This window comes from Hymenobacter negativus (genome assembly GCF_017571495.1).
GTDB lineage: Bacteria > Bacteroidota > Bacteroidia > Cytophagales > Hymenobacteraceae > Hymenobacter > Hymenobacter negativus.
The window spans coordinates 1-57,671 of sequence record NZ_JAGETZ010000024.1 but is presented as its reverse complement, the minus strand read 5'-3'; the positions used below and the strand labels follow the sequence as shown (position 1 = coordinate 57,671).

43 protein-coding genes (1 of these 43 running past the window's edge) are annotated in these 57,671 nt (G+C 57.9%); 14 read left to right on the top strand and 29 right to left on the bottom strand.

What is annotated here, in order from left to right; translation table 11 throughout:
* The 15 genes from J4E00_RS28535 to J4E00_RS28465 all read right to left on the bottom strand — a co-directional run.
* Positions 1 to 2,515, bottom strand: partial view of a glycoside hydrolase family 2 TIM barrel-domain containing protein gene (locus J4E00_RS28535; RefSeq protein ID WP_317196689.1) — the 5' portion only. 707 nt of this gene lie to the left of the window's left edge; only the first 2,515 of its 3,222 coding nucleotides appear in the window; it begins with the start codon at positions 2,513 to 2,515; its stop codon lies beyond the left edge, outside the window.
* 161 nt (positions 2,516 to 2,676) lie between these two features.
* Positions 2,677 to 5,172, bottom strand: coding sequence for a beta-galactosidase GalB (gene galB / locus J4E00_RS28530; protein WP_208178771.1), 2,496 nt, complete (start codon positions 5,170 to 5,172; stop codon positions 2,677 to 2,679).
* Positions 5,173 to 5,249: 77 nt separating this feature from the next.
* A complete protein-coding gene (locus tag J4E00_RS28525; RefSeq protein ID WP_208178770.1) occupies positions 5,250 to 6,380 on the bottom strand; it encodes a glycosylase in 1,131 nt (376 codons plus the stop codon).
* A gap of 4 nt (positions 6,381 to 6,384) precedes the next feature.
* On the bottom strand, positions 6,385 to 9,198 hold the full coding sequence (locus tag J4E00_RS28520; RefSeq protein ID WP_208178769.1) for a family 78 glycoside hydrolase catalytic domain: 2,814 nt from the start codon (positions 9,196 to 9,198) through the stop codon (positions 6,385 to 6,387).
* A 451-nt stretch (positions 9,199 to 9,649) separates the two neighbouring features.
* On the bottom strand, positions 9,650 to 14,491 hold the full coding sequence (locus J4E00_RS28515; protein ID WP_208178768.1) for a DUF3320 domain-containing protein: 4,842 nt from the start codon (positions 14,489 to 14,491) through the stop codon (positions 9,650 to 9,652).
* A 204-nt stretch (positions 14,492 to 14,695) separates the two neighbouring features.
* Entirely contained in the window at positions 14,696 to 15,646 is a 951-nt protein-coding gene (locus J4E00_RS28510) for a radical SAM protein (RefSeq protein WP_208178767.1), read from the bottom strand.
* 68 nt (positions 15,647 to 15,714) lie between these two features.
* Entirely contained in the window at positions 15,715 to 16,452 is a 738-nt protein-coding gene (locus J4E00_RS28505) for an ABC transporter ATP-binding protein (RefSeq protein WP_236050317.1), read from the bottom strand.
* On the bottom strand, positions 16,449 to 17,102 hold the full coding sequence (locus J4E00_RS28500; protein ID WP_208178766.1) for a hypothetical protein: 654 nt from the start codon (positions 17,100 to 17,102) through the stop codon (positions 16,449 to 16,451). Before J4E00_RS28500 ends, J4E00_RS28505 begins: the two co-directional genes overlap by 4 nt.
* Positions 17,095 to 17,715 carry a hypothetical protein gene (locus tag J4E00_RS28495; RefSeq protein ID WP_208178765.1) on the bottom strand — a complete coding sequence of 207 codons (621 nt, stop codon included), beginning with the start codon at positions 17,713 to 17,715 and terminating at the stop codon, positions 17,095 to 17,097. The genes J4E00_RS28500 and J4E00_RS28495 overlap by 8 nt, the downstream gene beginning before the upstream one ends.
* 133 nt (positions 17,716 to 17,848) lie before the next feature.
* Positions 17,849 to 18,745, bottom strand: coding sequence for an ABC transporter permease (locus J4E00_RS28490; protein WP_208178764.1), 897 nt, complete (start codon positions 18,743 to 18,745; stop codon positions 17,849 to 17,851).
* A complete protein-coding gene (locus tag J4E00_RS28485; RefSeq protein ID WP_208178763.1) occupies positions 18,735 to 19,598 on the bottom strand; it encodes an ABC transporter permease subunit in 864 nt (287 codons plus the stop codon). The genes J4E00_RS28490 and J4E00_RS28485 overlap by 11 nt, the downstream gene beginning before the upstream one ends.
* Positions 19,564 to 20,793, bottom strand: a complete 1,230-nt coding sequence (locus J4E00_RS28480; RefSeq protein WP_208178762.1) for an ABC transporter substrate-binding protein — start codon at positions 20,791 to 20,793, stop codon at positions 19,564 to 19,566. Before J4E00_RS28480 ends, J4E00_RS28485 begins: the two co-directional genes overlap by 35 nt.
* A gap of 78 nt (positions 20,794 to 20,871) precedes the next feature.
* The gene (locus J4E00_RS28475) at positions 20,872 to 23,901 is read right to left on the bottom strand and encodes a TonB-dependent receptor (protein ID WP_208178761.1); all 3,030 of its coding nucleotides are present in this window, start codon (positions 23,899 to 23,901) and stop codon (positions 20,872 to 20,874) included.
* A 96-nt stretch (positions 23,902 to 23,997) separates the two neighbouring features.
* Positions 23,998 to 24,696, bottom strand: coding sequence for a DUF2064 domain-containing protein (locus tag J4E00_RS28470; RefSeq protein WP_208178760.1), 699 nt, complete (start codon positions 24,694 to 24,696; stop codon positions 23,998 to 24,000).
* A gap of 200 nt (positions 24,697 to 24,896) precedes the next feature.
* Entirely contained in the window at positions 24,897 to 25,880 is a 984-nt protein-coding gene (locus tag J4E00_RS28465; RefSeq protein ID WP_208178759.1) for a type VI secretion system baseplate subunit TssG, read from the bottom strand.
* Between the two features lie 198 nt (positions 25,881 to 26,078).
* Between J4E00_RS28465 and J4E00_RS28460 the strand changes: the two genes are divergently transcribed.
* From J4E00_RS28460 to J4E00_RS28450, 3 genes are read left to right on the top strand one after another with little or no spacing between them, the layout of a single operon-like run.
* Positions 26,079 to 26,930 carry a TssN family type VI secretion system protein gene (locus tag J4E00_RS28460; protein ID WP_208178758.1) on the top strand — a complete coding sequence of 284 codons (852 nt, stop codon included), beginning with the start codon at positions 26,079 to 26,081 and terminating at the stop codon, positions 26,928 to 26,930.
* A gap of 56 nt (positions 26,931 to 26,986) precedes the next feature.
* Complete coding sequence (locus tag J4E00_RS28455) at positions 26,987 to 28,195, top strand: hypothetical protein (protein WP_208178757.1); 1,209 nt, start codon at positions 26,987 to 26,989, stop codon at positions 28,193 to 28,195.
* A gap of 30 nt (positions 28,196 to 28,225) precedes the next feature.
* Entirely contained in the window at positions 28,226 to 29,098 is an 873-nt protein-coding gene (locus J4E00_RS28450) for a hypothetical protein (protein ID WP_208178756.1), read from the top strand.
* A 199-nt stretch (positions 29,099 to 29,297) separates the two neighbouring features.
* Here J4E00_RS28450 and J4E00_RS30375 read toward each other — a convergent pair whose 3' ends face one another.
* The 8 genes from J4E00_RS30375 to J4E00_RS28410 form a co-directional block, all read right to left on the bottom strand.
* Positions 29,298 to 29,564, bottom strand: a complete 267-nt coding sequence (locus J4E00_RS30375) for an Imm74 family immunity protein (RefSeq protein ID WP_208178755.1) — start codon at positions 29,562 to 29,564, stop codon at positions 29,298 to 29,300.
* A 134-nt stretch (positions 29,565 to 29,698) separates the two neighbouring features.
* Positions 29,699 to 30,091 carry an immunity 22 family protein gene (locus J4E00_RS28440; protein ID WP_208178754.1) on the bottom strand — a complete coding sequence of 131 codons (393 nt, stop codon included), beginning with the start codon at positions 30,089 to 30,091 and terminating at the stop codon, positions 29,699 to 29,701.
* Positions 30,092 to 30,229: 138 nt separating this feature from the next.
* Entirely contained in the window at positions 30,230 to 30,772 is a 543-nt protein-coding gene (locus J4E00_RS28435) for an SMI1/KNR4 family protein (protein WP_208178753.1), read from the bottom strand.
* Between the two features lie 247 nt (positions 30,773 to 31,019).
* Complete coding sequence (locus tag J4E00_RS30160; RefSeq protein WP_208178752.1) at positions 31,020 to 31,457, bottom strand: hypothetical protein; 438 nt, start codon at positions 31,455 to 31,457, stop codon at positions 31,020 to 31,022.
* A gap of 125 nt (positions 31,458 to 31,582) precedes the next feature.
* Positions 31,583 to 32,509, bottom strand: coding sequence for a hypothetical protein (locus J4E00_RS28425; protein WP_208178751.1), 927 nt, complete (start codon positions 32,507 to 32,509; stop codon positions 31,583 to 31,585).
* The gene (locus J4E00_RS28420; protein ID WP_208178750.1) at positions 32,509 to 36,678 is read right to left on the bottom strand and encodes a DUF6531 domain-containing protein; all 4,170 of its coding nucleotides are present in this window, start codon (positions 36,676 to 36,678) and stop codon (positions 32,509 to 32,511) included. Before J4E00_RS28420 ends, J4E00_RS28425 begins: the two co-directional genes overlap by 1 nt.
* A 67-nt stretch (positions 36,679 to 36,745) precedes the next feature.
* Positions 36,746 to 37,582 carry a hypothetical protein gene (locus tag J4E00_RS28415; RefSeq protein ID WP_208178749.1) on the bottom strand — a complete coding sequence of 279 codons (837 nt, stop codon included), beginning with the start codon at positions 37,580 to 37,582 and terminating at the stop codon, positions 36,746 to 36,748.
* An 8-nt stretch (positions 37,583 to 37,590) separates the two neighbouring features.
* Positions 37,591 to 39,414 (bottom strand): type VI secretion system Vgr family protein, encoded by a 1,824-nt coding sequence (locus tag J4E00_RS28410; protein ID WP_208178748.1) that lies wholly within the window; start codon positions 39,412 to 39,414, stop codon positions 37,591 to 37,593.
* Positions 39,415 to 39,603: 189 nt separating this feature from the next.
* Here J4E00_RS28410 and J4E00_RS28405 point away from each other — a divergent pair, with 189 nt between their 5' ends.
* Positions 39,604 to 40,545, top strand: a complete 942-nt coding sequence (locus J4E00_RS28405; protein WP_208178747.1) for an N-acetylmuramidase family protein — start codon at positions 39,604 to 39,606, stop codon at positions 40,543 to 40,545.
* Positions 40,546 to 40,621: 76 nt separating this feature from the next.
* Positions 40,622 to 41,425, top strand: a complete 804-nt coding sequence (locus J4E00_RS28400; protein WP_208178746.1) for a hypothetical protein — start codon at positions 40,622 to 40,624, stop codon at positions 41,423 to 41,425.
* Here the strand turns inward: J4E00_RS28400 and tssD (J4E00_RS28395) are convergent.
* Both tssD (J4E00_RS28395) and tssD (J4E00_RS28390) read right to left on the bottom strand, forming a co-directional pair.
* Positions 41,422 to 41,826, bottom strand: a complete 405-nt coding sequence (gene tssD / locus J4E00_RS28395) for a type VI secretion system tube protein TssD (RefSeq protein WP_208178745.1) — start codon at positions 41,824 to 41,826, stop codon at positions 41,422 to 41,424. The genes J4E00_RS28400 and tssD (J4E00_RS28395) overlap by 4 nt on opposite strands.
* 18 nt (positions 41,827 to 41,844) lie before the next feature.
* On the bottom strand, positions 41,845 to 42,240 hold the full coding sequence (gene tssD / locus J4E00_RS28390) for a type VI secretion system tube protein TssD (RefSeq protein WP_208178744.1): 396 nt from the start codon (positions 42,238 to 42,240) through the stop codon (positions 41,845 to 41,847).
* A gap of 224 nt (positions 42,241 to 42,464) precedes the next feature.
* Here tssD (J4E00_RS28390) and J4E00_RS28385 point away from each other — a divergent pair, with 224 nt between their 5' ends.
* Both J4E00_RS28385 and J4E00_RS28380 read left to right on the top strand, forming a co-directional pair.
* A complete protein-coding gene (locus tag J4E00_RS28385) occupies positions 42,465 to 42,890 on the top strand; it encodes a GPW/gp25 family protein (RefSeq protein WP_208178743.1) in 426 nt (141 codons plus the stop codon).
* A gap of 187 nt (positions 42,891 to 43,077) precedes the next feature.
* Positions 43,078 to 44,958: a type VI secretion system baseplate subunit TssF gene (locus J4E00_RS28380; protein ID WP_208178742.1), complete on the top strand. Its 1,881-nt coding sequence runs from the start codon at positions 43,078 to 43,080 to the stop codon at positions 44,956 to 44,958.
* A gap of 124 nt (positions 44,959 to 45,082) precedes the next feature.
* Here the strand turns inward: J4E00_RS28380 and J4E00_RS28375 are convergent, their stop codons facing one another.
* The 3 genes from J4E00_RS28375 to J4E00_RS28365 all read right to left on the bottom strand — a co-directional run bounded on the left by J4E00_RS28375 (position 45,083) and on the right by J4E00_RS28365 (position 50,241).
* The gene (locus J4E00_RS28375; protein ID WP_208178741.1) at positions 45,083 to 45,976 is read right to left on the bottom strand and encodes an ankyrin repeat domain-containing protein; all 894 of its coding nucleotides are present in this window, start codon (positions 45,974 to 45,976) and stop codon (positions 45,083 to 45,085) included.
* A 98-nt stretch (positions 45,977 to 46,074) separates the two neighbouring features.
* Positions 46,075 to 47,472 (bottom strand): type VI secretion system tube protein TssD, encoded by a 1,398-nt coding sequence (tssD, locus tag J4E00_RS28370; RefSeq protein WP_208178740.1) that lies wholly within the window; start codon positions 47,470 to 47,472, stop codon positions 46,075 to 46,077.
* Between the two features lie 210 nt (positions 47,473 to 47,682).
* The gene (locus tag J4E00_RS28365; protein WP_208178739.1) at positions 47,683 to 50,241 is read right to left on the bottom strand and encodes an ATP-dependent Clp protease ATP-binding subunit; all 2,559 of its coding nucleotides are present in this window, start codon (positions 50,239 to 50,241) and stop codon (positions 47,683 to 47,685) included.
* A gap of 271 nt (positions 50,242 to 50,512) precedes the next feature.
* On the opposite strand from J4E00_RS28365, the gene J4E00_RS28360 reads away from it, so the two are divergent.
* From J4E00_RS28360 to J4E00_RS28330, 7 genes are all read left to right on the top strand, one after another.
* A complete protein-coding gene (locus tag J4E00_RS28360) occupies positions 50,513 to 50,953 on the top strand; it encodes a hypothetical protein (RefSeq protein WP_208178738.1) in 441 nt (146 codons plus the stop codon).
* 48 nt (positions 50,954 to 51,001) lie between these two features.
* The gene (locus J4E00_RS28355) at positions 51,002 to 52,372 is read left to right on the top strand and encodes a DUF5458 family protein (protein WP_208178737.1); all 1,371 of its coding nucleotides are present in this window, start codon (positions 51,002 to 51,004) and stop codon (positions 52,370 to 52,372) included.
* Positions 52,373 to 52,494: 122 nt separating this feature from the next.
* Entirely contained in the window at positions 52,495 to 52,896 is a 402-nt protein-coding gene (gene tssD, locus J4E00_RS28350; protein WP_208178736.1) for a type VI secretion system tube protein TssD, read from the top strand.
* A gap of 205 nt (positions 52,897 to 53,101) precedes the next feature.
* Positions 53,102 to 54,193: a hypothetical protein gene (locus J4E00_RS28345; protein WP_208178735.1), complete on the top strand. Its 1,092-nt coding sequence runs from the start codon at positions 53,102 to 53,104 to the stop codon at positions 54,191 to 54,193.
* A gap of 757 nt (positions 54,194 to 54,950) precedes the next feature.
* On the top strand, positions 54,951 to 55,112 hold the full coding sequence (locus J4E00_RS28340) for a hypothetical protein (RefSeq protein WP_208178734.1): 162 nt from the start codon (positions 54,951 to 54,953) through the stop codon (positions 55,110 to 55,112).
* A gap of 88 nt (positions 55,113 to 55,200) precedes the next feature.
* On the top strand, positions 55,201 to 55,725 hold the full coding sequence (locus J4E00_RS28335) for an STAS/SEC14 domain-containing protein (RefSeq protein ID WP_208178733.1): 525 nt from the start codon (positions 55,201 to 55,203) through the stop codon (positions 55,723 to 55,725).
* A gap of 15 nt (positions 55,726 to 55,740) precedes the next feature.
* On the top strand, positions 55,741 to 55,908 hold the full coding sequence (locus tag J4E00_RS28330; RefSeq protein WP_208178732.1) for a DUF3606 domain-containing protein: 168 nt from the start codon (positions 55,741 to 55,743) through the stop codon (positions 55,906 to 55,908).
* A gap of 400 nt (positions 55,909 to 56,308) precedes the next feature.
* On the opposite strand, the gene J4E00_RS28325 is transcribed toward J4E00_RS28330, so the two are convergent.
* A partial coding sequence (locus J4E00_RS28325) for a phage integrase SAM-like domain-containing protein (protein WP_208178731.1) occupies positions 56,309 to 57,671 on the bottom strand: 1,363 nt, incomplete at its 5' end.

Genomic DNA, 57,671 nt, shown 5'->3' with positions numbered 1-57,671 from the left:
TATCGGCCTTCCAGCCGCGCCGGTCGTTGTCGGTGAGCGGGCGGGTGAAGTGGGGCAGCAGTGGGGCCGCCAACTGCTCGGTTCTACCCTGGCGGTAGGAGGTAAGCGCGCCAGTTTGCTTGGCTATACTCACTTGGAAGTCATTGCCAATGAGCACGTAGGCCGAAGCATCGTCGCGCACGGTCACGGCCGGGTAGGTTTTGGTTGATTTCGCGGGCTCGGCCAAACCAGTGAGTGCAAACTGGTTGCTGGCCACCTCGTGACCAGCCTCGGCCCAGCTTATTGCCTGCGGCAGGGTGAAGGAAATCGTGGCCAGATATTCCGCGCCAGCCTTCATTTTGGGCAGGTAGGGCTTGAGCGAAATCACCGTGTCTCGCCCGGCTGCCAGCTGCAGGCGTGGCAGCGGTTTGGTCGAAATCACGCGGCCATCCTCACGCACTACAAGCCTCACGGCATAGTCGGCCAGCGACTTGCTGGCGTGGCGGTTTTCCACTTTAATCGAGCCTTGGCCGGCAGCGGTGAGCGTGCATTCGGCGGGCTGGTACACCCGCTTGCATTCGTAGATAGCGGCGTGCGGTCGGCCATCCGAGGCCACGATGCCTTTGATGGTGAAGTCGTCGTAATACTTCTCCTTAAAGTCGCCCCCGTAGGCGTAGAAGGCGGTGCCGGTCGAGTCCTTTTTCAGCAGACCCTGGTCCTTAAACTCCCAGATGCAGCCGCCGATGATGCGCTTGGTAGCGCGCCAGGTGTCCCAGAACTCCTTCATGTTGCCGGTGGCATTGCCCATGGAGTGGGCGTATTCGCAGAAGAAAATGGGGCGGGTGTCGCCGTTTTGCTGGTTGGCCAGCAGCTCGGCCGTGAACAGGCCGGGGTACATGCGGCTCACCATGTCCACGTAGGCCTGGTCGCGCGGCACCTGGATGCGGTAGGCGTGGTTTTTGGGGTAGTTTGGGTCGTTGGGGTCGATGTAGCCGTCGAGGTGCGGGTCGCCCATCGCGGGCTCGTAGTGGATGGGCCGGGTGATGTCGAAATCGTGCAGCCAGGCGGCCATCGCGGCGTGGTTGGGCCCGCGGCCGCTCTCGTTGCCGAGGCTCCAGAAGATGATGCTGGGGTGGTTTTTGTCGCGCAGGGCCATGCGCATGCTGCGCTCCTGGTAAGCTGCAGTCCAAGCCGGGTCGTTGCTGAGCTTCGAGCCTAAGCCGTGGGTTTCGAGGTTGGCTTCGTCGATAACCAGGATGCCGTACTCGTCGCAGAGGTCGTAGAAATACGGGTCGTTGGGGTAGTGGCTGGTGCGGATGCAGTTGAAGTTGAACTGCTTGAGTGTGCGCACGTCTTCTCGAATGTCGTCGCGGCTCACGGCCATGCCCTTGGTGGGGTGGTGGTCGTGGCGGTTCACGCCGTAGAGGTAGGTCAACTTACCATTAATCAACAGCTTGCCGTTTTCCTTGGAAAACTCGATGCTGCGGAAGCCCACTTTGCAGCTTTTGCTTTCCAGCACTGCGCCGGTTTTGTCGGTCAGCGTCAGCACCAGCGTGTAGAGGTTGGGGGCCTCGTCGCTCCACTTCAGCGGGTTGCGCACAGTGGTTTCGAGCAGGCCGAATTTGGCATTGTCGAGGCGCGGGTAGGGCTCGTTGATGATGCTTTCGGCGGTGCGCTGCAAGGGTTGCGGCAGCACGGCCGCGCCCGTTTTGTCGAAGAGCTGGGCCTTCACCTGGCAGCCGGAAATGTCGTTGTTGCCGGTCAGGTTTTCGAGGCGCGGGCGGATGCTCAGCACAGCGTCTTTGTACTGCTTATCTAGCTTAGCCTGCCAGTGAAAGTCTGCTATGCGCAGCTTGGGCTCGGCCAGCAGCAGCACCTCGCGGAAGATGCCGCTCAGCCGCCAGTGGTCCTGGTCTTCCAGGTAGCTGCCATCCGACCAGCGCATTACCTGCACCGATACCACGTTCTCGCCCGCCTGCACGTAGGGCGTCACGTTGAACTCCGAGGGCAGGCAGCTGTCCTCCCCGTAGCCCAGAAACTTCCCGTTCACCCACACCTTAAACGCTGAGCTAACGCCCCCAAAGTGCAGCGTTACATTCTGGTTCTGCCACCCGGCCGGCACCGTAAACGTGCGCTGGTACGAGCCCACGCCATTGTAATCCTGCGGCACGAAAGGTGGGTTCACGGGCCGAAACGGGTACTTGGCGCTCTTGTAAATGGGCAGGTCGTAGCCGTTCATCTCCCAGTTCGACGGCACGGCCAACTGCTTCCAACCCCGCACCCGGCTCTTGTAGAAATCCTTGGGTGCATCGGCCGGCTTTATCGCAAAGTTGAAATCCCACAAGCCATTGAGTGATAGCAGGCGTGCCGTCTTGTCGCGGTCGCCAAGCAGTGCGTCTTTTTCGGTGGGGAAGGAGTAGGCCGTAGCCCTTGATTTGTCCCGGTTCAGTTCTGTAATCTGCGGAATTTCCCAAGCATCACCTTCGGGGCCAGCGTAGATTTTGGGCGGGTTAGAAACGCCGGGGAAGAAGTACACGCTGGCTTCCTGGGCGCTTGCTGCGAGGGGTAGAAGGAGGAGCAGGATAGCCCAGACGGGGAACCTCACCCCCCGGCCCCCTCTCCCGCGGAGAGGGGGAGCCTGACGACTCTTGAAATACTGAAAAAAGTGCGCGGAGGATTTATGCATTGTTTTATAAATCAATTTCTTGCAGTCTGACGTTTGGCTCCCCCTCTCCGCGGGAGAGGGGGGCGGGGGGTGAGGTTCCCCGTCTGGACTGTCATATTCGTGCTACTCAACATCACCGAAGCCGCTTCCAGCCCCTCAGCTTCTGCCCGCACCGTAATAGCTCCCGCCTGCTCCTTCGTCTGAATAATAGCCAGGCACATCCCGTTGTAAGCCTTGCGCTCTGGTGCTTTAAACGATTCCATGCTGGCCTGATACCCGTTGTCAACCCCGGCCACAAAGCCCGGCCCGCTCACCGAAAACTTCACCAAATTGGCCGCGTCAGGCACTAGGTTGCCTGCCGCATCCAGCACGCGCACCGTGATAAAAGACAGGTCCTTGGCATCGGCCCGTAGCTTGCTGCGGTCGGCGGTTAGCTCGATTTTGGCGGCTGGGCCAGCAGTTTCTACCGTGCTCGTGAGCACCGTTTGGCCGGCTTTGCGCGAGATGGCTTGCAGGGTGCCAGGAGCGTAAGGCACGCGCCACATCACATGCAGGTCGTCGGCGCCTTTCTTTTTTATGCCCAGCGACTTACCACTCAGGAATAATTCCACCTCGTCGGCCTGGCTGTAGTAAGCCCACACGTCCACGATTTGGCCGGGGCGCCAGTTCCAGTGCGGCAGCAGGTGTAGCACGGGCTTAGTTGTCCATTCGCTTTGGTAGAGGTAGTAGGCGTCTTTGGGAAAGCCGGCCAGGTCGATAACGCCGAAGTAGGAGCTGCGCGCCGGCCACGGATAGGGCAGGGGTTCGCCCAAATAGTCGAAGCCGCTCCACACGAAGGCTCCGCTGATGAACGGGCTGTTTTTGACGGCGCGCCAGGCGGCTTGGTGGGTGGCGCCCCAGTAGGGCGCGGCGTTGTCGTAGCTGGAGGCCGTGAAGTCCGGATTGCCGGTGGTGAGCTTGGTTTTGCCGTCTTTGGGCCAGATGCGCATGCTATCGGAGGGCAGGTCGTAGTGCCCACGCGTCTCAAACGCCGCCGCGATTTCGGTCGCCAGGAATTTCTGATTAGGAAAGCTAGTGGGCAGCTTGGGGTATTCAGCGTGCTTGTAATTGAAGCTTAGCAAATCGAGCACGCTGGCTTGGCTGATGAAATTCTTGGCCGGCTCCTGTTCCGTGAGGGCCGAGGTCACGGGCCGGGTGGGGTCGAGGCGCTTCACGGTGGCCGTCAACTCGCGGGTGAGGCGGGTGCCGGTGCTGTCGAACTGCTCCCGAATTTCATTGCCGATGCTCCACAGGAACACGCTCGGGTGGTTGCGGTCGCGGCGGATTTGGTCTTCCAAATCGCGCTGATGCCACTGCTTGAAATCGAGGTGATAGTCCTGGCCGTTCTTCTTTCTCTGCCACATGTCAAACGCCTCGTCCAGCACCAGGAAGCCCATCCGGTCGCACAAGTCCAGCAGCTCCGGCGCGGGCGGGTTGTGGGCGGTGCGGATGGCGTTGCAGCCCATCGTTTTCAGAATTTCCAGCTGCCTTTCCATCGCCCGCACGTTCACAGCGGCCCCCAGTGCCCCCAAATCGTGGTGCTGGCACACGCCCTGGATGCGCAGCGGCTGTCCATTTAGTAAAAAGCCGGTTTGGGCAAACTCACAAGTGCGGATGCCCAGCGGCGTTTCGTACTCATCCTCGGGTTTTTGGTCCGTCAAAACCGTCGTTTTTACCCGGTACAAATAGGGCTTTGCCACCGACCATAATTGCGGGTTTTTTAGCGTCAGTTTCTGCGAAACGGTGGCCGAAGCGTTGGCCAGCTTCATGCCCGGCGTCAGTTGTCGAGCTACTTCCCGGCCGCTTTGGTCTAGCAGCACTGTTTGCAAGGTCACCGTTTTGGGGGCGCCCGTGGCGTTACGTAGCTGCGTTTGCACAGCCACGGTAGCAGTCTGCGCACTCACGGCGGGCGTGCTTACGAAGGTTCCCCACTCATCCACGGCCACCTGATGCGTGGTCACAAGCCGCACGTTGCGGTAAATGCCCGAGCCGGTGTACCAGCGTGAGTCCGGCTGAGCCGAATTATCGACCCGCACAGCCAGCACATTGGGCTTGCCTGCTGGCTGCAAATAGCGCGTCAGCTCGTAGCGAAAGGAGATGTAGCCATTGGGCCGCTGCCCCAGCGAATGGCCATTCAGCCACATCTCGCTGCGCTTGTACACCCCATCGAACTCGATGAACACGTTGCGTCCCGCCGTAGCTGGCAGCGTAAACGTCTTGCGGTACCAGCCGGTGCCGGTGGGAAGGCCGCCGCCCTCGGGCTTAGCTGGGTTCTTCTCGTCAAACTTGCCCTCAATGCTCCAGTCGTGCGGCAGCGTCAGCTTGCGCCAAGCGGCATCATTAAAGGCTACTTCTTTTGCGCTGGCCTCGTCGCCAAGATAGAACTTCCAGCCCTGGTTAAAATCCGCCACCACCCGCGTGCCCGGCTGCGCCCCAAAGATGCTTTGGGAGCTGAGTAATAGTAGCAGGCAGAGGAGTAGGCGAGGCATTGGGTGGGATGTAGCGCGGACTTTTAGTCCGCGAATGTTTGGGGGTATTAGCGTTACTCGCGGACTGAAAGTCCGCGCTACTTCGCTTCTTTCGACTTCTTCACTGGCGGCGCGATGAATGCTACTGTGCTCTTGCCCAAATCCTTTGAGGTAGCCACTGCGATGCCGCGCTGGTCGGGCTTGTTCACGGCGCAGTAGTAGTGGTACACCACGCCTTTGTATTTCAGCACGAAGGACTTGTGGGCAAAAAGCTCGTCGTAAGGCTCCGAGGGCTCCACCAAGTTTGCCCCCGTCCAGTCAGTCCAATTTTTCAGGTCGTAGGAGCAGGCGAAGCGGTTCACGGCGCCCTTTACGCCTGGGTAGAAGGCGCCGAAGTAGAACATCGTCCACAATCCGTTATCCATCTTTTGCAGGTAGGCGTCGCCCGTGATGCCGGTGTGGTGGTTGAGTACGGGGTTGCGCAGGTAGCGCGTCCAGTGCGTCATGTCGTCGCTCACGGCCATGCCGATGCGCTCCGCGCCGCGCTTGGCGTTGAGGCTGTCGCCATTGGCGTTGTAGTACATCACAAAGGGGTGGCCGGTGAGCTTGCTTTTGTCCCACACCACCGAGCTTTTATAGATGGTATGGTTTTCCCACCAGCGCACGTCCTTGTCATCGGGGCGCAACACCGGCTTAGCCAGGCGCTGCCAGGCGGGCAGCGTGGTGGGGTCCTTATCGGTAGAAGCCAGGCTGATGGACAAAACGCCCTTCTCGTACCCCCGCGAGTTGCCGCCGAAGTACGACAGCCAGTACTTGCCTGCGTAGGGCTGCCACTCATAGCTGCCGCCCCACTTGGGGTCCTGCAGGGCCACGTAGCCGGCTTTTTGGTTGGTGTCCCAGTCAGTAGTATCGCTGAAAGACAAGATTTTGCCTTTTGTCTCCCACTTCAGCAAATCTTTGCTCTGCGCCAGCCAGGTTTCGTAGCCGCGCCCGTCGTAAATGATGTATGTCATCCACCACTGCCCGTTTTTGCGGAAAACGCTGGGGCAGTCCATCTTCTTCTTATTGTCGTCCGTCACGAGCACCAGGCCGTACTTGTAGGGCGTTTTCACTTCCTCGTACACCTTCTGCATCTCGGCGGCGGGCACGGCTGTAGGCAAGGCTTTTTGTGCCCAAGCCGACTGGCAAAGGCCGCTAAGTAGCAAGAGAGAAGCAAGTTTAATTTTCATGCAATTACAAGGTTGGGCCAACCTCAAAATGATAAATCCCCGAGCCGGCCTTGATGCGCGCCCGACCGTCAGCGAAGCCCAGCGACTGTAGCTCCGGGTGCTTCTCCAGCGGCTGGCCGCCTTCCGTGATGCGCGCCGAAGCGGTGGCTGGCAGGTAAATCGTGGCCGTGGTATTGGCCGGAATAGTCACCGTCAAATCGAAGGTTTCTCCTATCTTTTTCCAGCTTGTCGCAATGAGGCCGTAGGGCGAGTGGTGGCTGGCCCGGGCGCTGGTCACGTCGCCCACTGGCTCGGGCTTGATGTCAATCTGGCTGAAGGCTACCGACCCATCAGCCGGACGAATGCCGCCCAGGCCGCCGTAAAACCACTCCTGCAAATGTCCCAGCATCAAGTGGTTGTTCGATACCGTGGGCAGCGCAGCCCACGATTCGGTGAGGGCCGTGGCGCCGTGGGCCAGTTGGTAGCCGTAGCCGGGCACATCCGACCGGTTGTTCATCGCAAAAATGACGTCGGAGCGGCCCGCCTCTTCCAGCACGCGCAGCAGGTAGCGGTAGCCGATGTCGCCGGCCGTCAGAGCGTTGGCGCGGGTGCGCAGGTCCTGCACGATATTTTCGACCACGGCCGCTTTATCGGCGGGCGCCACTAGGCCCATGTACACGGCCATGGCATTAGCGGTCTGGCTGCCAGTGGCGTACTGCTTGGTTTGGGGGTTGAAGAACTTCGTGTTGAAAGCCGTTTTGACCTCCGCGCCCAGCTTCTCGTAGGCCGTGGCATCGGCGGTTTTGCCCAGCAGCCGGGCAATGCTGGCCATTAGCGTGAGGTCGTAATAGTAAGTGGCCGTGCCGGTTACGCCCATCGGGGTGAGCTGGGAGGTGCCCGGCGGCTTGGGGCCGAGGTCGTACCAGTCGCCCAGGCCTTGCGAGAGAATGTGTCCGTTGGCTTTCGTGCCGAGGTAGGTCACGTAGCGCTGCATCATGTCGTAGTTCTCGGCCAGCACCTGGCGGTCGCCGTACCACTGGTACACGTACCAGGGCAGAATGATGCTGGCGCTGCCCCACTCTGGCGAGTCGCGGAACATGTCGCCGCCCCACTCAAACTTGACGTATTCAGGCGCGATTTCGGGCACCAATCCGTCGGCCATTTGCGAGGCGCGCATGTCGGCTATGGTCTTGCGGCAGAGCGTGGCGATGTCGTAGCCGTAGCGTAGCGAAGCGCCCATGAGGTGCGTCTGTTCGAGCCAGCCCAGCTTTTCGCGGTGCGGGCAGTCGGTCATCACGCTGGCTAGGTTGCTTTTTACGGCCCAGTCAATCAGTGTATTGGTGCGGTTGAGTAAGTCGTTCGAGCACGAAAACGTCCCCGCGCTGGCGGCGGCGTTGCGGGTGTGCAACGCTGTCAGGCGCATGATTTCGGGCTGGCTCTTCGGGTTGGCTTCGCCTTTGGGCACACCGCCCTCTACCTGCGCGTAGCGGAAGCCGTAGTAAGTAAAGCGGGGCCGCCAGGTTTCTACGCCGCTGCCTTTCAATACATACGTGAAATAAAAGCCGCGCCCCGTATTTTTCTGCGTCACCATTTTGTCGGCTCCCAGCAGCTCGGCCGGCGTAATGCGCACCGTGTCGTCCCGGTGACCTCGCACTTGTAGCTCGATGATGCCTGAGGCGTTCTGCCCGAAGTCGTACACCCACTTACCGGTTTGGGGCTGGGTTATACTTTGGGCCTTAAAGGTATCGAAGGTCTGTAGCGGCTCCTGCTGCTGGGTGAGCAGCTCGGCCGGGCCATCGACGCGGATAACCGGCCGCCAGCTTTTATCCTGAAAAGCAGCCGTGGCCCAGCCAGTTGGCTCCAGACCCGCGTTATAGTCCTCGCCGCCATAAATGCTGCTGAAAGTAACCGGCCCGGCTGCGGTGCGCCAGGTGGGGTCGCTCACTACGTCGGCGTGCGAGCCGTCGGCGTAGTCCAAGGCCAGCCGGCAAATCAGCTTCGGGTGCCCAAAAGCCGACTTTAGCTTGCGATAACGCTCTTTCACCGGCGGCACGTAGTAGAAGCCGTTGCCGAGCATGACGCCCAGCGCGTTGGGGCCGCTTTTTACGAGGCTCGTCACGTCAAACGTCACGTACTGCACTTGCTTGTCGTACTTTGTCCAACCGGGGTCGAGGAAATGGTTGCCTACTTTCTGGCCATTCAGGATGGCTTCAAATTGCCCTAGGCCGCTGATGAACAGCGTGGCTTTGGTGGGCTTTTTGGCAGTAAACTGCTTCCGCAGCAACGGCAGGATATTGTTGTCGCGGTAGGTGTCCTTGGCCCCGTCCACGGGCAGCACGGTCACCCGCTCGGCGGGCAGTTGGTCGTAGGCTATCCACTGGGCGCCTTTCCAGTCGGCGGGTCCGAACAGGCCCGTTTGCCACTCGGCTGGGGCTGACCAATCAGAAGCACCGTTTTGGTTATCCCAAGTTTTTACCTTCCAGAAATACGTTTTTGCCGGCTGCAATGCGGTGCCCGCGTAGCTCACCTGGATGGATGCAGCTGAAGTGACTTTGCCGGTATCCCAGATGTTGCCAATGTTTTGACTAAGCTTTTTCGGGTTGTCCGAGACTAGAATCTGGTAGGCGGTCTGCTGGATGTTGCGGCGGTCGGAGCGTAACTCCCAGCTTAAAGCGGGCTTGGCGGTTTGCACGCCCAGCGGGTGCAGCTGATACTCGCATTTCAGGTTGGCATTAACCAGCTTTTGCGCGGCGACCGGATGATAAATCAGTATAGAAACCGCCAGCAGGCAATTGGAAAACAGCGCAGAATCAAAAAAGGGAAATCGGCGTGTTGTCATTGCTTTGCATCGCAACGCTGCCCTTTTTTGGTTGGGAAGCTGGGAGTTTTACTTGATAAAGCAGCCCGCGCAGGCCAATTTGAGAACATCCTGGCCCAATGCGAATTTTCAGTGCGCAGGGCTTTCAACAAATGTAGGATTCTGCCAAACCGGGCTCGTGCCCTCCTTTGCCAACTTCTTGTAGGATGTTAGCATAGCACCCTGCGCCCCGATTAATGCCCAAAAACTAGGTAAGAAGCCGGCTGCGCAACTGAGTTTGCGCACCTACCCAACTGCTTCGTTTCCTGCCCTAACCAACCGTGTGAAAAACACCCGACCAGCACTGCGAGTCACTGCTTTACCACTGCGCACACTTCGCAAAATCACGTATGCTGGCTATGCCACGCAATCCCTGCTGAACTGATGTGTCTCTCGCTGAGCTGACAGGGCTGTAGAAGCCTCGCGCTCGCAGCTACATAGGCTTCAGCACGCCCTTGGTTTCACTCAGCTTTTCGTCGGCTACCAGTTGGTTGATAGCCGACGAAAAAACCTGACGTTGCTCCTCGCTTGGGCGGCTGAAACCCAGCAGCCGCGCTGCGGGCAGAGCCACTGCCTCCCGCTTCACGGCAAAGCCGTCGCGCACCACGCGGAGTACCGCAGCGGCTACTTCTTCGGGCGCTACAAAGCTGAGCTTGCGGGAAATGGCGGGAAGGGTGCTGCGGTCGCGCAGGGGAGGCGCGGCCGGGGGCATGGTGGGTGTCCACAGAAAGTTGCCCTGCTGGCGGATGCCGCCCATTTTGGCGGCTAGGTCGATGGCCTGGGCCACGCTGGCCCGAATGCGGGACCCAACCTGCGTGACTCCCGTAGCGGCGGCCAGGCGGCGGGTTGCTTCATCGACATGCACAGGGCTTTCCACGGCTACTACTTCGGATACCCAAGCGGCCAAGCGGCCCGTGGGGTGCTGGTGCAGCTCGCGCTGGCGGATGGCAGCCGGCAGCTGGGCAACCTGATAGGGGATGGTGCCGTGGCTGGTCGCCACGGCTGGCGCTTCGCGTTCCAGAGCTCCCAGCCGGCGCGTGTTGCTTTCGTCGTCGGCCAGCGCATCGGCTTGGTCGAGGACCGATAGGTGGCGGGCTTCTTCAATAGCCGCCACGGTGCGCTCGGTTTCGCCGGCCGGGTCGCGAAACCAGTCAGTGCTCCAGATGCGGTGCAGGCGCCAGCCCACGCTTTCGAGCACTTCCTGCCGCAGTCGGTCCCGGTCGCGGGCCGAACGGGCCGAGTGGTACATGGCTCCGTCGCACTCGATGCCCAGCACGTAGCGGCCGGGTTGGTCGGGGTCCACCACGGCCAAATCGAGGTAAAAGCCCTGGCTGCCAACCTGGGGACGCACCTGGTAGCCGCGCGCCGTAAGAGCCCGGTGCACGGCTTCCTCAAACGGAGATTCCAAGGCGCGGTCGGTTTCTTCGTTCCGATTGAGGCGGCCATGCTGGGCAAAGCTGAGGAAGGTTTTGAGGGCAGCCACGCCCCGGGCCGGCGTTCGGCTGAGGTCCAGGTCGTCGGCCGTGAGGTTGGTGAATACCTCGCAGCGCTGGCGGGCGCGGGTGATGAGCACGTTGAGGCGCCGCTCGCCGCCTTCGCCGTTGAGCGGGCCAAAGCTCATGGTGAGGTAGCCGTCCTTCGTGCGGCCGTAGCCGATGCTGATGAAAATGACGTCACGCTCATCGCCCTGCACGTTTTCTAGGTTCTTAATGAAGAAAGGCTCGTGCGCGTGGCGGCTGAAAAAAGCTTCGGTTTCGGGGTGCTGCCAGCGCCGGATTTCCAGCGCATCCTGAATGGCTTGGCGTTGCGCCGTGCTAAAGGCCACCACGCCCAACGTGAGCGTGGGGCTGGTGCGGGCGTGGTGCAGCACGGCCTCCGCTACGGCGGCAGCTTCGGCCGGGTTGGTGCGCGTGGTGCCGCGCTCGTAGTGCGTTTCGGGCAGGTGGTGGTACACCAGGCCCAAATGACCCTGGCCGCCCGGGCTGGGAAAAATAACCAGCTTGTCGTCGTAGAAAAGATGGTTGGAGGCGGCAATCAGGGACTGGTGCAGGCTGCGGTAGTGCCAGCGCAGCATGCGCTCGGGCATTTGACGGGCAGTGCACAGCTCCAGAATACTCTGAATGTCGGCCGTCACGTTTTCCTCGTCCGCTTCCTCACCACTGTTGGTAAGGGAATCGAAGAAGCTGGTGGGCGGCAGCTGCTTGGAGTCGCCCACTACCACTAGCTGCTTGCCTCGCGCAATGGCACCCAGCGCATCCACAGGCTTCACCTGGCTGGCTTCGTCAAACACCACCAAATCGAACGCCACCGCGCCCGGCGGCAGGAAGCTGGCCACCGAAAGCGGCGACATCATAAACACTGGCTTGATGGCCTGCACTGCCCGCCCGGCCTCCTGCATGAGCCGGCGAATGGACAGGTGCCGGCTCTTCTTCGCAAACTCGTTGCGGAGCACCAGCATTTGCCCGCCAGCCTGTTGGTTGGGCAGCTGCGCGTGGTGGTTCTGCATGGCCCGCACGCGGTTGTGGTACAGGCTGTCGCGGTCGGCCTGCCGGAAGCGAGCGGCCAGTTCCTCATGCCCGGCCCGCTCAAATTGCCGCAGGGCCGGGTGTTGCTCGTAGGCCACTTTTTGCAGGTTTTCCAGCCAGGTCTGCCGCACAGCGCTGGCCAGAAAGCGTCCGGCTTCAGGCCAGCTTTCGACCAGCAAGAGTAATTCAGGTAACTGCTCGGCCTGCACGCTGGCGGCCACATTGTTCCATTCCGTAACCAGGCGCAGGGCGGGCAGGTCGGCGGTCCATTGGCGCAGCGTAGTCAGCTGTGCGGCGAAGGGCTGGAATTGCAGGCGGCCATCGGGACCAAAGCGCCGGGCCTCGTTTAGCTGCAAGGCATCAGCCAGGCCCTGCACGGTGGTGCGTTGCCGGGCCAGAGCTGTTTCCAGCGCCGCAAGGGCCGCGGTGATGCCCTCGGAAGGGCTGCCCCCGGCCAGATAATTCAGCAGGGCGGCAGGCAACTCGTGGCGGGCAATGCGCTGGTGGGTTAGCGTCAGGTAGTCGGCCACGCGGCGCAGGGCGGCCCAATCGGAGCGAAGGCCCTGCCAGGCCGGACCAAACAATGAAGCCATCAGGGGGTTGCCTTCGGCAATGGTCTGGCGGTGCCGGCGGGCTTCGTGAATGGCATCGATAACAGTCACCAAAGCCGTTGCCTCATCGGGCAATGCGCGTTGCCAGATGCTTTGCAGCCGCTTGCGGGCATTACGGTAGTCGCCGCTAGCAAACTTCCACCACTTGTCGCCATAGGCCAGTAAGGCCGCTCTTTCAGCCAGCAGCTGCTGGTCCCATGCTTCGGGAAGCAGGGTGGTATCGTGCTGCTGGTGCAAGGCGGTGTAGGCCATACCTGCCTGCAATACCTCGGCCACGCGGCTGGCCTCCTGTACCCAGGCCGCATCCGTTACCGCCGGGCCAGGCAGGCCAGGGGCTAGCTGCGCATGGCGGGCCGCCGGCAGCAGGGCTTCGGCCTGCGCCCGCTCTGTGGGAGCCGGCAGGCCTAGGTGTCGTGCCAGGGCTTCAGAGGTAGTTTGCAGAGTTTCAATGGTGGCTGAAGCCTGGCGCAGCTGACTTTCTAACGCATCCTGCGCGGCGGGCAGTAGCACAGTCAGCTCACTGCCCCAGAATAGCAGATTTTTCGGCACGCCGATTTTCTGCAAGGTGGCTTGCAGGCGGGTAGCCATGGCTTCGGCGTGGGCTGCGTCGGCATCAGTCCAGCTGCTGAGGCGGGCAAACGGGATGCGCGGCAACGCTACCGGGCCGCGCTTTTCGTTCAGGTGCAGCAGCTCACCGGCAAGTTGCTGGGCAGTACGGCGGCTGTGGCCCAGCGGCGCGTTTACAGCCAGCGCGTAGTCGTTCAGGGCTTGGCGGTAGCGGGGGAGCTGGGCCATTTGGTCGGCAACACCGGTGGCGGTGGCCGGGCGGCCCAGGCCGAGCGTGTGGCGCAGCTCATCGTGCAAGCCCTTTTTATTGGCTTTGTGGCTGTGCAACTCCAGGCAGGCCGCACCCAGGCCCAAAGCATCGAGGCGGCGCTTTACTACTTCCAGCGCGGCCATCTTTTCGGCCACAAAAAGCACTTTTTTACCCGCCCCAATGGCCTCGGCCAACAGGTTGGCAATGGTCTGGGACTTGCCGGTGCCGGGCGGGCCCTGAATAACCAAGTTGCGGCCCTCGTGCACGGCCAGCAGCGCCAGCAACTGCGACGAGTCGGCGTCGAGCACCTGGTGCAGGTCGGCGGCGGGACTCTCGGTATCCAGGAAGGCAGTGTCGCTCACCGACGGTGGCGCGTCGCGGAAGCCGCTGTTGCGGCCCAGCAGCGCCCTAATAGCTGGATGCTCCAATAGGTTTGCGCCCGCGGGCCAGGTTGCTGGGTCCAAATCCCGGTACAGCAGAAACTTGCCAAACGAAAAAAAGCTCAGGGTGATGGTGTTGGCATCGACCCGCCAGCGCGGCAGCCCAGCCACGGCCGCCAGCACAGCGGCGTAATAGTCGCTCAGCGTGCCGTCATCATCCAGCTCGGGCAGCGGCAGTGCCACGCCAAACCCGGCCTTGAGTCTAGCTTGCAGCGATAGGTTGCCCTCTACCTCGGCACCGGTGTAGCGCAGCCTGAATCGCTCGGCGGCGGTGCCGCGCTCCAGCAGCACGGGCACCAGCACCAGTGGCGCCTGACGGGGCTCTTCGCTGCGCTCGGTCTCGTACCAGGTGAGCATGCCCAGGGCCAGATACAAGATGTTGGCGCCGGTTTCTTCCAGGCTGGTGCGGGCCGTGTAGTAGGTGCGCTGCAAGCGGCTTTCCAGCCGGGCCAGCGACTCATCGGTTTGCAGCTTGTTGTCGGTGAGCAGGGCCTGGTGTTCCGTTTCTGCCGGCTCGGGTGCTTCGTAAGCGGTGCTCAATGCTTGCAGATGGGCGGCCCGGCGCTCGTCCAGCTCCGCTTCTGTTAACCCCGCAGTAGCCCCTTCCAATGAGGTAAAGCCAGTTGTGGACCGGATAGCTCGGGCTGACTTCCCCGCCGCAAGCCGAGAATCGGGGATGCCCTGGAAATACATCGTTTTGCCCTGCCGGACCAGCATCTCGTACACCGGTGTGGCTTCCTCGCGCACAATGGCCACGCCCTGCGCCGTCGACAACTTGAAGTTAAGCAGTGGGTTGCGCATCCCCAGGTCCAGCAGCTCCTGCCGGGCGGCTTCGAGCCGGGCGGCCAGGGTACTGTTTTCCTCGGGTAGCAAGGGTGACATAAAACGTTCTTGAATGACCAGTCCGTAATCGCAAAGCTGCGGAGTGTAAGCTCGACTAAAATCAGGCGAAATTATCGTCAGATTTCATTCTGACGACAGAACCGTCCGACCAACTGAAGTACAAGCTGTCTGACCCGCTGCAACAGTGCCGTCCAACGACAATCAGTCGGACGGCTTCACCATCGGACCGGAGTCGGGCATGTGTTAAGCCTGCCAAAGCGGCGTCGTACTGGCTATAGACGTCTGAATTGCCCCCTGGTTATGCTCGAAAAACTCATCGCACCAGCGGCAGACGTTCTGCAATTCTTCGCCACGAGCCAGCGCGTGCTCCTCCGTTACGCCAACGGACTCGCCCATTTTCCACGGCTCGCCCTGGTTGAGGCGCTGCATGATTTCGGATTTGGAAGCACGTAGCAGTACATCGGCCACTTTTTCCTGGCGGGCGTCGCCTAGGGGAAACTTCGTGCCGGGACAGCATGGATTGATTTTCCAGAGCTGGATGCTGATTTCCTGGGGCAGGTCGGTGCCCCCCAGAAAGCCTTTGGCCCCGGAGAGGATGGCGCAGAAGTTGTGGCTGGGGTCGCGCAGCCAGATGTCCTTTTCGAGGGCGCGACCCCGGGCCCAATTGCCGCCCAGCCACATGTCGTCGGTGGCACCCCAGTAGCCCCAGCTCAGGCGGTGGCCCTCCACAAGCAGATGCTCCTTTTCGATAAGCGGGTCGTGGTCGTCGCCGTTTACGCCGCGGCTCTCGAAGAGGTCGGCCAGGGTCATCAGGCGGGAGCCGGCCATTTTATGGTAGCGGTCGATGCTGGCGATGTCGAAGCGGGTGACACCTTTTTCAATCAGTAAATCCAGGATTTCTGGGGTAAGCAGGTCGCCATTGGTTTGAAGCATAACCTGCGTGCGGCCCTGGTATTTCTCCTGCACGGCATCGAGGATGAGGTAGAGCTTGGCGCGGTCGGCAATGGGCTCGCCACCGGAGAGGATGAGGCGGTCGATGCTGTCGGGCAGGTTGCGCACAATGCGCAGGCAGTCCTGGGCGCTGATGCGCGTGCCCTGTGGTCCGGAGCTGTTGTAGCAATGGTCGCACTTGTCGTTACAGAGCTGGGTAAACACCCAATACACGGACTCGCAGTGGTTGAAATCGGCTTTCATAAATTGGCTGATTGACAGCAAAAAGAACGTCGTGCTTCTGGTCCATTCAGCACGACGTTCTTTTAGAACTATTCTAGTTTCTGTTGAATATTCTCCCAAAACGCCAGCTCGCTGCGGATAGCAGTGCGCGCATCCTGCACAAACTCGCCCACCGAGGCGAAGCTGGTGAGTTGGCCTTGGTCGAGGTAGGCGAAGCGGGTGCCAACGGTGAGGGCTTCGCGGCTGTCGTGGGTAACAAAGAGGGAGGTAATCTGGTGCTGCCGGCTCACGCGTAGGAACAGCTGCTGCATGTCGGCGCGGGTTTGGGCGTCGAGGTTACCGAAGGGCTCATCGAGCAGCAGCAGGCGCGGCCGGATGATGAGGGCCCGGCCGAACGACACCCGCTGCCGCTGCCCGCCCGAAAGCTGGTGGGGCGCTTTTTGGGCGTGCTCCCACAGGTCCAGTTCTGCCAGCAGCTCCTGTACCTGCTGGTTGATTTCGGCCTTCGCCACGTTGCGAATGCGCAAGCCGAAAGCCACGTTCTCGAACACGGTGAGGTGCGGAAAAAGCAGCGGCTCCTGGTAGAGGTACACCATCTGGCGCTCGTTGGGCGGCACGGGACGCAGGTCCTGGCCGTGCAGCAGCAGGGTGCCGGCAGTGGGCATTTCCAGGCCGGCTAGAATTTTCAGCAGCGTGGTTTTGCCGCAGCCCGAACGGCCCAGCACGGCCAGCACTTCGCCCTGTTCCAAAGAAAAAGAGACATCCCGCAGCACCGACTGCTCGCCGAACTGCTTGGACAGGTTTGCTACGGTCAGCAATTCGCTCATACCAACGCTCCCTCGCCGTACACGGTGGTGTCAATGGTCATGCGCTCGGGGACTGGCTGCACGCCGCTGAGCCAGGCAGTGAGGCGGTCTACGTAGTTGTCGAGGTGGGTAATTTGCTGCACGCCGTGCTCCACGATGGGGTCAAGGGTGGTAGCCAGCAGCGTGCCGCCATATTCATGAGTTTGCCAGGTAATGACGTCGCCTAGGTCGTTGGTTTGCAGGATTTCGGCCGACGTCGGCACGCGGGTGTACACGCCGTGGGTGTGCCAGCAGGCTTGGCGCGGGCTGAGGCCCTGGTACACGGGGTGGTTATAATTCGTGTCGGAAACCGGCGGGTGGGTTGGGTCTGTCACCCACCAATAGTTGTTCACAGGCCGGTCTTCCCACTGCGCATCCAGCCAGGCCGTAGACGAGTCGCCTTCCAGAAACACCTTCTTACCGGCCCGTAGGAAGTCATAGATAATGGCCTTTTTCTCGGTCAGCACCGCTTGGTTCGACTGAAAGGGAATGGCTAAGGCATCGAGGTCGGACATAGCGTTAGTGTCGAGGTCGTGCACGTAGAGTAGGCGATACAAGTCGCGGTACTTGGGGGCCGTGGCCATGGCGTAGTGCGACCACACGCCGTTGAAAATCAAGCCTATTTTAGCCATGTGCGGGAACGATTGAAGTGGAAAGCAGCCAGATGAAATTACGGTAGAGCGTCACGAGCGCACTATCTGAGAGGCCGGCGTAGGTGACATCCACCAGCGGGCCGCTGGCGGTGAGCAGCATGCGGCCGGCGGTGCTCACCTCGTCCAGCACTGCGATGGGACGCTGCCAGGTGTCGGCCAGCAACACGTCGGCATCCGGCGCGGCCTGGATATAACCGCAAGCCCACCAGCCGCTCATACCGTGGGAAAAATTCAGTTCGTCAAGGTCGAGGTTTTGCAAAAGCCCGTGGCGGTCGGTGCCGGCGGCGTAGCGCACGTCCTGGGTGCGACGCGAGTTATCCATTACCCACTGGTTGCCAGGTACCCAAGCGGTGAAAAAGCCGTCGCAGCAAACGAGGGCCTTGCCGGCATCTAGAAATGCGCGCACGTGGTTCTTTATTTTCAGCATGGCTACATGGTCTGAGCCGTTGGGCACCACCAGCAGGTCGTAGGGCGTGAGGTCAGGATTAAAATCCTTCGTGATGAGACAGGTGGTGTACTGCACTAGCTCATTCGACACGTAGTATTTGTTGAGCCCGACGAGGCCGTTGGAAATGAGCAAGGCTTGCAGCATGCGGGTTTTAGTTGGCAGTTATTCGTAGTTGTCAGGCTGGCTTCAGCAACTCGTTGCTGGACGCTAATTATTCGTTGTCCACAGTTAGAAAAACCTAACAACTGATAACCAACACCCAACAACTAAATCCAGCTTACGGCTTGCGCAGCAGGGCAGATTTATTAACCAGCAGAAGGACGACGGGCGGTAACAGCAGCAGCAGCGAAGCCACGGCGGCCAGCGGCGCGTTGGCCTCGCCTATATACGTGAACACCTGTACCGTGAGCGTTCGCACCTTGCCCACGCTAAGCACATTGGTCAGCCCAAAATCGAACCAGGCGAGCAAAAAAGTCTGCACCAGTGCGGTGCGCAGCAGCGGCCAGGCCAGTGGCAGCAGCACCTGCCGCAACGCCTGCCCAGGCGTGCAGCCCAGCGTGCGGGCCAGGTGCTCATACTCGGTGGTTTGCGCCGACCAAAAGCTGCGCATTAGCAGCGTGGCAAACGGCAGCGCCACTAGCAACAGCCCAACCAACACACCACCCACCGAGCCCGACAGATGCAGCCGAATAATAAAGGGCTGAATAAGCACGGCCAATAGCACCGGCGGCAGCGCATATGGCAGGTAGCTGGCTGCTTCCCAACGCGCTGTCGACCGGCTCTGTGCCATAGCCCGCGCCAGAGCAAAACCGCCCGCCGTAGCTACCACAGCCACCGTGCCGGCCAGCAGCAAGCTGCGGCCCAAGCCCAGCAGCAAGTCATTGTCAGCCGCCAGCAGGCTGCGCACTGCATCTAGGGAGTAAGCCGGCGGCATCGCTTGCGGAAATCGCCAATTTTCGCCCACCGCCAGCAGCCCGAGCAGCACGAAAGGCAGCCCGAAAAGCAGGATTAGCGCGGCAGCAAGGAATACGGCGCGGCCCCCTGACCCCCTCTCCAAAAAAGAGGGGGCACCGGATTTGCGCGGTTCGGAATCGCTCTCACGAACCGGTGCTCCCTCTTTTTTGGAGAGGGGGTCAGGGGGTGAGATACCGGGCGAAGCAAAATCAGAGCGCATGGCGACGAGTTAAGCGCAGCAGCAAAACAATCAGTCCCAGCAAGGCCGCTGCCACCAGGAAACCCGCCAGGTAGGCAGCTGGCAGCTCGCGCAGGTCGAAGCGTTGCAGGCGGTTGGCAATGTACACGCTCAGCATCTGCGGGTAGGGGCGGCCCAGCAGCAGGGGAATATCGTAGGCGCCCAGCGTGGCAATGAAGCTGAGCAGCAGCGTGGGCGCCGCCCGACGCAGCAGCACCGGCACGGCCACCCGTTGCCGAAACTGCTTCAAGCTGGCGCCCAACGTGAGCGTGAGCTGCCGGTATTCATCGAGCCGGGTTTCCTGATAAATAGCCAAAAATAGCAACGTCAGCAACGGAAACGTGAGCAGCACATGTCCCAGGATGATGCCGAGCCCTGCCCCATCCTGTACCAGCTCCGGGAAGGATTCGAGGCGCGGAATAAGCCCCAGCTGAAAGCTGATGCGCGACAACCACCCCGCCCGGCTTAGCAGTTGAAACAGGTAGAATCCAACCACCAGCGCGGGCATCAGCAGCGGCACGTAGAGCAGGCCCGGCAGCGGCCAGCGCCGTAGAGTGGGCTGCGCACGTAGCACCAGCAGCAATGCCAGCCCGGTAGCAATGCCCACCGAGGCCAGCGCCACCCACCCGCTGTAAAGCGCCGCGTAGAGCAGCCCCGTATCGGCCCCCAACGCCTGCCAATAGCGGCCGGTGAAGCCAGTTGCCAAGGGGCCCACCAGCCCCACACTGCCCAGCAGGGCATAGCCCAGTCCGGCTAATGGCAGGCCCACTACCAGCAGCCCGTACAGACTGAGCAGCGGACTAGGAAGCCGGAACGGGCGTGCCTTCGATGACATATGTGCGGAAATCCTTGAACAGGCGCGTCATGTATTCCGGGTCGGGCTCGGGCAGGGCCAGGCCCTGAATGGCTTCGCGCCGGGGAGCGTAGCGGCGGGAGGGCAGTTGCTCGAACTTCTGGCGCTGCGCGGCTGGCAGGGCCTTGAGGTTGAGCACGGTGTGGTCACCCCACACGTTGGGGTCCATCTTTTTTAGCTGTGCCTCGGGCGAGATGAGGAAGTTGACCACCAGCATGGCCGCCTCGGGGTGTTGCGCGTGCCGCACAATGCCCAGGTAGTGCGAGTTCTGGATGGTGCCAGGCGCGGGCACGTAGGCGCGGGCCGTGGCCGGAAATACCTTCTGGTTGACTTTGTTATCAACCTCGGCGTCGTTGTTGGAGAAGGTGAAAGCCACCTCGCCGTTGGCAAACAGTTGGTGCAGTGGCGCCAGTTGCTCGGGAAATGTTTGGCCCTGCTTCCAGAAGTAGGGCTTGCTCGCATTTACCTGCCGCCACAGTGCCCCCGACCACTTTTTATACACAGCGGCATCGAACTTTCCCTGAAACAGCTTCGGGTCACCCGATAAGGCTATCATCCAGGATTTGAGCAGGGTCATGCCCGTAAACTCGTTTGGGATGGTGAACTGTCCGGGGTGGGCTTTCACGAAAGCTGGCAGCTCGGCAAACGACTTTGGTGGCCTGGCCACCCGGGCCGAATCGTAAATAAACGTAAACTGCACATTGCCCCAGGGGCACTCCATGCCCGCCACCGGCTGCTGAAAATCGGTGTTGATAAACGGGTTTTGCAAGTCCAGCAGCGAAGCATTGGGCAGCTTTGCCACGAAGGGGCCCAGCAGCGCTTCCACCTGCCGCAGCTGATAAAACGTCTCGCCGTTAATCCAGAGCAGGTCGGCCTCGCTCGGTTGGTTGGCTTGCTGCTCGGCGGCCAGGGTCTGCACCAGGCCCGCGCCCTGGCCGGCCGCAAGCTGCAGGTCGATGCCGTAGCGCCGCTTCACCTCGGGCTTCACGTAGGTGTTCATGTAGCGGTTGATAAGCGGGTCGCCCTGCCACATCATCATGCTCACCGGCTGGCCTTTGCCCTTTGCTTCAATTTGCGGCCAGGGCTGGGCTAGTATCTGCTGAGGCGTGCGCTGCTCATGGGTGCCGCAGCCTACGAGCAGGGTGGTAGGGAGCAAAACAAGGAGTGCTTTTTTCATTTTCAGGACTCAAAGAACGTGATGCCTCAGCTACGCTCGGCATGACGTTCTATCGTATGACATTCTTCCTTCATTCAACTACAACGCGTAGCGCAGCCCAAACTGGAACTGCCGCGGCGCACTGGCGTTACGCCGTACGATGCCCGAGCCCGCCGGGCCTACCTGAATCTGGTTGCTCTGCGTGGCGTTGTTAGAATAACCGCTCAGGTTCTGGGTGTTGAGCACGTTGAATACGTCGGCCGTCAGCTCCAGGCGGCTGGTTTTCTCGCCGAAGTGCAGCGTGTACTGCGCGCCCACGTCAAACGTTTTCGACCAAGGCAGGCGGTCGGAGTTGCGGCCTTCGCCGGGGTAGCGGTCGGCGTTGCCGAGGTAGGCGGAGCTGAAGGAGCTGCCGTCGCCGTTCAGGTCGTTGGTAAATACGTTGGTGGTGCCCACGCGGTAGGCCCCCGCCACACGGTTGATGGGCTGGCCGCTTTGCAATAGCGCCGCCAGCGTAAAGCGCAGGCTGCGAACGGGGTAATAGCTGCCAATGGCATTGATAACGTGCGTGCGGTCGTTGATGGAATTGGCAAATTCGGGACCGTAGTTGTTGGCATCGGCGGCACGGAAGTTCACGTCTTCGGTGTCGTTTTTTAGGTTCGAGAGCGTGTAGGACACTCGGTAGCCGTACTTGTCCTCGGCAGCGTCTTTCTGCACGTTGAAGCTGGCGGCCATGTAGCGCGAGCGGCCCGCCGACTCGGTTTCGACCACGCTACGGGCCACGCCGTTCACGCGCTGCCCGTTGATGATGGCGTAGGAGCCCGTGGCATCCGTCATGATGGGCACCGGGCGGGTAGCATCGGCTAGGGTGGTGCTGCGCACCACCACGCTGTTGGGGTCGTTTTGCTGGTAAGACGACACCGCGTTGACGTTGCGCAAGCGGAACAAATCATACGACCGGTTGTACATCAAATCCACATAAAACAGTGTTTTCTGGTTCACTTGGTACTGGTAGCCCAGCGTAGACTGGTGCGAGTACGGGTTCTGGAAACCGTCCGGGTTTAGGATGCGGCGCTCACCACCGAACACCGTGGCCCGCTGCCCTTGTAGGCTGGCCGCCGATGGCCCGTTGAGGTACATGACGCCGCTCGTGAGGCTGGCCCCTTGGTTTCCATCGTAGGTGATGCGGTCCACGTCGGTATTGGCCGGCAGCGCGCCCACGCGCACCAGCTCGCGGAGCTGGGTTTTGTAGTCAGCCGAGTTGGTGTTCTGGCCAATGGCGTCGCTGTACACGGTATACAGGATTTTATCGTAAAAAATGCCGTAGCCGCCGCGCAGGCTGCTGCGCTCACTCAGGCGTAGGTTGAAGTTGGCGCGGGGCGCGATGTTGTTGCGGTCGCCGTGCGCGGCCCCGCCCTGCGAGAGGTTGTCGTAGTCGTAGCGCAGGCCCAGGGTTACGTTCAGGCGGTCGGTTATGGCCACTTGGTCTTCGAGGTACACGTTGTAGAGGTTTTGGGTGGTGCCGTAGGCGGCGGGGCGCAACTCCACATTGTAGGCCTTCACAGAATCGGGTTTGATGTCGTTGATGCTCAGGCCTGCACCCAGGTTGCGGGCAGCCAAAGCGGCCAGCGTGGCTTGGTTTAGCTTCACCGTGTAGCTGCCGTTGGGGTTGCCACCGCCATACAGCAGGTGCTCGGTGCTGATGATGCCGAAGCCGCCCTTGAAGGTGTTGCGGCCCTTGAGCAGCGTAAATTTTTGCTGGGCCTGCCAGGTGCTCTGGTGCGAATCGAAGAGGTAGCCGGGGTGGCCCAGTACGGCAACAACCTCGTCGCCCGGGCCAGTCACGGTCACGTCGGGGCTGTTGGGGTTGAGGGCGCGGGCGTAGTTCCAGCGGAAGCGGGCGTACTGCACGTCGGTTTCAGAAGTGAAATTCTGGCCCACGTACACGTTTTGGGTGGCAATGTTGAGGGAGTTGCGGTCCTGCTTGTTGCCCGTCGAGGGGAAGGCCAGGCCGCCGTCGAGGCCGCCGCCCTGGCGCTCGATGTTCACGATGCCCACGTTGGCCCGCAGCGACGAGCGAAACCGCTCCGTCCAACGCTGGTCGAGCTTGCCCGAGAGGTAGGTGAACTTGTTCTGGCCGCGCACGGTGGCGTTAATGCTCAGCTCGGGCGAGGTCAGCACGTTGTCCTTGAAATCGAAGGTCTGCTCCGCATTCACGTAGAAGAACGTCTTGTCCTTCACCAGTGCGCCGCCCACGCCAAAGCCGAACTGCTGGCGCTGGAAGCCACTTTTCACTTGGTTTCCGGACAGGTCGCGCTGGGCAAAATCCGTCTTGCCGTCGATGCCCGGGCCGGGTCGCGTTAGGTAAAATACTTCGGCGGTCAGGTCGTTGGAGCCCGACTTTGTGGTCACGTTCACGATGCCGTTGGCCGAGTTGCCGAACTCCGTGGAGAAGTTGTTGGTGAGCACGCTCACATTCTGAGAAAAGCCGACTGGAATAGCGAAGCGCGAGCCCCCAAGGAAGTTCTCGTTGTTGTCGAGCCCGTCAATTAAATAATTGGTGTAAAGGCCGTTGGCGCCGTTGATGCTCACGTTGGGCGCTTCGGTAAAAAAGCCGGTGGCCTGCGTCACGTTGGGCAGGCGGTAGAGGGCGCGGGTAATGTCGCGGGCCTCAATCGGAATCTCGCGCAACTCGCGGGCCGACAGTTCCGACGATACCTCCGCGTTCTGGGTGTTTATGGTGGTGGCGTTGTTGGGGGCTCGCACCGTCACGCCGGCCAGCGTCTGGTTACTCACCAAGGGCAAGTTCAGCGTCACGCTGGGGTTGGAGTTGGCGCGGAGCACGAGGCCGGTTTCGCGCACAGCCTGGTACTTGTCGCTCACCGCTGTGCTCACCGCGTAGGCGCCGGCGGTGCTCAGGCCTCGAAAGCGCACCTTGCCCTGCGCATCGGTGCTGAGTTCTGTGCTTAGGCCCACGGCAGCATTGTCGAGGTGCACGGGCAGGCCGGCCACGGGCTTATGGCTGCCGTTATCCAGCACCGAAACTACTAGGTCTACCTGCGCAAAAGCCCGATGTAACGGGATAAAAAACAGCAATAAAAGCGTAAGAAGTGAGGAGTTTTTTTTCATGGGTAACCACTAAAATTCAAGATGTAGAAGCGCACCCCGGCATCGAGCTTTCCGCAGATGGGGAAGTTCGATGCTGGAGTGGTAAACGCCGGAATTTTAGTGGTCTGGTGGTCCCCGATGTGGGTAGGCTGCCGCAAAGGCGGGCTGCGGCAGCCTATCCGAATGCCATACAAGGGGCGTAACAATGGACCGCCGCAGCCATCGCAGCACCCGCAGCAGCGAATTGCTCAGCGGTAGCCGAAGTGCTTGGGCTAAGTCCTGCTCATTGTCCACGTCTGCTAAGCGTGGCAGGGCTTGCACAGCAGCTCCGGCGGTTTCCAGGTGAGCGGCCAGCGACTGGCCCAGCGTGGCCGTTTGCCACGGCAGAGCGGCCCAGGTACTGGCATCGAAGTGCGTTTGGGCTACACCTAGCAGGTATACCCCACCGTCGGTAGTAGGCCCCAGCACCGCGCCGCCCTCCGCCAGCGCCGCCAGCGCCCGGCGCAGCAGTAGTACATCCAGCTGCGGACAGTCGTTGCCGATAACCAGCAGCCGCTCATACCCACTGGCAAAGGCCTTTTGCATGGCCTCGCTCAGCCGTTCGCCAAAGGTGACACCCGTTTGCCGGGCAGATTCAATCAACAGGAAATCAACCCCGGCCTGCTGCGCGGTAGTAGCAGCATGGTCGATAAGCCGGGCTACTACGGCTACATTCGCGCCATGGCCTTTGCTGCTTACCAGCTTCTTGCGCGCAGCGTCCTGCCTCGCCGAGCGGGTGAAAAGCAGAATAGCAACGGAAGAGTCAAAGTCAGCCAAACCAGGATGGACGATACTTGTCTATTGAGCAATGCGTCCATTTACGCCGGTGCAGCTACTTCAGATTTAGGCAAGGAAGCTGTTTCGAAATCCCCCGGCAGTATAGATGGTGCATCATTGCATCTTGGCGTTGAAAGAAATCAACCAAACGGCGCGGACATGCAAAGAGGCAGCCCCGCGCCGTCTGGTAGTTGATGGCCTCAGATTCCGGCGGTGGTAAAGCCCAGCACCGGCGCATCCTCGCCCTCGCCTAAGTAGAAAGACGGTTCCACCGTGGCCATTTCGTAGCGCACCACAACGTCGGTTTCGAAGGGTACGAAGTACTCGCAGAGCAGGGCCAGCGCTTTGGCAGGCCACTCACCGGCCAGATAGGCTTCCAAATCGGCTACAGAGAGACCGTGCAGACTGATTTCGAGGGCCGGCAGGGTTTCCTGGTAGTCCCCCCCCAGCACGAGGTCGCGGCCCAGGGCCAGGTTGCCCAGCGTGCCGCTGCTATTGGGCTGAGCAACCGTAGCCGTGGGCAGAGCATGTAGTTGCGGCTCTATAGTTCGCAGCTGCACATGTCGGCCCAGCACGCTCTCAAAATAGAGTTGGGTGCGGGGCAAGTCGCCGGTGATGCTATGCGCCAGGGGCAGCAGGTACAGCAGGTTGGTGAGTGGGCCGGGTGGCAGGCCGCAGTCAGCAATGCCCCAGAAGCGGGCCAGCGCCTCGTTGTACCAGTGGGCGGAAAGGTTGGTGAAGTAGCGCCGCTCTTCCTGCTCAATGCGGACGCGCATCCGAAAGAATTCCTGTTCGAACGGCAGGAAGAACAATCGGGTCGCTTTCTCTTTGCGGCGCTGCAGCCGGATGTCTTCCACCATAGCCCGTACGCCGGAGCTGGGGTCGTGCGTGGTTATGCCGGGTTGGTGGAACACCTGCTGGGGCAGCGCATCGTACATGCCTTCGCGGTGCAGCTCCAGCACGGTGCGCACTACGGGGAGGCTGCCACGCTCAAACGGCTCGTCGCTCACCGTGCCCAGGTCGCGGCGGTAGCGGCGGGCAAACAGGCCTACGGGCCGTACCAGGAAATCATCAAACGCGTAACCATAGGCCAGTAATTCGGCCATGATAACTTCGAGGCGCAAATCAAAGGGCTGGCGGCGCAGGCGCGCCAGCAGATGATGAACAGAAATAGTTTCGGTCACGGGTAGGAACTAAGAAAATAGAAGACGCTCAAAGTAACATGCTTCCAGCTGATTTACGCCAGCCATTTGGCTGAGGTTGGGCCAATGCCTGGGTAAAGAGGTGACCCTGACTTGAAATTTTGCGTACATTGTTCGGCTGCTCATAACCGGGGTAGGGGAGGCCCAGGCCCAACCACCCACCCGATTGTTCGTTCCCTAATGCTTCCAAATCCTACTTCTCAGGCCCGTTCGGCCGCTTCCAGCACCTTATCCAACGCCAGCTCGCGGGTGCAGAATAGTAAAGTATTCATTAGCAGCTTTCTTTATGTGCTGTGTACAGTCCTTGTATTTGGGCTGCTGGGCCTGGCGGCCGTGCGCAGTCCATGGGCATTCCCGCCCACGCTGGCACTGCTGCAGCTGGCCATTCTGCTGCTAGGCTGGCTGTATGCCGCGCAACTGCCCAAGTGGCTGAAGTGGTATGATGCAAACAGCCGCTGGCAAAGCGTACTTATTTTATTTGGTACGGCAATTATTGGGGCGTGCGCAATTCTGGCACTGCACTGGGTACCCTGGGCTAAAAACCAGCTGCCTCCTGCGGGTTTTGCCACGGCCGTCATTCCGTTTATGCTGCCATATTTCTTTTGGGAGTCGTACCAGGCGTGGCAGGCCATTCCTTATAAGCAGTACAAGCTGTGGCATTACAATCCGCTGGCCGCTAGCCCCGACCTGTCGCGCATGGACCTGAACAACTTTATGGTTATTCATTTTTGGATGACGAGGCGCTATGGCGAGTCCCTGTATCACGATTTTTCTTCGAAGGCCCCCCACCAGATGCGCCTGAGCGACCTGTTCGCCATCTTCCTGTCCGACTACAATCAGCTTAAGCCCGACCAGGCGTTGCAATACGTTGATAACCAAGGACAGTCTTTTGGCTGGCTGTTTTATGCCAAGCGTCCGTGGTGGCGCAGCCGACACTATTATGACCCTGACTACACCTTTCAGGACAACTTCCTGCGGCAGGGCAGCATCATTGTAGCGCAACGCGTACCTGCCCACAGCACCACCGAATAAACCCGTAGTGAACCACGCCGGCTTTTTTCGTTTACTTTCGCTTCTCTTTCCCGGCTATGATTCCTGAAATTACCTACTACCCCGTGAACTGGGTAGACGGGATGAAAATCTCCCGCCGCCACTTCGCCGAAACCGAGCGTTTTACGACCGACCATCTCCGCGACGCCACGGCCCTGCACCTGCGTCCGGATAGCTACGGCTTGCTGCCCGCTACCAACGAGTTGGGCAGCCCCGCCTCATTTGAGCTACTGCTGAGCGTAGACGCCCAAAACGAGGTTCAGGCCCGCCTCACCCAGTGCCGTGCCATTACGGCGGGCGGGGTCCGCATCGAAATCACGGCCAGTAGTGCGCCGCTTTCGGCCCGCAGCAGCCTAGCCCAGCTTCTCACCGCTTTCAACCTGTCGGCCACCGAGGGCCTGCGCTTTAGCGTGGTGCTCACCGCCAATCCATTTGAGCGTGTGCCTACTGGTACCCCCGCGCCCGAGGATGTGCCACCGCGTTATCCCTACACCCGCCCGGCCTACGAGTTGAGCTTCGTGCCCACCCAGCAACTGGGCAGTGCAGCCAGTGGAGCATTCACGCTGGTAGTGGGCGAGTTGCTGTATGCTGATGGAGAATTGCGACCCGTGACGCAGTTCATTCCACCCAGTACGGCCCTGGCTAGCCATTCGTCGTTGCTACAGGCCCTGCATCAGCTCGATTTTCAGTTGACGGAACTGGAAACCGATGCATTCAAAATCATTCATAAGGTGAAACTGCGCACCGACAAGCGCAGCCCCTTGGCCGATATGGTGCGCGAATTGTCCGAGCGTACTGTCTTTGCCCTAGCGCAGCAGCTCACCACCCTGCGCCTGATGGCCGCCACGCAGCCACCCATCTACCTGCTCGATGCGCTGCTACGGATAGCAAAGCAAGTGAAAACCTCACTCGATAGCCTGACCGAAGGCGAGCGCGAAGAGCTGCTAAAATATTTCGAACAATGGTCGGAAACGCTGCCAGCTACGCTGTTGGGCGCTTTGCAAAATGCTGTTACACTCACCTACAACCATCATCAGGTGCACGAGCACCTGCGCCAGCAGCAGCAGCTCTGGCAGTTGATAGGCGCTATTTTCCGGCAGCTTAGCCAGCTGGAATACATTGGCAAAAACAAAGAAGGCTGGCAGTCCTTCATCAATGAAAACCCGGTGGCCGCCAAGCCGCTGTCGGTGCCCGGCCCGGAGCCCCAGGGCAATGGCCCCGTTCGCTGGAATCCTTTCACCACCTAAGTCGCTGCCCGCCATCATCTTTCCGTTCGCATGAAACCCCTCAACCAACCCGAACGCCGCACCCGCTTGTGGCAGTTTACGTTGCTATACCTGTTGGCGCTGCTCATTCCGGTAGGGGCATCGTATTATCTGTTCTCAAACCGGAGCATTGCCGACGAAAATGCCCGCCTGAAGAAAGAGCTCGACCGTACCCACGAAGAACAGGCCCGCCTGATTACGCGCTTCGATACCCTGACCCAGCACTTGCAGCGCATTGATGTCATAGACCAGCGTCTGCGGGTCGAAAACAACGACCTTGTACTTGGCAAACTGGCCACAAGCAACCAGGATTATCTCAATTCCATTGCCGTAAATCTGAGTCAGCTGCGCAACGATTCGGCCCAGATGCAGATTCCGGCTCACCGCTTGATGGCCCGTAGTGTCCTGCGCGACTTTGACCTGTTCCGTTCTAACCGCGGCACTATTGACGTGCTCCGCCAGCAGTTGGCCAAAAACGGCGACGATACCAGAAGCGTCGAGCGCATGGCTGCCGAGTTGGCCCAGGCCAAACAGCAAATTATCATGCTGCAAGCCAGCCTGAACCGACCCATGCCTATGCCATCGGGTGGGGGAGGAGGTGGTGGGGGCCAAGCGCAAACACCTCCTAGCAGTGGCGGCCGCGCCCAGATAGCGCTGCTCACGGACCAGGTAGCTTTTGCCGAAGCCGACTGCCTACGCCAGCGTGCCCTCGACCACAAAGCACGCAGCAAGGAGCGCAAGCAATTGCTTGAGCAGTCCCGCACGGCATTCATCCAAATTCTGCAAGACCCCGCTACCGACGACCTAAAAGCCAGCATCGAGAAAACCCTGGAACCCATCAACTTGGAGCTAGGTCACCCGGCACGCTTCTTTGGGCTATTCTAAGTTATCCGTCAACCAAAACAACGATTTTGTAGGAGTAGCCAAAGAACCCGTCAGGAGGACTATAGGTAGAAAGAACAACTGAAAAATTGCCAAAGCCCCAGCGGAGCGGCCCCTTCAACAGATTGGGCCGTCCCGCTGGGGCTTTGGCCTTCTTCTTTCATGCTATTGATGTGCCTCCCCACTGGGGCTATCCGACAGACTACTCTATTGCAAGGCGCATTCCTCGCTGCTCGAAATGCTCTTTGAGAAAAATCACAATCGCGCTTTGTACGTCAACCGGTAGTGGCTCGTGCTCCCAAGGTTTGTCCCAGTGCGTGAGTGTATCTGTGTAAATCACATAGTCCACGTAATTCGGGCTGGGCACCCTCTGGTCATCGGGCCTGATAAAGCCTTCACCGTCAATGGTGATGGTACGGTTGCATGCCTCAATTTTGATGTGCCCCCGCTGAATTTGAATAAGCCTCATATAGAGTCGTTTCGGGGATTAGCAGAATAGCTGTAGCGAGAAATAAAAATATTTAATATGGCTATCTGCTGAAGGATTATACAAGACTGCTGTTACGTGGATGGTGTGAAACTACCGTCTGCAGCTTGGGCTGCTTAATCGTTATCGAAAATGCCCAAATAAGTTAAGCCGTTATACTTTTTTGAATTATCGGATACTTCTAATTCGGAATTCATGTAATAAAACATTGCATTCGCTTCGGTAATGCCAAGCTCGGAGCATTTAGCACGAATATCGTCAATCGTAGCTGGAGACGTCGCAATTTCATCAAGAGCTGTATCTAAGCTATTGTTAACTTCACTAAAGTAGATGCCTATTAGGTCGTCATCATACCAGTGCATATGTAAGTCTTTATCAAATTGACTAGCACCAATTCCGGCTTCTTTATCTGCTTCGTCGATGCTAAAATACTCGTAGAACTCATCTGAGCTTTTGAGACTATAGCCAATCCAGACATGGATTTTTGTCATTACATTGTAGCTGGTCATTGCTCCGATTTTAAGGTGATAAAACGCAAGAGGGGTAAAGTAATTACACCCATTTCCTGTGAAAATTGGTTGATAAAACTTATATATTAAAACCTGGCCAATCTTATCTTAGGCATAATTACATCAATCTCAAATCCCCTAGGTGAGTGGTAGTGACTCAAAAGTCGGGGGCAATGCGCTGTATCCAGTACCGAACATCGTTTTTACGGCTGCTTCATCGGTACACTTTTCGATAAATTCATACAAATCTTTTGCTCCGTAGCGTATGCCTCCCAAGCGAGCAGCCAGTACGTAAATCGGAAACTCCCCAGCATCATCCCGACGACTGGTATCCCACGCCAGATACTCGCCATTCTCGCTCATGGCAAATGGCAGTAAATACTGCTCGATGCCCTCGTATCCATCCGGTTCTAGGAACAAGGCATCATACTCCATTTCCTTGTAGAAGTCATCCATGTATTGCCTGATTTTAGGGCTTTGTATTAGCCAGGAGTCAGGATATTGGCCTAGCGGTACATAAACCAGGAGCAAGCCACATAGCCTGCCCCAGCCCAGTTGCGTAGCAAAATCAAGGTAGGATGGGGGAAAGCTTTGGCCATCGGCAAGCTTGTGTGTCAGCAGACAGTTGGTATCAACTGTGACGAAGCGTGGCTCCTTGCTGAGGTATTCGAACGTGCGCACACTCCAAAAATACTAGTGAAATAGCCGGTACACCGATAGCAGGCCGCCTAAGGTAGCCCCATAGCGGAGGCGGTTGTAACGGCAACTGCTTGCAGTATGCTCGTTTCCCTTGGCTGTACCACGCCCTCTGTCAGTGCGCTAAGTGGCTATTTTGTATCTCAATTTACTATTCAACCCTGAGCCAATAGCTCAATAGTATCCTGAATGGTCCGCTGAACTTCGGCAATAGGTTGCGCATCGCTTCTGCCTAATGATTCGATGTATACCAGTTCCTTAAGGTGGGCAAAACGGTAATCCATTCTGTCCTGGGCATCATACTCGCGTTGTAGTATAGTCCCATCGGGCATAGTTGTGCGCAAGCAATTGCCAAGCTCGTCGTACTCCTAGCCGTTGTATTACCCAGCGCGTTAACCTCGCTAACCAACTCATTATACTCGTTATAGTCCGTCAGGGTCACACTCCCTCGGGCATCGTGCACCTCCACCACGAGGCCGTTCTCGTTGCCTTGGTAGGTGGTGGCATAGCCCAGCGAGTTGGTCACCACCGTGCGCTTGGCCTCCAGGTCGTAGACCAGGGTGTGGTCGTAAATGCCCTCCTCGCCCCGGGTGTGCACGCACCGGGCCTCGGGGCCGCTGCCGGCGTATTCGAAGTAGAAGCTCAGCCCGTTCTTGAACGTTTCCTGCACCGCCGGCCTGTGGCGGTAGAGGGAAGAAGTAAAGATTTTTCTTATTATAATTATTATATTAAAATATTATTGTAAATCCGCAAGGCTTGAAACACCCATAAATCATTGACTTTGCAATTAATGATTTATGAGTACTTTATATTAAATCTATCGTATTTTTCAGGATTAAAAAGTTCTTTTACATTTTTAAAAGGTTTATTGCAGTCTAGGAAATACACGCTTTTCAATGCATTGCATTTTAACAGTGACTCGATATTAATAATCTTTTTTGAATTTAGAATATTGATTTCCTGTAATTCAGGAAGCATTGTGAAAACCTCGCAATTCAATTCGGATTTTATAGTGTTTATCCATAGATATTTAATCTTTTTCAGCTCACTGATTTGAAATAGGTCGAATTTTGGCTTGGTGCCAATAATGGAAAGACTCTCCAGAGAACCAGCCAAATTCGAAAAAGTATCTGAGTTATTTATATTTCCTATATGCAAAAATTTCAAGCCTTTGAGGTGTTTGATTTCTGTAATAATCGCATCATGTTTATCATTTAAGCACTCTAGATATTCGAGGCTAGGGAGAGCTTGTGCAGAAATACCAAGTAGTGTAGTTAGTTCAGTAGCGTTGAAAGCATTAAAAAACCATAAACCCTTGAGATTAGGAAGACTAACCGGAGGCCACTGTAAGGTGGTTCGCTGTGCTTTTAAGTTATCAATATAACCTGGCTTATTGCTGACCATCAAAGTCTTGAGCTGTGCTGGCAAAGAACTAGCCTGCAAGTTCAGCACCATAGGCAGTGGCAGTTCCAGAAATAACAAATTTGGTAGCGCCCGAATAAACTCAGGAACTAAACTATTCTTTACCTGAATGGCGGTAGGCAATAGCCTTAAAGCTTCAATTTTACTATATAAATTCGCATCAGGGCTGCTGCCCCAGGGGAGTATAATTGCACCATCTTCTTCAAAATGGTTGCACTCCGATTTGTTTCCTATACAGTATTGATTGAGGCCCAAGGGCATATAGTGGGCCCGCTTTGTTGAAATGAGTGCCTCTTTCATTAGGGTTTGCAAGTAGTTCTTCTTTTCGAAGCGGTGACGCCGTGTTTGGCAATTAGTTTTTCTGCATGCTTAGCTTTTCGGGAAGATTGAATGCCAGCATCGTTAGTCATATTGAACCCTTTTGCTGCTTGCTTCTCATATTCTCGCTTCTCATAATACCGGAGAATATTATTTCGGTCACTAGACGTAGTGGCAGAGCCCATATCAACTTTAACATACTGGACTTTAGTGCCGGGTGTATCCAAAAGCTCTTGTGCCTTAACGTGTCCAGTAGATGATATTCTTTGGCTCATTCCTTGGTTACCGATGCCAGCGCTGCCAACATAAGAATCCCTTCCGTTGGTAAGAATATAGATACCGGGCTTATTAGGCAAGCTGGCAGGTGCTTTCGTCAGGCCTAATACATCAACCCAGGTACTTGGGTCGTATACATACCCGTAAAATCTGTCGCCACCAGCCATGCCAATGGGGTCTTGACTGATATACTGACCAATTTCAGGGTCGTAATAACGAAAGCGGTTATAATAAAGCCCGGTTTCTACATCCTCATATTGCCCCTGATAGCGAAAGGGGCATTCTTCTGAATTGCTTTTATGCGGGCTGCGAATTAAGCCGTAACTATTTAATTCTGCCTTCCACACTTCCTCACCGTTGGCAGCATACATCTGCAGTGGAGTGCCTAAATGGTCGACCACAATGCTATGGGCGGTTGAATGAGATAGTTTAGCTAGTGGAGCGTAGCTGCTTTCCTCAAATAGCCATGTGGCTAAATTATCAGCGCTATCAGCACCAGAACTTATTTCCAGTTCTGTCCACTCGTGTAGTAGCTTATCGCCATCCCAAACCCAATGCGTAACGTGGTCTTTATAGCTTTTGCGTACACGTCGGCCAAGTGCATCATAGTCAAAGCGTACGACTTTTCCATCGGGTCGCCCGACTTCAGTTAAGTGTCCAGCTGCGTTCCAGGAATATTGCCACAACTGCCCGTTTCGTGAGATTTTGCGAATCAAATTGCCTGCTGTGTCATACTCATATCGTGTGCCATGCGCTTCTAACAGCTGTCCGGCAGGGCCATAGCGGCGGTCACGACGGTCACTCGTAGTAAAGAGGTTGCCTACTGCGTCAGGCACACGCAATTCGCGCGTTTCGTCACTGAACGTAGTAGCGGCCAGATTACCTAAAGCGTCGTGCTCAAAGCGCGTCAGGCCATTCTGACTGTCTTGAATCTGACTAATTCGTCCTCCTGCCTGCCAGTCATAATGGCGAATGCGCTTAGCAACTTGGCCTAAACCAATGCTAATACGTTGCTCGATGGGGCGACCTAGCGTATCGCGCTGCCAGCGGGCATGTACCCCGCCACTTAGAGTACGGTGCAGTTCCAGGCCTTGTGCGTCGCGTTCAAATAAGGCCTGCCACACACCTGCCTTCATTTGTGTCACCTCTCCTTGTCCATTGCGGCTAAAATGTACATCTGCCCCGAGTGAGGAAGTAAGGGTTGTACGGTTACCTTGCGTATCATACACACTCGAAACACTATGCTTTCCTAGCCTCTCCTCTAGTACTTGGCCAGCTACATTGCGTGCAAACGTCACGGCCACGGTGTTGTTAGCAGCACTTAACATCGCCCCATCAGCGCGATAAGTGTAAGCTTCAGTACTGCCATCGCCGTACTGCACCTCTGTAACGCGCCCGGCCGGGTCGTAGCCGTAGCGCGTGCGCTGGCCCGAGGGCAACTCCAACTCCACTACCCGCCCGCTCACGTCGCGTTGGTAACGCCGGGTCAGGCCATCGAAGCCCGCCTCCGTAATAACGTCGCCCTCGCCGTCCAACTCAAAGCGGTAGCTCAGGCCGTGCTCATTGACAACAGCTCGTAATTGCTCTTCCGTATCGTATAAGAACTCAACGTTAGTGCCCGCCTCAACGCGCCGAATCATGCGACTCATACCGCGGTAGGCGTACTGCACCTGCGAATGCCGGTCTTGGGTGCGCGTTACATTATCAGCAGCATCATAAGTGAAGCGACGTACGTCGCCATCGGGCTCATGAACCGTCACTACACGGCTAAGCAAATCATACTCACGCCACTGTACATTGCTCCGGGCATCGACACTCTTACGCATCCGGCCCCAACCGTCGTAAAGCCAGCGGCTCTTCTGCCCATCATTGGTTAGCATTTCTGCTACATTATACGTGGTGTCGTAGGTAAAAGTAGTCGTATGCTTGCTTGGGTTCACGCTCTGATAAAGCAGTCCATCAGCGTAGCTGTACTCCTCCGTATTGCCTGTGGGGTTGGTCTGCTTGGTTAGATTGCCAGCTTCGTCATACGTCCACTGCCACTGTCCACCCACCGCATCGGTCAAGGCCAGCAGGTGGCCGGCCGGGTTGTACGCGTACTGGACCCGTGCGCCATCGGGCATCGCTGTGACCAAGCAGTTACCGCGCTCGTCGTACTCATGACTGGTGGTCTGACCCAGCGGGTCGGTCTGGCTGAGCAGGTCGTTGAACTCGCTGTACTCTGTAAGTGTGACCCCACCGCGGGCATCCCACATTTCCACCACGAGCCCATTCTCGTTGCCCTGGTAGGTGGTGGCATAGCCCAGCGAGTTGGTCACCACCGTGCGCTTGGCCTCCAGGTCGTAGGCCAGGGTGTGGTCGTAAATGCCCTCGTCGCCCCAGGTGTGCATGCACCGGGCCTCGGGGCCGCTGCCGGCGTATTCGAAGTAGAAGCTCAGCCCGTTCTTGAACGTTTCCTGCACCAGTAATTGCTCCTGGTACTGGTAGGTAGCGGCTTGGCCCAGCGCATCGGTCACGTGCGTCAGTTCGCTATGGTCATTGTAGGCATAGGCCACCAGCGTCACGGTTTGCCGGGGCTCGGTGGGGTGGGCCGTGGCAATGCTCAGCAGCCGTCCCTGTGCATCACAACGCACCTGGAACTGCCGCCCGGCGCTGTCGACGATGCCCGTCAAGTAGCCCGGCTCGTCGTAGGCGAAGGCAATAGCAAAGCCGTTGGCGTTTTCCACGGCCGCCAGCGGCTGCACGCCATCGGGACGGGCGGGGCCGAAGCGGTAGGTCAGGCCCTGCCCGTGGTCGAGCATGCCGTAACCGCGCTCGTCGCGCAACAGGCTCATTTTTTCGAGCCGGTTGAAGCTGCGCGCGCCTAGGGCGGGCAGTTCGAAGGCGAGGCCCCGGCCGTCGGCGCCGCGCACGGCGACCAACTGCTGGTCGGCTTCTACTACCAGAGCCAGGTCGTAGCTGTGGTGCCAGCCGTGGCCCAGCGGCCCGGCGTGAATCGAGGTGGAGTTCCAGAGCCGCTCCCAGCGCAGCGGGATGGGGCCCGGAAATTCAAAATCAATGGCTTCAGTATAGAGGTAGCCGCTGATGACATCGACTGGGTGGCCCGTCACTGTGCAAAGTATGCGGTTGGCCAGCTTGCTCGCTCGCTCGGAGATGCCGAGCTTATTCATTGCCTTCTGTGCCAATTTTCCTAACCGCTTGACTACCGCGCCGCCCAGCTTGTTCATGACGTAGTTCACCGCCAAGTCGGTAAGTACTTCCCCTACAATGGAAAGTCCGGCTTCTTTGCTTGGGTCGCGGGCGAATTTGGTCACGCCTTTGGTAATGGCAGCCGCCGAAGCTAGGACCGTACTAGCCGTAATCAGTTCGCCGCCGCCGGCAATCATGGCTGCCCCGAGTGGGGCGCCCACCCCCGTGGCACAAAGAATGGCCCCGCCCACTGCAAGCGCAATACCACCAAAAAAAGCCCATTGGGAGGCTGTTTCAGCAGCATCGGCTATTTCATCCACCTTATCCAGCTTTTGGTCGAGCTCCACGGCAGCCGTGGCCCCAGCCTTGGTGAAGTGAATAGCAATTTGCCCGCCCACCCCACACCGGCACTTGCTGGTGTCGACCAAGGGGCGCGCGCCGAGCACCGTCAAGCCGTCGTCCATCACCCGCTCCCACATAACCGGTACGGGCATGCAGGGCGTGCGGGTAACGCTACAAACCCCAAAAGGCATGATGTTGACGAGCGGAATCTTGTCGAGCTCGTTAGCAAAATGCTCGTCGTAGAGCTGCACGGGCTTAGGCGTCACATTAAAGCGTGAGGGCGTTACGCCCTTGTCGCAGGTGAGCCATACGCCGTTCATTACATACTTGTCGCCAGTAGCCATCGTGTTGGAAGGAAGGAGGTACAGGTTAACAAAAGCGCCGCCAAAGCTGCCACGCTTCTAACGAAATTTACACCACAGTTTCGAGCCGGTGGTGAACGGCATTTTGGTAGATGCCTGGTACTTCAGCTTGCAAGCGCTGCTCAGCTTGCCGTACCCAGCCCGTAGCAGCATCCAAGTCGTAGCGCTCCTGGCTGGTAGCAGTCAGGCTCACTTTCAACACCGGGTTGTCGGCCATCGTCCGGAAGAGCCGGCGCAGGTCGTCTTCGCGCAAAGCCGACTGGTGGAGCGAGCCTTCAACCGCAATGCTCAGTTGGGTTGGATTTGGCGTGGGGGCAATGGTTGTAGTCGTGCGCAGGGGTAAATCAATGTTATTAATGAATTGCTCCAGTACCCGGGTGCCCTTTACGGGAGCGTCTGGCACGTAGCCGTAGCCATACAGGCCAGCCAGTAGTAGCCCATGCAAGCCCTTGTTGCGCAAGGTTTTCTCGAAAACGTTTTCCAGCCGTAGGTTCCGCTCAAAAGCCTCAAAAAAGGCAGGAGGACATTGCTTCTGATATTTTTCTACGATTTCGGACTTAAGGCGCTGCCAGGTTTGCAGCATTTCGTCCTTGTTTTCAATACGCTCCAGGCGGCCGTACACATCGGTCTGGATAATCAGCGAATTGCTGACTTGGTTAAGGTCGGTAGCAAGGTTATTGAAGAACGTTGGATTCTCGGCCTTGAAGCTGAGCACCTCCAGTGCCAGCCGATAGGTATTGTTGGGCTTGCGCTCCAACAGCGTCTGGCGGGCGGTGGTGTGGTAGATGTTTTGCTCCTCTGCCTCGTTCATGCGCACAAACGAAGTGGTAGTCAGCTGGTACGTACGGGAGGCCTCTAACGGGGCCAGGGCCAGTGGCAACGACATAGGCGACGTTAATGAATTTTGGTTTTGCCCGAACTAATGCTGGCATTGCTGCCGCCATTCACGTCCAGAGAGGAGCTGGCAGCAATTTTCATGGTATCACCAGCCTTAATCGTCGTGGCTTTACCAGTCATGTCCACCTTGTCGGTGCCAGTCATCTCAATCTCTTTAGCCTTTTTGGTGATTTTCTTCTTGGCATCAATGGTCACGTTTTCAGCCGTCAGAATAATGTCCTTTTTAGCTGTTAGCGTTATGTTACCACCGGCTGTGAGGCTGATGGGGCCATTGGTCTTGATACTAATACTGCCGTCGCCCTTAAAGCCTACTTCCACGGCCGTGCCCTTGTTGTTCGAGTTGGAAATCAGGATTTTCTGGTCATCCTTCGTGTCCGTCATCACGAATTTATTGCCGCCCGCCGTTTGCATGCCTTTCAAACGGTTTTGCGGCGTGGTGTACTTCGCGCCCTGCTTGTTTTGGGCGTGGAACATGTTACCCATCACCATGCCCTGCTCGGCGCGGTGATGCTCGTAATGCATCAGCACCTGTGAGCCTACTTCAGGCGTGAACATCTGGCCTTTGCCATCGCCGGCATAAGGCGTGAGCACGCGCAGCCAAGGCGTTTCGGCATCGGCAGGCTTTTGCACGGGCCAGTAGTAGCGCACCCGCATGCGGCCGAGGTTGTCGGGGTCGGCTACGTCAATAACTTCCGCCAACTCGGGCAGGCCGGGCTGGGGGCGGGCGTGGGGATTGGCAGGCGGCAGCTCTAGCGAGTGCAGCACAGCCGTGAAGTTATTGGTATAGTTACCAGTGTAATCCACGTCGTGGCTCAAACTGATAATGCGGTACTTGCCCAGATTCTCTACGTTCAAGTTGTCGCTGCCCAAGCCTTCAGCTGTGGCGTCGATGATGGTGCCAAGGCGCAAATCGGGGTTTTCGCTACGGCCCCGGAACAGGAGGGAGCCTGCTGCCAGCGCCGCGCCCTGGTTGGTGGCGGCGTCCGTTACTTCGGTGCGGCTTTGCACTGGCAGTGGCGTACGGGCATAAGAAGGCTGGGCGAAAATATCGTTACCCGTCTGCTCAGCAAACTGCGCAAACTGGTTGCTGCTGATGCCATTGGTGCTGGCTGGATTCTTGCCATCCCAACGCTGGTGTTGCACGGGGTCGTAAGTGTGCAGCGACACTTTGCCGGGCCGGATGGCGGCTTCCAACTGGAAGCTGCTCCAGCTGCGGTTCATTTCGAGTTGCTGGGTGTCCTGCTGGCTGGGCAGGCCAAACTGTAGGGTGGTGCCGTCATAGAAAAACCACTCATGGCACTCTGCCATCAAGCGGTTCAGAAAGTCAAAGTTGCTTTCATCGTACTGCACCACATAGGGCAGCGCGGCTTTGCTCTTCAGGTTCTTGGCCCGGGGCACCAAGTTGGCGCGATAGGGCTGGAGCACCTGGTCGACGATAGCACTCAGCGTTTGCTTGATGAAAGTGCGCTTTTGCACGCCGTCGGTGAGCAGGCAGCCGGGACTATAGCCTTTGATGAGGAAACTACCGGTGTAGTCGTTGTCGCTGCCCACCACAATATCCGTCACAAAACCAGTGAAGGCGAATTTAGCGCCTACACCAGCCTGGTCCGGAGTGATGGAAAAGACGATGGGCTTGCCCACGAGGGCACTGTGGGTTTTCTGCATAAACCCCGCTTGGCGCCCTTCGAGGTAGTCGAAGGGTACGCTTATCTCGAAGGAGTGATGCGTATGAATATCCTGAAAAATCCGGACGTAGTTGTATTCCGACAACAGCGTGGGATTGTCCTTGGGCTGAATGAGCAACTTTACTTGACGCGCCATGGGAGTGAAGTTAGCGTAATTTAGCGGCAACCAGGCCCGAAGTTATGCCCTAGCAGCGGGTTGGTTTCGTATACTGGACAAACAAGCGGTGGCGCCGGCCCTAAAAAGGTGCGGCCCAAAATAACCACCTTGCATTGCAAGAACGTTCGCCGGAGGCATTTAGCCGAACGGACACAAAGCCTTACGCCTATGGAGTACTTCGTGTTTCTGAAAAATCCCTTCGCCAAGTCCGAAGTCGTGCGCCAGCTCGCCAGCCAGTTCAGCTCCTGGAGCATTTACCCCTTCAGTTGGGTTTCGCAATACCAATCCAGTTTATTGACTGTCAATCCGTTCAGCTTATTGCAGGGCGTGAAGGGCGGCAGCGGGTTCGGTGTGCGCAAGCCGCCTCATTTCGAAAACGCTAATGTGGCGCTTTATGACAAATCGGGACGCGGCGGCACCCAAATTGACTACTATGACTTTGGTGCCGGCCAGGTATTGGTGTGCGACCGCCGCACTAAATTTTCTTACTGGCAATGGAAGGCCCCGGCCACCCAGGAAGGCATCACGCAACAAGATTTGGTGGATGCAGCAAAAGATTTGGGCATTGAGCCCGAAGTAATGATGGCCATTGCCCGGCAAGAGTCGCACGGTGGCGGCTTCTTCAAGGATGGCCAGCCCAAAATTTTGTTTGAGCGCCACAAGATGTATTCCCACCTGAAGGCAGATGGCCTCGATGCCAAAGCCCTGGCCAAAGCCAACCCCGACATTGTGAACCCCAAGCAGGGCGGCTACGGCAAAGAATCCATTCAGTACGGCAAGCTGACTCGCGCCCGCGCCCTCGACGAGTCGGCGGCGCTACAGTCAGCCTCGTGGGGACGCTTCCAGATTATGGGCGAGAACTACCGCGACCTCTACAAAACGCCGCAGGAAATGGAAGCCGCCATGCGTGCTTCTGAGAAGCAGCAGTTGGCTTTCTTTGTGGCGTTTCTTCGCAAGAAAGGAGGGGGCAAGCTCGTGCAAGCCCTCAAAGACCACAAGTGGGAAACCGTAGCCATGTACTATAATGGCAAGTACTGGAAGAAAATTAACCCGAACTACGCCGCCAACATTCAGAAGTATTACGAGGAGTTCAAGAAAAAGCCGCAATAGACTGGCCGCCTAGGCACGTCATTTCCTGCTTCATCATTCCTGGCCAGGGCTGATGCCGAAACCGCTTTCTTCCATTATGTCTTTCGTTTTTAGCTCTCTTCAGCCCATCAAAACCAGCCTTTTGCTGGCCCTGCTTAGCAGCACCGCCGCCGCCTGCGATACGCCCGTGAAGCAGTCTGTAGGCCGCAGCACTACTACGCCAGCCACCAGCCAGCGAGTTACGGCCACCGAGCCAGGAGCTGACTATTCCGTTGAGCCCATTGTAATTAGTCCAAAAAAAGCAGCTAATCTGACCGTGCAGGTGAGCTACCCACGGCTGCGGTCGCGGCCCGGCACCGCACCTACCGATACGGTTGGCATTGCCGCATTCAATCGCGAAGCCAAAAGCTTTGCCACTGGCTTGGTGAAAGAAATAGAAACCACGGCGCGGGAAAACCGCCACGACAAAATTCCGACGGCTCTGCAGGTCAGCTTCCGGTCCTATCTGCTCCAGCTGGGAATGGTCAGCATCGCATTCAACATCACCCAGGATGGCATTGGGCCGCGCCCCATCACCTGGGCCACCGGCCTGACCTATGACCTGCGCGCTGGCCGCAAGCTAACGCCCGGCGATGTTTTTCAGCAAAACGCGGCCTTTAAAGCAGCTTTACTCAATACGATACAGCCGGTGCTGGATAGCAGTTCCGACTGCCAGTTGGAGCCTGATAACATGACCTGGGACAATTTCGTCATCGGGCCCGATTCCTATCATCTCCTCTTGGGAGATGCGCAGATTGGCCGGGCCTGCGACACCCGGGAAATTTCGATGCCCCTGGGCAAATTGAAGCCATTTGCCATTGCAGACTCGCCCACGGCCCGGCTGAACACTGAAAAGCGCTAGCGCGACTGGGCCCAGGCGCTGTCTTTTTCGGCGGCATTCAGCATCAGCTTGGTAGCCGAGATTTGCAGAATGCACCGATAGGCGCCCACTGGCTCGGCTCCGGACTGAAATACTTCGTCGTACGACACGCAAAAAGCGTCTTCAAACGCTAGCTTCTCGCGCACGATGGGACGGTTGGTTTCGAAGAATATGACGGACCCACTGCGCTTTTTCTGCGGGTCATTGGCCCAAGCAAACAGCTCGTCACTGTTGGGCACATCTAAGTGCAGCGTGATGAGGCCACTACGCACTTTGGCCGTAGTCCGGCCGCGCTCCGTGGTGGCTTGCTCGAACTCGTATGTACACAGTACGACAGGAAAATCCTGGTCGGCGAGGGAGAGGATGCAGCGGAAGGAGGACATGCGGAGGGCGAATAAGCATTAGGCGGGCCACTTATTGTCGAGGGTCACTTCGCCGCTGCTCATCTTATTAGCCGAGAGTGTGAGCGTCATGGTCATGCCCTGGTCAGAGGCCGAGCCATCAAATAACTTGTTAAGCCCCACGCAGTAGGCATCCTCGAAGGTGATGGTTTTGCGGCGGGAGTAGCGGTTGTCGGCGGCAAATACCACCAACTCACCGCTCATCTTTTTGGTGTCATCAAGTGCCCAGTGGTGGATGGTTTCGTCGGGCTCCGAATCGAGCTCAACCTCTAACCGGCCGCCTTGTACTCGGGCATCGGGGCGACCTACCACATCGGTGTTTTGCTGCACGCCCCAGTTGAAATGGCGGACGGTGTAGCTTTTACCATCAATAATGAGCGCAGCGCTAAACGACATAGTAGCAGGGTGGAAAGGTGATGGAAACCACTACCCACAACGGGCCGTGGCACGTTTAAAAGTACGACGCTAAAAAATAAATGGCCGAACCCAGCAGTGAGCAAGCCTCCGTGCCCTGCAACGAAACCCGACCGCTAAGCGTAGGCAAAACCCGAAAAAAGCCCGACTTTCGCGCTGAGAGCCGGCGTGTGGCCGGCTTATTTTCTTCTTAAATTTTTCCTCGCATGAGTGCTTCTTACTACCAGCTGCCGCTCGATTTAGAAGGGATTTTGGAGCGCCGGCAGCTGCCACGCTGCTCAGTACAGGAGTCCATTGCGCAGCACCTGTACCTGATACTAACCACTTATTTCGGCGAGTCGCGCTTCGAGCCAGATTTTGGCTGCCAAGTGTGGGAGCAGGATTTTGAAGCCATGACTACCATGCGCTGGAAAGACAACGTGCAGCATTCCGTCGAGGAAGCCATCCGCGACTATGAGCCACGCCTCGCTCGTGCCCGGGTTGATGTTGCCGTCTCCGACTTTGAACTGAAAAATGTGAACCAGCGCATTCGTAAGCGGCTGGAAGTAACGGTAAATGCGGCCCTCTATCGCACCGACGAGCCGTTCGCCTTCCAGGCCAGCCTGTTTGTTGCACCGCTGTCGGTTGATTAAATAGATGCCATTCAGGGCAAATGGCGAAGCCTCTGGGAAAAGGGCATCGGAAAATCTCTTTACCTAATAATCGTCAGGCCCCTCACTGCAGGAGAGGGGCTATTCCTCGCAGGGGCTCGCTAGGTTTCGTCGTTCGCGCCGCATGACGTTCTTTACATTCCATAAAAACACCTTTCCTCTTTCGCCTGTGCTGCCTCCTCTTTCTTTTCCGGCGCCCGCCGCTGCCGATTTCAGCAAAGCCAGTATCAAGAGCCGCCTCACGCGCCAGGCTGCCGAACTGTGGGGCTATACCGAGGCCGACCTCGACGGCTTCGACCCGCTGGTAAACCTGCTGCTGGAAGCCTGTGCGGTAGAGTTCGAGAAAATCGGCCAGGAACTGCACAACACCCAGTATCGGCTGATTGAGCGCCTGGCCACGCTGCTAAACCCAGACGTAGTGGATGCACCGCATCCGGCCCACGCCATTGCCCAGGCCCGCGCCCGCGAGGCGGTAGTAAAGCTTCCCGACGATGCCCAGTTCGTGTTTGAGCCGCCTACTGTGGGCCGTAAAGTAGCGGGGCAGGAAATGTTTTTTTCGCCGCTGCAAGTCACTCGTCTTGTGAGTGGTAGCGTACGCTGCCTCGCCACCGATTCGACCGTGTGGCAGGTAGAGCCCTCTGGCCAGAAGCGTGTGGTAGCCCAGGCCGTGGCCCCGCCGCCAGCCGAGTACCGCCGCCTCTGGATTGGCCTGGACCTGCCCACCGAAGGGGTGGAGCTGGGTGATTTAATCTTTTATTTTGATTGGCTGAACGAGCCGCGCCGCGCCAGCTACGCCGCCTTCCTGCCCGGCGAGCGGTGGTTGCTGGGCAATGCCGAGCTTGCCGCTACCCAAGGCCTCCCCGAACCCTCGGTGATAGCTGGCACCACCAGCCCGCTCGATGGCGAATACGACTTCCTGCAGCGCGTCGAGCAGCAGATTCGGGCGCTTTATTTTCCGTCCTTTGTGCAGCTTTCGGCCCCTGCCACTGCCATGGCCAGCTACGTGCGCCGTCCGTACCCGACGGAACTGACGACGGCTTTTGCCAGCCCCGAAACCGAGCTACAAGCCCTTTCGCAGCCGCTGGTGTGGCTGGAGGTGCGGTTTGCCCACGCCCTGCCCCCCGAAGCATTCGACCAGCTGCTGTGCGCCCTGAACTGCTTTCCGGTGCTGAACCGTCGGCTGCACAAGGTGCTGTTCCGCTTGCAGCCAGCGCTCAATCTGTTTCCGTTGGCCAGTGACGAGCCTTTCCTGGCCGTGCGCGACGTGTACAGCCTCAGCAACGTTGTGTATCGAGCTACCACGCTCAGCGACCTTTCCGAAGGTGCAACGGACACTTACACGCTGCGCACGCACGGTGTGGGCCGCTTCGACACACGTACCGGCCGGGAGGCCCTGCGCGAGTTGCTAGAGCTGCTACGCGACGAAAGCCGTGCATTCACGGCCGCTGGCACCGACTTTATTGGCTCTATCCTGCGCGAGCTCGACCAGAACCTGGCCCGCCTCGAAGAGCGCCTCGACCGGAGCCGGGCCGCCGAGCAGCCGGTGCCCTACCTGCTGCTGCGCCCCCAAAACGTGAACGACAGCGTGTACCTCGAATATTGGTCGAGCAACGGTGAGGGTGGCAACCGCCTGCCCGCCGGCAACCGCCTGCGCATTCACGATGGCCACTACATCGACGAAGTGCGCCTGCTCACTACTACCAGCGGTGGCCGTGAGCGGCCCCGACCCGAAGAGCGTACCCACGCCCTGCGTCGCAACCTACTGGCCCGCAACCGCCTCGTGACATTGGCCGACATCAAAGCCGCTTGCTGGGCTGAACTGGGCCCGCACTTGGCTGCCATCGACATTGAGAAAGGCTTTCAGACTGGAACCACGCCCACGGCGGGCTTCATTCGCTGCATTCGGGTGCAGCTCACGCCCAAGGTTCCCAGCCGCCTCACGGCACCCGAGTGGCAGCGCGCGTCCCAGGAACTACAGACGCTGCTAGCTAGCCAGTCAGCCATGAATCTGCCCTATGAGGTCGTGCTTAAATCGACTGTAATAGCGTAGGGCAACAGGGGCAACTGTGCGAAATGAGTTAGCTACAAGGGGTGTGTGATTGATATTCGCTTTCAACGTTATATCAGTCACACACCCCTTGTAGCTAACTCATTAATTCAAACGCCGCAATAGGCTATAGGGGCGGCATGGGAATGCCCTCGCGCTGCATCCAGGCTCGCATCGCTGTGCGGGCTGCCAGTTCCTCTTTCGTCCAGGCTTTGCCTACCACGTCGGGTTGGGCTCCTAAAGCGTCAAGCTTGACGCGCCAGGTGTGGCCTTCAGGCGTTTGTTCCCACTTGGTACGAGCATCGTGGAAGCGCGCTGCTCCGGATGAAGGTACCGGAAACTTGACGCCTTTAGCCGCCAGTAGGTGTTTTACTTTGATTTGCCACTGCGTGGCTTGTGCATTGCCAATGTCATTTTCCTGGGTCCAGAGGGCAACTTCACCTTTGGATTTACGCCAGTCGGCTCCGCGTTCGAGCAGATAGTGTACCATCTCAAAGTTGTTGAGACTGGCTAGGGTAGCCGCTGCGGTAGCGCCTGCACTGTCGGTTGCATCGATGTCGGCCCCGTGGTCGAGCAGGATTTTCATCCGGGTGTAGTTGTTGATGTACACGGCGTTGAGCAAGGCTGGTACTTTCCGCTCATCCACCACATTCGGGTTGGCTCCCAGGTCCAACAGGGCCACAAGCAGCTCATCCTTGGGGCCTTCGGTGGCAATGTTGAGCAGGTGGGTGGTATCGGTACCCCCTTTGCCATTGGGCAGGTGCAGTGGGCGGTTGGGGTCGGCCTTATGGGCAACCAGCGCCTTCATCGACTTCACATGGTGGTGGGAGTAAGCCCAGAAGAGAAAGGTGACGCCTTGCTGGCCTTCCAGATTAGGGTCGAGGGTTGGGTGCTGGGCAAACAGGGCATCCAACGCTGGCACATCATCGGCCCGAATGGCTCGTGCTACGTCCAGGGCTGGCGAAGCCGGAAAGTATTCCTCCGGTGCGTGCTTGTAAATGGGATTGTTAACCGCTTGCATACAGCCAAATAGATGAAAAGGGAAAAGAAATACTACAAAGAGGTATTGCCACTGCCGGGCCGTATGCACTCTGCGAGCAGAAGGGAAGCCCGGCCACCTCATTGCCCGATGTAATTGGTGAGCACAGCGGTGTCAACATCCTTTTCGGCCTCAATGTGGTCCACCATTTGGGGGCTGATGCCGTGGCCATGCAGGGCCATATTCTTTGCGGCTGTTAGCGGGTTGCCCGTCACCAACTCGCTCCAGTTGTGAACCCATTGCTTAGCCGGCGCCACCAGTCGGGGAATGCCCAATGCCTTAGGCAAGACCACGCCGCGCGTGACAACGGCGGCTTTCTGCGCGTTGTTGAGCGGGTCTGAGGTTGAGCGGTAGGCATCAATCAACGAGCCCTGCTCCTGCATTGTCGCCCGTGAAACCTCGTAAGGCGCACGCTTAATGGTGTTGATGTGCAGCCCCGCCGCGTTGAACGTGTAGCCTTTGGTGCCAGTCACAACGGTTGCAGCGCTGGCAAGGCCACCTCCCAGCGAGTGACCGGTGGTTTCAACATCGAGCGGGTCCGTACCACTCACCAGCGTTTTGGCTAGCCGCATGGCTTGGTTGTACTGCTTGTCTTCCAAGCCAATGCCCTGGCGGAGGTCAGCCATGATGTCTTTCTTATCCTCTGTGCCTGCAAAGGCAAGAACAAGCTTCGGCGGCTGCTCAAACGATGACTGATATATCGCCGCCTTGAATCCGGATTTGGGGTCGAGCAGCATATCTGGTGAGATGCCCCGGCTGGCAAGGTCGTCGCCCGCCAGCATGTGCCAGCCCTCTGGTTCGGGGGTGGAAAGCGTGGTTGGGTTACCCATCTCATCCAAGTTAAACTCATCGCTCTTGTACACGTGGGCGCTGAGTTTGGCCCGTTCTACGGCCACATTGTTGCGTTCCAAGCGCGTCAGCGCATTCTGAGCAGGGTCGTCGGGAACAGTGGCCAGCTTGGTACGGGCGCTCTGCATCATATTCATGCGGGCGGTGTAGCGCTGCAGCTTGTCGGGCAGGGGGGGAGCCGCCTGCGCTACCAGCGCATCGGCGGGCGTGGTAGCGTAATCCCGAATGGCAGCCTGCCCCAACGCCCGGCTTGGCCCGCCGGGGGTGAGCACCAGCTTATCGGTGGAAATGACGAGCCGGCACACGTAGGCTCCTTCCGTGCCATCACCGGAGGCAAAGGTTTCCTCGTAGCCTACGCAGTACCCCGTAGCAAAACCAACCGTTTCGCGGGCCGTGAGCCGGTTGGTTTCGAAAAAGGTGACGTGGCCAGCCAGCGCCTTAGTGGGCGTGTTGGCCCAGGCCAGCAGCTGGTCGCCGTCGGGCACGTCGAGCGTGAGGTGGAGGAGGCGGTGGCGCACTTTGCCCTGCACCCGGCCGCGCTCGTAGGTAGCCTGCTCGAAACCGAGCTGGCACCAGCGCACTGGGTAGGTGTGGCCTTCTACTTCAAGTTCCGCATAGAACGATGCCATAAGCGTATTAGTAAAGCGAAATCCTTGTTTTGGTAAAGCTAGGCTTTTATATCTTGGGCAAGGCCGAACGAAAAAGCAGTTTGTATTAGCAGCACGAGCATCCCGAAGCCTTACCTCAGCTGTAAAAGCCGCGGAAAGCTCCCTCCAGCATGCTCCTACGCGAGCCGAAGTGAAACTTTAAGGTCCTCGTGTTGCTAACGCAAATTACCTTTAAGCCACATCAGCAGCGGCTGCAATGGTTGGTGTGGTGGCGGCTTCAGCATCTGGCTCGCTGGCTTCGGCCTCCTGTGTAGTGGTCCAGACTACTTCCTCGCTGCCCTCGGGCTTGCTTAGCGTAAGCACCGTCCCCTTGCGAGCTTCTCCACTGATGATGAGCCGCGAAATGGGCCGCCGTAGCTGCTGCCGAATCACACCAGTAATGGGTCGGGCACCGTAGCGTGGCGTAAATCCTGACAGCGCCAGGTGTTGCCGCGCCTCCTCGCTGAGTGTGAGCGTGATGCCCTGCCGCCGCAGCTGCTCCAGCAGTGGCCGGAGGTGAATGTCGAAAATGCGCCCCACATTTTCCTCCGAAATAGGAGCGAAGGGCACAATCTCGGTGAGGCGCGCCAGGAACTCGGGCCGGAAGTGGCGGCTCATGGTTTCCATCAGCTCCGTAGCGGCTGGTACGCGGCCAGCCTGGAATGCCGTGCTGATTTGCTCCGAACCGATATTGGAGGTAAAGAGAATAACGGCGTTGGAGAAGTCGCCCTCGCGGCCCAGCCGGTCGTGCAGGCGTCCCTCGTCCAGTATTTGCAGGAAGATGTCGAACACCGACGGGTGGGCTTTCTCAATCTCATCAAAAAGCACTACCGAGTAGGGCTTCTCCCGAATTTTATTCACCAGCAGCCCGCCTTCCTCGTAGCCCACGTAGCCGGGAGGTGCCCCATAGAGCAGCGCAGCTGAGTGTTCCTCCTTGAACTCCGACATATCGAAGCGAATTAGGAAAGACTCGTCGTTGAATAGAAAATCGGCTAGCGCCTTTGCCAGCTCGGTTTTGCCGGTGCCTGTAGGACCCAGCAAAAAGAAGGAGCCTATCGGCTGCCCCGCCTTCGTCAGCCCCGACCGTGATTCCAGAATGGCCGCGCACATAGCCTTCACCGCGAAATCCTGGCCTACCACGCGCTTCTGTAGAATCTGGTCCATTCGCAGCAGCTTTTCGCGCTCGTTGCTTTGCAGCTTGCCCAGCGGAATGCCGGTTTTGCCCGATACAATGGCCGCAATATCCTGCTTCTCCACGCTTTCCTTCTTGTTGTCGGCCAGGGCCAGCACGGCACCCAGAATCTCACGCAGGTAAGTTTCCAGCTCGGCGCTGGTTTCCAGCGTTTCAGGCTGCTGCTCGTTCTCTAGCTGGTTCAGCCAAAGTTGGCTCACCTGGTTTTGCACCTGATACAGGAACCACCGCAGTTCGCGCAGGTAATCGGCTTCGCCCAGCTCTTCTTGCCGGGCGGTTAGGGCTTCAAAGTCGGTTTGCAGCTGCGTGAGGCCAGCTACGGCCTGCTCGTCCAGCATTCGAATGGCCGCCATCGTACGGTCTACCAAGTCAATGGCGGAGTCTGGGAGCTGCCGGTCCTTCAGGTAGCGCTTAGCCAAGCGCACGGCCTCGGCCACGGTACCTTCGCCTAGCGTGAGGCCGTGGTGGGTGGCGTAGATGGGCAGCACGCGTTCCAGCATGCGCTCGGCTACCACCAAGGTGGGCTCCTCCACCCGTACGATGTCGAAACGTCGGTTGAAGGCTTCGTCCTTTTCAATGTACTGGCGGTACTCGTCATTGGTCGTAGCCCCGATTACCGTCAACTCACCCCGGGCCAATTCTGGCTTGAGCAGCTGCGCAATACCGCTGCCGGCGCTGCCCTTAGGGTCGAGCAGCACATGAATTTCATCAATAAATAATATGGCGCGGGTGTATTGCTTGATTTCAGTCAGCACCTTTTTGATGCGGTCTTCCACCTCGCCTTTATAGGAAGCCCCCGCTACTAGCGTGCCCAAATCCAGTTCAAACAGCGTGACTTCGCGCAAATGCACCGGCACCAATCCCAGCGCAATCTGCTGGGCAAAACCCTCCACCAGCGCCGACTTGCCCACGCCTGGCTCGCCAATGAGCAGGACGTTGGGCTTGGTGCGCCGACCCAAAATCTCGGCCACTAGCCGGATTTCGCGGTCGCGCCCCACAATGGGGTCAAGCTTTCCATTTCGCGCCTGGGCCGTTTTGTCAGTGCAGTAAGTGGCCAGGGCGCCGCCCTTGCTGGTTGGAGCTGCCGCATTTGTCGTGCCCGGCTCAGCTGCTTCTGTAATCGCGGAGGCGGGCATTTCGGCCTGCGCCGCGTCCATTATTTCTTTTTGCGTCAGCGGAAAAGATTTTAGCTGCTCAGCGGTAAAAGCGAGGCCCGGCCGCAACAACGCGGCAAGGGTGCTAAGCGGGTCGGTTTGGTCGCGAGAAAGTTGGAGCGCCACCAAGTTGGCCATTTCAAGCACTTGCTCCACTTCAGGGGCTGGAGTGGGCATTTCGGGTGGGCGGGCCGCTTTGGGCTGGTCTTCGAGGCGCACTTCGGCCCACTCACGCAGGTAGTGGATGTCTTTATCGAGCGTGGCTACCAGCCATGAAGCCAAGCCTATTTCGTTGTGCAGCAATGCGGTGAGCAGGTGCGGGGCTGCGTAGTGCGCCTGGCGGTATTCGTGGGCTACGGCCTGGGCAATGTGCAGGCTGCGTTTGAGGTTGTCGGAGTAAGCCAAGGGCTAGAGGTGGCAAAAGGGTGAAAGAAAGGCAAGCTGGACGTTTCGGCTACGTGAAATAACGGGGGCAGGGTTCATTGAAAACTTTTTTCCCGTAGCTTAGGGGCCAACTAATGGAGTATTCGGCTCCAAGATAAAAAAAACCTCATCCGGTCAACCCTAGCTTGTGCCTGTCCGTAACGAAGATGGAAAGCCAGCTTTAATGAATGCCTTTACTGGTTGGCTGCGACGCATCTTTGCGCGTTCGGTTGCCCCACCTACCCCTTCTTCTATGTACACGTACGGAATCGGCGGTCAGGAGCGTAAGCTCGACAATGCCTCAGAATCTATCTCAGACATTCCCCTCAATCGCACGCTGTTAGTGCAAAAGCTCACCACCAATGCTCCATTGCGGCCTCAGGTGGTAGAGGGCCTCAAAACTCCTGAAGCAGTATTTGCCCACTTCAAGCCTGAAGTAGATGTGGAGTTTGAAAATGCGCAGGGAGCAACTGTGCCCGAAAAGCTGCATTTTGCTTCACTGGGCGACTTTGGCAAAAAAGGCATTATCAATCAAAGCAATTTTCTGCAGAGCCTTTCTTCTGAGACGGATGACTTGCAGAAGCTGCTACGCCAGCTCAAGTCAAACAAAATCCTGAAAACCGCCTTGGAGAACCCCGAAACCAAAGCCGCCTTTCTAACGGCTATTCAGGCCATGATGGACGAGTTGGAGTAATTTTCAATTCGCATCTCTACTTCCTGACTTATTGCCCTTTCCAATAATATGGCACTTGAAAAGCAAGATGCGGCGTCCGGCTACCGGACCCGCGAAGCAGCCGGCCCGGCCCTTGAACAAAGCACCCAGGCCCTGCTAAAAGTGGGCGGATTCGATTTGCTCGAAACCACCATTGACGGCGCTTCCAACCTCAACCCGGAAAAGAAAGCCCGCAAAAAAATATTTCTCTCCGAAGACAGCAAGAAAGCCGACCGCCAGCAGCTTAAAAAGCGCTTGGCACTGTGGCACTCGCTTCTGAGCAGCACCGAAAATGTGGCCGACGCCGTAGAGCAAGGCTCAAAGCGCGTAGAAGAGGCCCAGCAACAGCTGACCAACAACCTCAAAACAGCTGTGGAAGCTACCCACGAGCTGGAGCAGGCTTACCGCTCGGTCGCTCTGTTCTTCCGCAACACGGACCAGGACGAGGTGAAAAATATTTCCGTCATGAATGCGGATAAGGACCAACTACAGGACCTTGACAACACCACGTTCATCGATGCTGTATCCAACGAGCTGGAGCAGAACTATGACCGCCTCGACCTGCGCGACAACTACTCTCTGCTGGTGGTGCCCGGCTACTTGGGTTCCAACAAGGTAGTGGATAAGTGGGCCAAGATTGCCCACAAGAATAAAGTAATGCTCGTAACCGATTTCGAGCATTATGATACGCCTGAGGACGTTATCGAACTCTTCGAGGAAGCTAACTTGACTGGCGGTGACGCCTATAAATCAAACGTCATTATGACGGCCAACTGGCTGGTAGGCCGTGGCAAGCTCGAAGAGATAGGAGAGGAGGAAGATATGTTCGTGCCACCGTCGTCGGCGCTGGCAGGACGCATCTACTCCACGTTGGCCTCGCAGGTAACGGCTGGCCGCAAGCATGGCACGCTGAATGAGGTGGACGGTGTGAAGTTTCCGCTTCGCAAAAGCGAGATTTCCAACCTTGAAAAAATTGGTCTCGTGCCAATGGTAAACGAGTACGGCCGCGTAATGGCTTTCTCTGCCAAAACGCTGTTCAATGGCGACAACATTGGCCTGCAGACTTATTCTGTGGTACGTGTGTTCGACTATGTGACCAAGGTGCTGATTGATTTTCTCAACCGTCGCGCCTTCGAGAATTGGGACCATAACATGCGCATGGACATTCAGAACCAGATTGTGCGCTTTTTGGATGGTATTGCCGGCCCCGGAAAACTCATTGAGAAATTCTCCGTTAAAAAGTTTGAGCGCGACCCGGACCAAAAGGACCGTATCTTGCTTGACATCCACATGGTGCCTTATTTCCCGGCCAAAACCTTCCTTGTATCGCTCGATGGTACCAAAGGCGATGACCCGGATAACCCCGGTCGTGACTGGAGTGCAGAGTATGCGCAACAATAAAACAACATGATGTTTTCAGAATTCTTTGTAAGTTGCTGAAAATTAATATTGCTGTTTAGGTTTTCTTCTCCCGCGCATTTTGCGTAATTCTTTCCATTTTTTTCCACAAACCCCTTTTTACCATGGCCTCATTTAGTGCTGTTTTTGACGCTGCAGGCAGCGAAGAATGCGAAGTAGTTAGCTGTAGCTACAAGTTCAACCAGACCACTGACGATAAAGGTCGTCCCTCATCCGTAGTGCAAGGTGGTACGGTCGATGTAACCATCGTTTCGACTGATAGCACCAAGCTTATCAGCTGGATGCTTGACCCGTACAAACGGTCCGAGGGTAAAATCGTGTTCAAGCGCGGTGACCAAGATTCGAAGATGAAAGAAATCGCATTCAAAGAAGCATATTGCGTGGCTTACGAGGAGTCTTTCGACGCCCGTGGCGACCAAACCCAAGCTTCGATGGTGTTGCGCCTGAAAATCTCGGCTAACAAGCTCGACGTGAACGGCGCTTCGCTGGACAACAAATGGGTTTAGTAATTTGCTAGTACTCAAGTTGCAAACAAAAAATCCCGCCGAGCAATCGGCGGGATTTTTTGTTTGCTTTAATTGGCTGTTGCATCGGCTACCACATTACTCGGTGTAGTAGTGGTTTGGTTGGAAAGTGGTTAGTCTGACTGCGCACCTTACCGGCGATAAAATCCGCGTACATTCGGCATACTCCCTCTATTCCAGTGTATTGATGAGTTCTTTTCGAAATCAGTTTCGAGTGGCAGCTACTTCCACCGAGTTGGCGCAGTTCCGACAGCAGGGGTGGCGTTGCTACGAGCCTGTGGAACCGAAATCGGTGGAGGCGTTTGGGCAGCGGTGGTGGCTGCGGCCCGGCCTTACCTTTACACCGTTTGCCAATGCAGTACGCTGCACGGCGCACTGTGCGTTCTGCTCCGAAGAGCTGCAGCGCTACGATGGCCATCAACTCACGGCCAAGCGCCTCATTGACGATTATCCGGCCTACTTTACACGCCTACGGGAGACCATTTGGCCTTTTCGGGGCTGGCCGTTGGGCCTGAGCCTATCGGGCCTGGAAGCTACGGCTGAGCCGCAGTGGCTGCGTGAGTTGGTGGCGTGCCTAACGCAATTGGAACACGAAGGCCTGATATTCGATGAAAAAGTACTGTACACGAATGGCAGCGGGTTTGTGGCCAGTCCCGACCTGGGCTTGGCCTTGCAGGACTTCGGCCTGAGCCGGTTGGAACTCTCGCGTTGCCACGACGATGAAGCCGTGAACCAGCAGATTATGCGTTTCAACCGCAACCAGCCCATTCGTCATAATGCCGTGTATGGCCACACCGTGCGTTGGCTGCATCAGTACCTGGCCGTGAAGAACTCCTGCATTCTCACACAGATGGGCATTGCCACCCTGCCGGATGTAGAGCGTTATTTAACCTGGGCCACCGGGCTGGGCGTGCGGCAGGTGGTATTTCGGGAGTTGAGCCGGCTGGAGGGTAGCTACCTGCCTAACGTTTTTACTGATTGGATTGAAGCGCAACGGGTAGCCATCGAGCCACTGCTGGCAGCCGTGGTGCCTACGCTGGAGTCCCCGCGTCCCGGCTGGCAGTACACGGGCAGCACCTTTGGCTATTATTATTACAATGAGCACTACCGCTGGCAGGATACAGAAGTCATTTTTGAAACCTCCAGCTACCCTGCCCTGCAAGCCGCCAACTCCACTGGCGTGCTACAAAAGCTGATTCTACACTCTGATGGCACACTTTCCGGCGACTGGGACCCCGACAGCCAGGTACTCAGCCGCGCCACCCTGGTTTCGGCATGACGGCTGCTCAGAACCGGCTCTATCTGCGCACCCTGCACTGTTTGGTAGCGTCCGGTATGCCGTTTGGGGTTTTGGGCACCTTTGCATTACGCCTGCAATGCCCCAAGTTACCCCGCCGCTTAGTAGCCGACTGTGACCTTTTGCTGCCGCCCAACCCGGCGAAGCTTACTAAGCTGACTGAGCTACTGCAGGCCATGGGCTGGCACGTTACACTTTGGGAACAGCCCATTACACTGCCCCTAACCGCCGGCGACCTAGCAGGCAAGTATTACCTACGAGCGCGACAGCACGGCGCCGTACTGGATTGTGCCTATGAAAACGACTTTACCGATTGGTCAGCTTTCCAAGCCAATTGTCACTGGCATCTGGGGTTGCCGCTGCTCCGCCTAGCAAGCATTTTGCAGCAGAAAGCCTTGGTTGGCCGACCCGCCGACCTTGCTGTGCTTCGCTGGTGGCAACAGGCCAGCGGCCAAAGTGAGGCAAGGAGCACTATTAAATTACTGCCAAACCATTATTAGCAGGCGTCACGTTGCATAAATAGTTTGCCTTGCCAGCATGCGGGAAAAAGCAGTGCAACCATTCTGGTCCTACTAGTAAGTTGGGTATAGAAGGAAAGGGGGTAGCGGAATGCTGGGCCAGCATTCAGACGTGATGCAATGGCGCTCAGCGTTGAAAATAATATCTGTCTGCCTTTGCCCTTTATTGTCTCGTGACAGCATTGTACCTTCCGCAGCTATCTCCCACTATAGGCTTACTCATGCCCACAAATACCTTACCCAACAGCGACAATTACGAACACAAAAAAGAACTGCTACGCGCTTATTATGCTGACTACGAACGCCTGCTTCAGGAAGCCCCCGAACTGGTCGGCAAGATGCGCTTCGACTTATTTATTAAGTTCTCCTTCGATTTAGACTGACAGCAGCGCCTTGTTAGCCGGCGCCAGGATACCAACCCTTGGCCTGTGCGCACATTTTTTATTCCATTTATACTTTGTTCCTGCCGCAATGAACCTACTGCTACTACAGGATACTCCCATCGTTTCGGTCTATTTCGACACGAAAAATAACTGGCTATTCTCTGACTGGCGCGGCAATCTTTCCCTGGCTCAGGTGCAGGCAGGCTGCCTGACCATTGCGCAGTGCTTTTTGGAGCGCACCTACCCAAGAATTCTTAATAACAACACCGACCTGACTGGCATGAGCCCTAGTGCTCCGCCGTGGCTGGCCCGCGACTACCTGCCCCACCTGGGGCTGGCAGGCATCGAGTACCTGGCCTGGGTATGCGCCCCAAGTCTGCTCCTCAAGCACCTCACCGGCGAGGCCGTGCGTCAGCTGCGGGCTCCAACGGTGGCTACTTTTGACCACTTGGCGGATGCCTACGCTTGGCTCCAGAACGCCAACGTCACTCATCCCGGCGACATGCTGCCACACCGTACCCCTGCGCAGCAAGCCGAACTCAACCGACGGATAGCCCAGCTCTCCGATGAACTCCAGCACTACGACCAGATTGCTGGACGCTCACTACACTGAAATGCCCTTTTTGCTATGCCACCCACTTATTCCCCCGCCGACCCAACCCGTATCAACGTCCAGTCCACCCTTGAGGTGAACTACTGGTGCCATATCCTGAACTGCACCGAAACCCGCCTACGCAACGCGGTACTGGCAGTGGGCCCGCTCGCCGTCGACGTGCAAGCCTACCTCAACCGTTAATTAAAACAAGTAGTCTATTGAAAAGCTACGTACCTCGCTAGGCATCACAGTAGAAGTCTGATTCTACGGCTGGCCAGCATCAGGCTGTGCTACGGATTTTATCGACTTATCCGCCTCGCACTAGAATAGACTGAGGCTTATTCGCCTAACTTATCGAATTATCAAAAAGGCCCGACTCACTATTCGGAGCTTTTTAATGGACTGACACGGAAAATAAAAAAGACCCTCAGCGTGCTGCTGAGGGTCTTTTTTGTGGTCGCATAAGGAATTAATGGGTGTTACGCCAGGGGAGGGGAGGTGCCTGCTTGCGGCCAGCGGGCGTGCAAGGGGTGTTTTGCCTGGCGTGGCACTACACGGCATGGCGTCGTATGGCCAAAAAACTGCCGCAGAAACTGCCACACTAGGCGGCCCGGCGGCGGGTGGCTTTGCGCATGAATTCCTCCACAATCTTGAGCTCGTCCACGCCCACGTAGTGGTTGAAGGCCTCCTCGGTTTTGTGGCCGGTGGCCTGCATAATGGTACGACTCGGCACGCCGGCGTAGAGCTTGAGGGTCACGAAGGTTTTGCGGCCAATCTTGGTGGTGAGCTTGAGCCGGGTGAGGCCCACCAGGCGCTGCACCACGCGCAGGAATTCGTTGGTGCGGTAGCACTCGGGCACCAGCAGGTCGTAGGGCGTGCGGTGTTCGTAGCGGCCGGCCAGCTCCACGGGCTTGAACACGTCGTCGTCGTAGAACGGGATGTAGACCGTATTCTCGTTTTTGGCCGTGTCGTCGAGCACAATCAGGTTGCCGCGCACGTGCTGCCAGGCGGCGCGGTTGGCATCGCTGATGCGCAGGCCGGTGTAGCAGCACTCCAAGAACTTGTCGCGGGCCAGCTCAACGTGGGCAATCCACGCGTCAGCGGATTCGTCGTCCTGGTGCTTGCCGGTGCTGCGGCCCAGCTCCACGCGCAGCACCAGCAGCTGCTCCCGGGTGGCGGCATCGCGAAAGTCGAGCGCGGCAATCTGCTGCAATTCCTGTTCGCTGAGCGCATCGACCCGGCCGCGTCTGCTGGGGGCTTTGAATTTGCGGTAATGGCGGTGCACCGGCAAATCCTTCTCGGATTCTGCCCAGGTGAGGAAGGTTTTAAGGCGGCTGATGTGTTTACCGAAGGTGTTCACGCCCTGGCCCAGCTCATCGAGCAGGTAGGTGCGGAAGTCCTGGTACCAGGCCGGGTCCATCGTCTCGATGTCGAGCGGTATGCTCCGGGCCTGTTCGTAGTCGAGGAAACGCTGGAGCGTGGCCAGCATGCCGGCCTTCGTGGTTTTGGCCATCGGCTTGCCGGCGTCGCCCCGGGGCCGGTTGATTTGCTCGGTAATCCATTCGCGCTGCAGCGCTTCGAAGCCAGAAGCCTGCTTCTCGGCTTTGGCGGGCTCTGGCGCCACCGGGGTGAGGAGTAGCGATGCTTCGACGGCGGCTTTTAGCTCTGCCTTGGGCAGCTGGCGGCCCTGCCGGGTGGCTGCGGCTTGGGCATCAGCGGCGGCTTCGGCAGCGCGGTTGAGGCGCGCATTGACGGTTTCGTGCGGGGTGCCCTTCTGCACCTTCACCTGGTGGTGCTTCTCGTCCCAGTGGTCGGGCTGGACCACCGCGCCGGTGCCCACGCGCAGGCGGTTGCCCTCCCAGCTGATGGTGAGCTGGATGGGGGCCGCAGTGCTGTCAGGGCTATTAGGCGGCAGCAGGACGAGTTCTTGGCCGTCGTCTTCCAAGTGAGATGTCCAGCCAGGC

Coding starts and splice junctions, on each gene's coding strand:
- J4E00_RS28495 (WP_208178765.1), bottom strand. CDS start 17,715: ATGCTGCAAGCCTTGCTCATTTCCAACGGCCTCGTCGGGCTCAACAAA.
- J4E00_RS28330 (WP_208178732.1), top strand. CDS start 55,741: ATGCCACCCACTTATTCCCCCGCCGACCCAACCCGTATCAACGTCCAG.
- J4E00_RS28485 (WP_208178763.1), bottom strand. CDS start 19,598: ATGTCATCGAAGGCACGCCCGTTCCGGCTTCCTAGTCCGCTGCTCAGT.
- J4E00_RS28480 (WP_208178762.1), bottom strand. CDS start 20,793: ATGAAAAAAGCACTCCTTGTTTTGCTCCCTACCACCCTGCTCGTAGGC.
- J4E00_RS28475 (WP_208178761.1), bottom strand. CDS start 23,901: ATGAAAAAAAACTCCTCACTTCTTACGCTTTTATTGCTGTTTTTTATC.
- J4E00_RS28510 (WP_208178767.1), bottom strand. CDS start 15,646: ATGAAAGCCGATTTCAACCACTGCGAGTCCGTGTATTGGGTGTTTACC.
- J4E00_RS28360 (WP_208178738.1), top strand. CDS start 50,513: ATGTACACGTACGGAATCGGCGGTCAGGAGCGTAAGCTCGACAATGCC.
- J4E00_RS28515 (WP_208178768.1), bottom strand. CDS start 14,491: ATGTCACCCTTGCTACCCGAGGAAAACAGTACCCTGGCCGCCCGGCTC.
- J4E00_RS28415 (WP_208178749.1), bottom strand. CDS start 37,582: ATGTCGTTGCCACTGGCCCTGGCCCCGTTAGAGGCCTCCCGTACGTAC.
- tssD (WP_208178744.1), bottom strand. CDS start 42,240: ATGTCGTTTAGCGCTGCGCTCATTATTGATGGTAAAAGCTACACCGTC.
- J4E00_RS28400 (WP_208178746.1), top strand. CDS start 40,622: ATGTCTTTCGTTTTTAGCTCTCTTCAGCCCATCAAAACCAGCCTTTTG.
- J4E00_RS28525 (WP_208178770.1), bottom strand. CDS start 6,380: ATGAAAATTAAACTTGCTTCTCTCTTGCTACTTAGCGGCCTTTGCCAG.
- J4E00_RS28455 (WP_208178757.1), top strand. CDS start 26,987: ATGATTCCTGAAATTACCTACTACCCCGTGAACTGGGTAGACGGGATG.
- tssD (WP_208178736.1), top strand. CDS start 52,495: ATGGCCTCATTTAGTGCTGTTTTTGACGCTGCAGGCAGCGAAGAATGC.
- J4E00_RS28355 (WP_208178737.1), top strand. CDS start 51,002: ATGGCACTTGAAAAGCAAGATGCGGCGTCCGGCTACCGGACCCGCGAA.
- galB (WP_208178771.1), bottom strand. CDS start 5,172: ATGCCTCGCCTACTCCTCTGCCTGCTACTATTACTCAGCTCCCAAAGC.
- J4E00_RS28440 (WP_208178754.1), bottom strand. CDS start 30,091: ATGACCAGCTACAATGTAATGACAAAAATCCATGTCTGGATTGGCTAT.
- J4E00_RS28375 (WP_208178741.1), bottom strand. CDS start 45,976: ATGCAAGCGGTTAACAATCCCATTTACAAGCACGCACCGGAGGAATAC.
- J4E00_RS28500 (WP_208178766.1), bottom strand. CDS start 17,102: ATGGCTAAAATAGGCTTGATTTTCAACGGCGTGTGGTCGCACTACGCC.
- J4E00_RS28520 (WP_208178769.1), bottom strand. CDS start 9,198: ATGACAACACGCCGATTTCCCTTTTTTGATTCTGCGCTGTTTTCCAAT.
- J4E00_RS28340 (WP_208178734.1), top strand. CDS start 54,951: ATGCCCACAAATACCTTACCCAACAGCGACAATTACGAACACAAAAAA.
- J4E00_RS28425 (WP_208178751.1), bottom strand. CDS start 32,509: ATGAAAGAGGCACTCATTTCAACAAAGCGGGCCCACTATATGCCCTTG.
- J4E00_RS28460 (WP_208178758.1), top strand. CDS start 26,079: ATGCTTCCAAATCCTACTTCTCAGGCCCGTTCGGCCGCTTCCAGCACC.
- tssD (WP_208178740.1), bottom strand. CDS start 47,472: ATGGCATCGTTCTATGCGGAACTTGAAGTAGAAGGCCACACCTACCCA.
- J4E00_RS28410 (WP_208178748.1), bottom strand. CDS start 39,414: ATGGCGCGTCAAGTAAAGTTGCTCATTCAGCCCAAGGACAATCCCACG.
- J4E00_RS28490 (WP_208178764.1), bottom strand. CDS start 18,745: ATGCGCTCTGATTTTGCTTCGCCCGGTATCTCACCCCCTGACCCCCTC.
- J4E00_RS28335 (WP_208178733.1), top strand. CDS start 55,201: ATGAACCTACTGCTACTACAGGATACTCCCATCGTTTCGGTCTATTTC.
- J4E00_RS28385 (WP_208178743.1), top strand. CDS start 42,465: ATGAGTGCTTCTTACTACCAGCTGCCGCTCGATTTAGAAGGGATTTTG.
- J4E00_RS28505 (WP_236050317.1), bottom strand. CDS start 16,452: ATGAGCGAATTGCTGACCGTAGCAAACCTGTCCAAGCAGTTCGGCGAG.
- tssD (WP_208178745.1), bottom strand. CDS start 41,826: ATGTCCTCCTTCCGCTGCATCCTCTCCCTCGCCGACCAGGATTTTCCT.
- J4E00_RS28405 (WP_208178747.1), top strand. CDS start 39,604: ATGGAGTACTTCGTGTTTCTGAAAAATCCCTTCGCCAAGTCCGAAGTC.
- J4E00_RS28450 (WP_208178756.1), top strand. CDS start 28,226: ATGAAACCCCTCAACCAACCCGAACGCCGCACCCGCTTGTGGCAGTTT.
- J4E00_RS30375 (WP_208178755.1), bottom strand. CDS start 29,564: ATGAGGCTTATTCAAATTCAGCGGGGGCACATCAAAATTGAGGCATGC.
- J4E00_RS28345 (WP_208178735.1), top strand. CDS start 53,102: ATGAGTTCTTTTCGAAATCAGTTTCGAGTGGCAGCTACTTCCACCGAG.
- J4E00_RS28420 (WP_208178750.1), bottom strand. CDS start 36,678: ATGGCTACTGGCGACAAGTATGTAATGAACGGCGTATGGCTCACCTGC.